Origin of the sequence: Sphaerisporangium flaviroseum, assembly GCF_039537005.1 — a bacterium.
GTDB lineage: Bacteria > Actinomycetota > Actinomycetes > Streptosporangiales > Streptosporangiaceae > Sphaerisporangium > Sphaerisporangium flaviroseum.
This window is the reverse complement of the sequence record NZ_BAAAZR010000032.1, coordinates 45,623-103,293: the sequence shown is the minus strand read 5'-3', so window position 1 is coordinate 103,293 and position 57,671 is coordinate 45,623. Positions and strand designations below refer to the sequence as shown.

Here is a 57,671-nt window from a genome sequence, read left to right as displayed (position 1 = left end):
CGGTCGACATCACCCAGAACGAGTCGGGATCGGCGACCACCGCGACATCGTCGTCCAAGGGCGTGCTCGACGGGCTGACCGTGGACAACTCCAAGCCCGGCATGTCCAACGCCGTGGTCATCTCGGCCGCCAAGTCGAAGTCCGGCCATCCGATCGCCGTGTTCGGCCCGCAGACCGGCTACTTCGCCCCGCAGCTGCTCATGCTGGAGGAGCTCTCCGGGCCCGGCATCAGGGCGCGCGGCGCGGCGTTCGCCGGGCTCAACCTGTACGTGCTGCTCGGCCGGGGTACGGACTACGCCTGGAGCGCGACCTCGAGCGCCCAGGACATCACCGACACCTACGCACTGCAGCTCTGCGACCCGGCAGGCGGGACGGTCACCACCGCCTCGGATCACTACCTCTACCACGGCACCTGCACGGCCATGGAGACCCTGAGGAAGACGAACTCCTGGAAGCCCAACACCGCCGACTCCACCGCGCGCGGTTCGTACGACCTGGTGATCCAGCGCACCAAGTACGGGCTGGTGACCTGGCGCGGCACCGTCAACGGGCAGCCCACCGCTTTCGCCACCCTCCGCTCGACGTACCAGCACGAGGCCGACTCGGCGGTCGGGTTCCAGATGTTCAACGACCCGGCCCAGATGGGTGACGCGGCGGCGTTCAGGAACTCGGCCTCCTCCATCGGGTTCGCGTTCAACTGGTTCTACGTGAACTCCTCCGACTCGGCGTACTTCATGTCCGGCAACAATCCGGTCAGGTCCGCGGTCTCCGACCCGAACCTGCCGATGACGGCCGACGCGGCACACGAGTGGGCCGGCTACGAGCCGACCACCAACACCGCGACGTACGCGGCTCCCACCACCCATCCGCAGACGGTCGACCAGGACTACCTGGTCAGCTGGAACAACAAGCAGGCCAAGGACTACGGCGCCGCGGACGGCAACTTCAGCTTCGGTCCGGTCCACCGGGTCGACCTGCTGGACGCTCCGGTCAAGGCGGCCCTGGCCGGGTCGGGCAAGCTGGACCGGGCGGGCACCGTCAAGATCATGGCCGAGGCCGCGACGACCGATCTGCGCGGCAAGGAAGTGCTGCCCCACCTGCTCCGGGTGATCAACAGCGCGCCCGTGTCCGATCCGGCACTGGCGTCGGCGGTGTCCGGCCTGTCGGCGTGGGCCTCGGGGGGCGCGAGGAGGCTGGAGACCTCGCCGGGCAGCAGGACGTACGCGAACGCCGACGCCATCCGAGCGTTCGACGCGTGGTGGCCGCGGCTCGTCCAGGCGCAGTTCAAGCCGGGTTTGGGCGACGGCCTCTACCAGTCGCTGGTCAACGCCCTGCAGATCAACGAATCACCGTCGGGCCACCAGCAGGGAGACCTGTCGAACCTGCCCTCCTCGGCCAGTGAGGCCCAGGCGCACAAGGGGTCGGCGTTCCAGTACGGCTGGTGGGGTTATGTGAGCAAGGACGTCCGGGCCGTGCTGGGCGACGCGGTCCAGGGGCCGCTACGGGCCAAGTACTGTGGCGGCGGCACGGTGGCGGGATGCCGCACGGTGCTGCTGAACAGCCTGTCGGCGGCGCTTGCCGAACCGGCGACCACCACCTACCCGGCGGACGACGTCTGCGCGGCCGGTGACCAGTGGTGCGCGGACGCCATCCGGCACTCGCCGCTCGGTGGGATAAAGCAGTCGCTGATCTCCTGGCAGAACCGGCCGACGTACCAGCAGGTCGTGTCCTTCCCGGCGCACCGCGGTGACACGATCACCAACCTGGCCGCCGGAAGAACCGCCAGCGCGTCCAGCTCGCAGCTCTTCCTGCTGTACCCGGCGAGCAAGGCGGTCGATGGCGACCCCACCACCCGCTGGTCGAGCGCCTCCAGTGACAACCAGTACATTCAGGTCGACCTCGGGTCGTCGAAGACCGTGGCGCGGACGGTGCTGCGCTGGGAGGCGGCCTACGGGGCGGCGTACCGGATCCAGACGTCGGCCGACGGCTCCACCTGGACCACGGTGTACTCCACCACCACCGGGAACGGCGGCGTGGACAACGTGACCTTCACCCCGACCACCGCCCGCTACGTCCGCATGCAGGGCGTCACGCGCGGAACCTCATATGGCTACTCACTCTACGAGTTGGAGGTCTACCCTCGCTGACCCCCCCAGGAAGCCACTGAGCCCGAACGGGGATGGCGGTGCGCCCAATCCACCGCCATCCCCATCGACTTCTACGGCACACCCACCGGTCACCCACCGTCGACGGCGCCGATCACCCCCGCCCCCCACCCCACCGCCGCGGCGCCAAACCCCATGACACCCAATGCGACAGAAGGGACGAGCGACCCGACCATGCACCACCCAGCCGGATGGCCCGACCCAGCACCCCATAGGTAGACGGCCCGACCGAGCACCCCATCGCTAGACCGGCCCAGCCGGGCACCCCATAGGTAGACGACCCAGCCGGGCCCCATAGGTAGACGGCCCAGCCGGGCACCCCATAGGTAGACGGCCCGACCGAGCACCCCATAGGTAGACGGCCCGACCGAGCACCCCATAGGTGGACGGCCCCGCCGAGCACCACGTATGCGTCACCGGCCGGGCACCACATCGGTGGGTGGACCGGCCGGGTGACGCATATGTGGGTGGGTGGGTTAGGTGCCGCGGAGGTGGGCTCCGGTTTGGGTGGTGGCGAGGGATACGGCGGCGTCGCGGGCTGCGGTGGTCTCCTCGACGGTCAGGGTGCGGTCGGGGGCGCGGAAGCGGAGGCTGTACGCCAAGGACTTCTTGCCCTCGCCGACCTGGGAGCCGGTGTAGACGTCGAACAGGCGGATCGACTCCAGCAGCGTGCCCGCGCCCTCGCGCAGGGCCGCCTCGACCTCGGCCACCGGCACCTCGGCCGGGACGACCAGCGCGACATCCTGCGTGGCGACGGGGTAGGACGAGACGGGCTCGGCCTGCACCGGGTCGGGCAGTGCCTTCTCCAGCACCGTCAGCTCCAGCTCCATCGCGCAGGTGCGGGGCGGCAGACCGTACGCCTCGACGGCGCGCGGGTGCAGCTCACCGGCGTGGCCCAGCAAGGTCTCCCCCACATACAGCGCGGCGCACCGGCCTGGGTGCCACGGCTGGTGCTGGTCGGCGCGGACGGTCAGCTCGGCACCGGCCTCCCGCGCGACCGTGCGGGCGGCCTCGATGGCGTCCGCCCAGCTCGCCGGGCGCCCGGCACCCCACCAGCCGGACCGGTCGTGCTCCCCGGAGAGCACGACGGCCAGCCGGCGGGGCTGCCGGGGCAGGGCCGCCTCGATGGTGGCCAGCTCCTCGGGGGAGGGCCTGCGGTCGACGCCGAGCACCGGCGCCTTCGACGGCGCGCCCGCCTCGGGCCGGTAGACCAGGCCCACCTCGAACAGCGCCGCATCGCCGAACCCGCGCCCGACGTTGCGGACCAGGGTCTTGAGCAACCCCGGCAGCAGCGTGGTGCGCATCAGCGGCTCGTCCTCGCTCATGGGGTTGGCCAGGCGGACGACCCGGCGCCGCGCGTCGTCGGCGGGAAGCTGCAGGTTGTCGAGGTCGCGCGCGCCCATGAACGGATAAGCGAGGGTCTCGACGTAGCCGGCGGCGGCCAAGGCGCGGCCCATCCGGCGGCGCAGCCGCTGGGCCTCGGTGAGACCGGCACCCGCCGGAGCGGCCGGCAGGACGGAAGGAAGCCTTTCGTACCCCTCGAGCCGGATGACCTCCTCGGCGAGGTCGTTGGGGTCGGTCAGGTCGGGACGCCAGGAGGGCGGTGTCACCGTGAGCAGCTCGGCCGGGTCGGGCCGGCTCGGGCCCTCCAGCACGTCGGCCGGCACCGCGGACGGCGCCTCGGCGCCCTCCCCCCGGCCCGCCGCCTGGCTGACCACCGTGCACCCGACCTGCTCCAGGCGGTGGACGACCGTGTCGCGGCCGTAGGCCAGGCCCGCGACCCGGTCAGGATGGTCGGCGGGGATGGTGATCGTGGCGGGCTCGACGTCGACGAAGGCGTGGGTCACCCCGGCCTCCGCCGTGCCGCCGCCGAGCGCGACCAGCAACTGGACCGCGCGCCACGAGGCGTACAGCGGGAGCTCGCGGTCGACGCCGCGCTCGAAGCGACGCGACGCCTCGCTCACCAGGTTGTGGCGCCGGGACATGCGCGCCGTGCCGGTGGCGGAGAAGTGCGCGGCCTCGATCACCAGGTCGGTCGACGCGTCGGAGATCTCGGTCTCCAGGCCGCCCATCGTGCCGGCCATGGAGATCGCGCCCGAGGAGTCGGTGATCAGGATGTCGTCGGGGTGCAGCTCGCGCACGACGTGGTCGAGCGTTTCGAGGGTCTCGCCGGGCTCGGCCCTGCGCACCACGATCGGCCCGCTCAGCCGGGTGCGGTCGAAGGCGTGCAGCGGCTGGCCGAGCTCGATCATCAGGTAGTTGGTGATGTCGACGGCCAGGGAGACCGGCCGCATGCCCGCGCGCGCCAGGCGCACCTGCATCCACATCGGCGTCTCGGCGGAGGGGTCGAACCCCGAGACCGAACGCAGCACGAACCGGTCGCACGCCGAGGGATCGGCGATCGACGCGGGGTGGGACTCCTCGGTGAAGACGGGAGGCTCCACGTCGGCCGGGTCGCGCCACGGCACGCCGAAGGCGGTGGCCGCCTCGCGGGCAACGCCTCGGATCGACAGGGCGTACCCCCGGTCGGGGGTGATCTCCAGCTCGATCACGTCGTCGCGCAGGCCCAGCAGCTCGACCACGTCGGCGCCCAGGTGGGTGTCGGCGGGCAGGATGAGGATGCCGTCGTGATCGTCGCCGATGCCGAGCTCGCGCGCGGAGCAGATCATGCCGTCGGAGACGTGACCGTAGGTCTTGCGGGACCCGACCTCGAACCCGCCGGGCAGGACCGCCCCAGGGAGCGCCACGGCCACCCGGTCGCCGACCGCGAAGTTGGCCGCGCCGCAGATGACCCAGCGCGGCGCGGCCTCGCCGACCTCGACCGAGCAGTAGCGGATGGGCTTCTTGAAGCCGGTGAGCTCCTCGATGGAGAGCACCTCGCCGACGACGACGTTCTTGATGTCGTCGCCGACGGACTCGATCGACTCGAGCTTGAGCCCGGCGGCGGTCAGCTTGTCGGCGACCTCGTGGGCGGTGACGGCCGGCAGGTCGACGTACTCCCGCAGCCAGGAGAGCGGGAATTTCATCAGACCTCCATACCGAAGGGGAGCGTGAAGCGCACGTCTCCCTCGACCATGTCTCGCATGTCCTCGGCGTTGTGGCGGAACATCAAGGTCCGCTCGACGCCCATGCCGAAGGCGAACCCGCTGTAGCGCTCGGGGTCGACGCCGCAGGCGACCAGCACGCGGGGGTTGACCATGCCGCAGCCGCCCCACTCGATCCAGCCTTCGGACTTGCAGGTGCGGCACGCCGGGTTGCCGGGTACGGCCGAGGCTCCCCGGCAGACGAAGCAGCGCAGATCCATCTCGGCCGACGGCTCGGTGAACGGGAAGTAGTTGGGCCGGAACCGGGTCTTGATGCCGTCGCCGAACATGACCTCGGCGAACCGGTCGAGCGTGCCCTTCAGGTGGGCCATGGTCAGGCCCTCGTCGACCGCCAGGCCCTCGATCTGGTGGAACACCGGGGTGTGGGTGGCGTCGAGCTCGTCGGTGCGGAAGGTCTTGCCCGGCGAGATGACGTACACCGGCAGCTCGCGCGAGAGCAGCGCGCGGACCTGCACCGGGGAGGTCTGCGTGCGCAGCACCATGCCCGAGTCGACGGACTCGACGAAGAACGTGTCGTGCTCCGATCGGGCCGGGTGGTCGGGCGCGATGTTGAGGGCGTCGAAGTTGAACCACTCGCCCTCCAGCTCAGGGCCCTCGGCGACCTCGTAGCCCATCGCGACGAAGGCGTCGGCGATGCGCTCCTGCAGTGTCGTGAGGGGGTGCCGCGCGCCGCGCGGCGAACGGTCCCACGGCAGGGTGACGTCGACGGCCTCCTCGACCAGGACGCGCTCGTCGCGCTCGGCCGTCAGCACGGCCTGCCGCGTGGCGAGGGCCTCGCCGATGGCCTTGCGCGCCCCGCCGATGCGCTTGCCTGCCTCGGCACGGGCCTGGGGCGGCAGCGCGCCGATCTCGCGGTTGGCGAGCGCGATCGGTGACCGGTCGCCGGAGTGGGCCAGCCGCACTTGCTTGAGCGCGTCGAGGTCGGCGGCCATGTTGATGGCGGCTACGGCTTCGGCCTCCATGCGCGCCACCTCGTCGGCGTGCAACGGCGTCACCTCGACCGGATCATAGGTGTTCGACAAGAGAGAGCTCCGTATCCAGGGCTTGAGCGGGCACGATTCTAGTCCGTTCAGAGTGGCGGACCGGCCGCGGGCGACGGGCTGTGGACAACTCCCGCGGTCGGGCGCCGGGTGCGATCGAAGGGGCCGCCACCGAGGCTCCCGCGATCACGTACCGGACGCGAGCGAGAGGCCAGCCTCCACGATCACATACCGGACGCGAGCGGGAAGCCGTCGGAGCCTCCTTGATCGCCTGCCGGACGCCGGGCCGGGAAGCCGTCGGGGCCTCCCGTGATGGAGCGTCCGGTCGCGACGCGGCCGGGCCGGCGGTCGCCGGCATGCTGTGGAGCCCACCGGCCGTCCCGGGCGACGCCTCAGGCGAAGTCGGGGGTGCCGGCGGGCATGGTAAATCGGAACTCGGCGCCGCCGCCGGGCGCCCGCTGCACGCTGATCGTGCCGCCGTGGGCCTCGACGAGGCCCTTGACGATGAAGAGGCCAAGGCCCGTGCCACCGCGGCGGCGCCCGTTGCCGCGCCAGAACTGCCTGAAGACGCGCGAGGCCAGCTCGGGTGCGACACCCTCACCCTGGTCACGCACGGACACGGCGACTCCCCACTCGACAGGCTCTACCACTATGGTTACGGTACCGCGCCCGTGGCGCACCGCGTTTTCCACCAGGTTTCCGAGGATCTGGTCGATCTTGTCCTGGTCGAGCCACATCTCGGGCAGCTCGCCAAGCTCTTCGAGCCGGAAGCGGTCTTCCGGCTCGCCCGCGGCCACCCGCCCCGCGATGATCTTACGCGCTCGGGCGGGGATGTCGACGACCTGGCGATGGATCTGCAGCCGCCCCGACTCGATGCGGGACACGTCGAGCAGCTCGGTGATGAGCCGGGTGACCCGGTCGGCGTCGGCGTTGACGGTCTCCAGCATCACGCGCTTCTGGTCGTCGGTGAAACGACCCCATTTCGCCAGGAGGGTGGCGGTGAACCCCTTGACGCTGGTCAGCGGGGAGCGCAGCTCGTGGGCCACGGTGGAGACCAGGTCGGCCCGGCTGCGTTCGAGCCGGGCCCGCGCCGCGGCGCCCCGCAGCGTGACCACGACGCGGACGACGTCCCCGCCGCGCACGGGCCGGCGCACGAAGCGTGCGGCCACCAGAAGCTCCTGGCCGCCGGGCAGGGAGAGCGAGCACTCGGGCTGGCGGCTGCGGGTGCGCAGCCCTCCGTAGGCGTCGAGCCACTTCCACCAGTCGCGGCCGTCGTCGTCGCGAAAGGGCAGCACGTCGGGAAGGTGCATTCCGACGACGGTCTCCTGCTCGACTCCGGTGAGGCGGGAGGCGGCGCAGTTGAAAGCGGTCACCCGGCCCCGATCGTCGGTCACGATGACGCCGTCGGGCAGGTCGTCGACCTCGATCGAACACGCGGCATCGGCGCCCTGTCGGTGGGTTTTTCCGCCGCGCACTATCGCCTCCTCGACCCTACAGGGCCGACAATAGCGGGTTTCCCGTGCCGGACGGCAGCCCTAGTCTCGGCGTGGGACGCCCTTCGTCGCCCATAAGCCACTCCTTTGGGACAAACCCACCACGCTGCCGGCATGGTCGGCCTAGGCGGAACGCTGGGCCCTCGCCGAGGCGTACAGGCACACCGCGGCCGCCGTCGCCAGGTTGAGGCTCTCGGCGCGACCGTAGATGGGCACCCGGACGACCTCGTCGGCGAGCCCCAGGATCTCCTCGGGAAGCCCCCACGCCTCGTTGCCGAAGATCCACGCCGTCGGTCCGTCCAGATCGACGTCGTCGAGCGTCTTCGTGCCTGCCCCGTCGGCCGCGAGGACGCGCAGCCCTCTCTCCTTGAGGTGGCGCACAACCTGGACCACGGAGGCCGAGGTGACGACCGGAAGGTGGAACAGGCTTCCCGCACTGGCCCGTACGCACTTGCCGTTGTAGGGGTCCACGGAGGCGTCGGTGAACACCACGGCGTCGGCTCCGGCCGCGTCCGCCGTGCGCAGGACCGTGCCGGCGTTACCGGGGTCGCGTACGTGCGCCAGCACCGCGACCAGGGCGGCCCCCTCGGCGACACCCTCGGCCAGCGGAACGTGGACGAAGCGGCAGACGGCGAGCAGCCCCTGCGGGGTGACGGTCTGGGCCAGTTCGGCCATGACCTCGCCGCTCGCGCCGTGCACCGGTATCCCGGCGAGCCGGGCCGCGGTCACGATGTCGGCGTACCTGATCTCGGCCTCGGAGGTGGTGAACAGCTCGACGGCCACGCCCGGCAGGGCGAGCGCCTCCCTGACCGCCTGGGGACCCTCGGCCAGGAAGGCCCGGTCACGGTCCCTGAAGGCCCGCTTGGCCAGGCGCTTCGCCGCCTTGACCCGCGGAGATTTGATGTTGGTCAGCTCGGACCCGGCCACGTACCCCCCTGGAGAACCACTGAACCGCTACTGCGTCCGTGCCACCCGACCGGGGTGGCCACCGGGAGACGCGCCCGGAAACAGTGAACGACCCGTTCCGCTGGAGAACGAGTCGTTCACTGGGCCGTACGTCGGTCAGCTCGCCACCGGCGCGTTGACGTCGGCAGGCAGTGCCTTCCTGGCGGTCTCGGCCAGCGTCGCGAAGGTCTGGCTGTCGTTCACCGCGAGGTCGGCGAGGATCTTACGGTCGACCTCGACACCAGCGGCCTTCAGGCCCTGGATGAACCGGTTGTAGGTGATGCCGTTCGCGCGCGCCGCGGCGTTGATGCGCTGGATCCAAAGGCGCCGGAAGGTGCCCTTCTTGTCCTTACGGTCGCGGTAGGCGTAGGTCAGTGAGTGGAGCATCTGCTCCTTGGCCTTGCGGTACAACCGCGACCGCTGACCCCGGTAACCACTCGCCCGCTCGAGGACGACGCGGCGCTTCTTCTTGGCGTTGAGCGCCCGCTTTACGCGTGCCATTGTTCTATCTCCCCGGGGGTTCGGTTACTTGCCGAGCAGCTTTTTGATCTTCTTGGCATCGGCATCGGACAGGACGACCTCAGGCGCGAGACGACGCGTCCGCGTGGAGGGCTTGTGCTCGTTGTAGTGGGCACGGTTCGCACGCCGGCGAATGATCTTGCCGCTCCCGGTGATGCGGAACCGCTTCTTCGCACCGCTGTGCGTCTTCATCTTCGGCATGTCAGCCGTGTCTCCCTCATTCGTCCGTGCCGATATCCCGGGTCAAGGTACCCCAGCCGGGCGGGTGCCCGGCCGCGACCCGACCCGGTCTCGGTGTCTTCTGGCGTCCCGCCGAGTCGTCAGGCGGGGCGCGTCACTCCTGCGGTTCCGATGCCCCCGCCATGTCTGGATCGAGGCTCATGTCCGCCTCGCCCTCCGCCGGATCGCCGGAGGTTCGCGCGCGAGCCGCGGCCTTCTCGGCCTTGGCTTCGGCCTTCTTCTTGTGCGGCCCGATCACCATGATCATGTTTCGGCCGTCCTGCTTGGGCTGGGACTCGACGAACCCGAGGTCCGTGACATCCTCCGCCAGCCTCTGCAGGAGCCTGAAACCCAGCTCGGGACGGGACTGCTCACGTCCACGGAACATGATCGTGACCTTGACCTTGTCCCCCGCTTTGAGGAACCGCACGACATGACCCTTCTTGGTCTCGTAGTCATGCGGGTCGATCTTCGGCCGGAGCTTGATCTCCTTGATGATCGTGTGCGCCTGGTTGCGGCGCGCCTCGCGTGCCTTCATCGCGGACTCGTACTTGAACTTGCCGTAGTCCATGAGCTTGCACACGGGCGGACGAGCCGTCGCCGCGACCTCGACGAGGTCAAGGTCGGACTCTTGGGCCAGCTTCAGCGCATCGCCGATGGAGACGATGCCGACCTGCTCGCCGTTCGGGCCCACGAGGCGCACCTCGGGAACGCGAATACGCTCGTTGATGCGGGGCTCAGTGCTGATGGGACCTCCTAGGTACCTGGCATTTATCCGCGTCGGTGCTCGACCGTGCTGGGAAGTCTCGCGTACATGCGAAAAGCCCCACACGTCGCGCATGCGGGGCCACCGAGCTCTGAGACCATGACGATCGTGAGCTCACCGGAGGAAAGTCCGGTAGTGATCCTTGACCCGCCGACCTCTCGGCCGAACAGGTGGGAGGAAGACCTCCGCTTGCGCGTCCAGCAGCCATGCCGGACCGATCAAGCAACAACACTACCACAACGCCGAGTGCCCGCCGAATAGTCCCCCGCCCTGTCACCCAGGCGTGGCCGTGCTCGGCGAGGGCCGTCCCACCAGTGCGGATCGTCTGAGGATCTCGCCCTCACCGGCCGCTCGGACGACCTCCACCGGGACCCCTGCTCTGCCGGTGTACAGCTCCACCTGGCGTACGGCCTGGTGGAGCAGCATGGCGAATCCCCCGACCACCGTGCCGCCCGCCGCCCGCACCGCCCGTGCCAGCGGCGTCGGCCAGGGAGCGTAGATGACGTCGAGCACGGCCGGCACGCCGGCCAGAGCCTCCGCGTGGGCGTCGGCCGCTCCGGAGGGCAGCGTGGAGATGACCAGATCGACGTCGAGGACGGTGTCGAGCTTGTCGAAGGTGTGCACGCCGAGCGTCATGCCGAGCCGCTCGGCGACCTCCGCCGTCTCCCTGGCCCGCCACGGGTCGCGGGCCACCAGCGTCGCCTCGGACAGTCCTAGCTCGCGGAGGGCGGCGAGCGAGGAGCCGGCCGTGGCGCCGGCGCCCAGGACCGTCGCGGACCGGGGTGCCATGACCCCCGACTCGGCCAGCGCCTGGACGATGCCGTGTACGTCGGTGTTCTCGCCGTGCCTGGCGCCGTCGCGGAACACCACGGTGTTGACCCCACCGACCTCCACGGCCAGGTCGGCCACGGTGTCCAGCAGGGGAAGCACCGCGCGCTTGAGCGGCATGGTCAGCGACAAGCCCGCCCACTCAGGGCCCATCCCCGACAGCAGCCCCTCAAGAGCGTCCGCGTCGCACTCGATCGCGTCGTACCTCCAGCCGCGAAGGCCGAGGGCCTCGTACGCGGCCCGGTGGAGGCACGGCGAGAGGGAGTGCGCGATCGGCGAGCCGAGGACGGCGGCACGCCGCTCCATCAGCCCACCCCGTGGTTCTTGTTGAACTCCTCGGCCAGCTTGAAGAACTCCGCCTCGGAGTCGGTGAACTTCGTGATCCCGCGCTTGGGGTCGGTGGTCACGAAGAACAGCCAGGAACCGTCGGCGGGGTTCAGCGCGGCCTCGATGGCGTTGTCACCAGGGTTGCCGATGGGACCGGGCGGCAGGCCGAGGCGAGCGTAGGTGTTGTACCGCGACCTGCTCTTGAGCTCCTCGTGGGTCGCGGCGATGCCGTACTTGTTCAGCCCGTACATGACCGTGCTGTCCATCTGCAGCTTCATCTGCGGGTCGCGGTTGAGGCGGTTGTAGATCACTCGTGCGACCTTGGGCATGTCGCGCCGGTTGCCGGACTCCGCCTCCACGATGCTGGCGATCGTCAGCACCTCCAGGGGAGTGCGGCCCACCTGCTTGGCGCCTGCGACCAGGCCGGCCTCGTCGGCCGCGTGCTTGTAGCGCGCCACCATGGCGGCGAGGAGCTCGTCGGGGCTGGACTTGGGCGAGACCTCGTAGGTCGCGGGGAAGGCGAACCCTTCGAGCCTGCCCTTGGCGTACGACGGAAGGCCGAGCGCCTCGCGGTCCTTGGCGGCCTTCTGGAACTCCGACACCGGCCTGCCGGTGGCGGTCGACAGCTGCTCCAGGATCTGCGAGAGCCGCAGCCCTTCCTTCACCGTCACGGTGGTCTGCAGCCGGCGCTTGGGATCCAGCAGCGGGACGGCGTTCTGCGCTGCCATGCCCTTGCGCAGTTTGTACTCTCCGGGCTGGAGTGAGGCGCTCTTGCCCGCGGCGCCGATGGCGTTCACGAACGCCCGCTCGCTCGCCACGACACCCTGGTCGACGAGGGTCTGGGCCACCTCGGTGGCGCTCTGCCCGGCCTTGATCTCCACAAGCACCTCGCCGGAGCCCTGCCCGGTGAAATCCTTGGGGATCGTGATTCCGCGGATCCAGTTGTAGCCGTAGTAGCCGCCGACGCCGAGGACGCCGACGATGATGACCATCGCGACGAAGAAGGCCACGAAGCCTTTGCGGCGCTGGCGGCGCTGACGGCGCCTGCTGCGGCTGCGCGCGCTCCTCGAGGAAGCGCGAGACCTGCGCCGGGGACCTTCGTCGTCCTCGGCACCCAGCAGACTATCGAGGTCCATGTCGTTCATAGGTGCGCTCGCCAATCTCCCGGTAGGACCGGCCCGTCGTCAAGCGAGTGCCCCAAATTGGGGGGACATTCCAGGCAAGCCGTCGTCCGCACACCTGGGGTCGCACCGGCCCGGGCGGCCGGACGCCGACGGGGGGCAGTGGCGGTCCCGCGGGGCATCAGTGCTGCCCGAGACGTTTGTTCAGCTCTTCTCGGAATTTCACGAACTCACTCTCTCTGTCAGTGAATTTCGTGATTCTACGCTCTGGGTCGATCGTGACAAACCAGTACCAATCGCCCGTAGCCGGACGAAGCGCTGCACGAAGCGCCGCTTCACCGGGATTGCTGATCGGCCCGGGCGGCAGCCCGGGATGCATGTAGGTGTTGTAAGGGGTGTCGCGCTTGATCTCGGCGAGTGACGCCACGATGCCGTGCTTGCCCAGGCCGTACATCACCGTGCTGTCCATCTCCAGCTTGGCTCGGGACGCGAGGCGATTGTAGATCACCCTGGCGATCTTCGGATAGTCACTGTCCCTGCCCCCTTCGGCCTGCACGATACTGGCGATGACCACCACCTCGCGCGGAGTGAGGCGCTGCGCGGCCGCGCCCGCCTCCAGGTTCAGGTGAGCGGCCGCGCGCTTGAACCTGCGTACGGTCGACCGCAGCAGGTCGCGTGGGGTCGTCGAAGGCTCGATGTCGTAGGTCGCCGGGAACAGGAAGCCCTCGACGGCTCCCTTGGCGTACGACGGCAGCGCCAGCTCATCCGGCTTGGCGATGACCGCGGCGAGCTCCGCCGCCGCCAGACCCGAACCCTGGGCCAGGCGGGCCACGGTCTCCACCGCGCGCAGCCCTTCAGGAACCGTCACCCGCCTTCGGATCTTGGACTGGGGGGCCAGGAGAAGGTCCAGCGCCGAGGAGGCGGCCATCCGCTTGCGCAGCAGGTAGCGGCCGGGCCGCAGGCTGCCCGACTTGCCGCGCTCCTCCACGGCGTTGACGAAGGAACGGGCGCTGGCCACCACCTCCGCGCGCACCAGGACGTCGGCGATCTGCCCGGCGCTCGCCCCTGGAACGATCTCGACGACGACGGGAACCGAGCCCTTGCCGTCGAAGTCGTCCGGCGCCATCAGGGGCCCGAAGAGCGCCAGAGCTCCGATGAGCCCGGCGGCGACCAGAACGGCGCTCCCGCCGCCCACCAGCAGCAGCAGCGCACGCCTGCCGCGCCCGGCACGGGCCCGCCGTTCGACGGGCTCCTCGGGGGCACGCTCCTCGGTGAAGGCGATCAGGTCCTCGGCGGTGTCCGGGTCATCGGGCCTGTCCGGGCCGTCGGGAAGGCCCAGGGGCCCTTCCGCACGGTCGGGGCCGTCGGGGCCGTCCGAGCCGCCGGCGTCGTCAGGGCCGCCGGCGCCGGCGGGCCGGGTCACCGTGCCGGCCCGGCGCTCGATTCCCCACCGGGGCGCTGCCCCGGCGGCTCGACGGATCTGCCCGGCGGCGCGCCGCTCGCCCTCTCGGCGTCCAGGGCGGCCTGCAACAGCACCACCGCGGCGGCCTGGTCGACCACCTCTCGCTGGTTCTTCGCCTTCACCCCGCTGGCACGCAGGCCCTGCTGAGCGGTCACGGTGGTCAGCCGCTCGTCGTACAGGCGGACCGGCGTGGGCGCGAGCCGTACGGCAAGCCGGCCCGCGAACTCCCGCGCGGCGACCGCGGCGTGGCTCTCACGGCCCGACAGCGAGGTGGGCAGGCCGACCACGATCTCCATGGCCTCGCACTCGCCGGCGATCGCGGCGATGCGGTCGAGGTCGCCTCGTCCCCTGCGCACGGTCTCCACCGGCGTGGCCAGCAGCCCGGAGGGGTCACTGCGGGCGACGCCGACGCGGACCGATCCCACGTCGACGCCGAGCCGCACACCGCGTCTCACCGCGCCCTCCGGGCACGCGAGCCCATCAGCCGGATGTCCACGATCAGGAGAGCGTCTCCTGGATCGCGTGCTCGACGGCGCCGAGCGCGTCGCCGATCGCCTCCGGACGGGCTCCGCCACCCTGCGCGACGTCATCCTTACCGCCACCGCCACCCCCAAGTGCCTTGGCGGCGACGCCGACCAGTCGCCCGGCCTTGAGACCCCGGGTGCGCCCCGCATCGTTCACAGCGGCGACCACGACCGGCCGGTCTGCTGGCACACCGGCGATCACGATCATCGCAGCGCGGTCACCGGGGAACCGGCCGCGCACGTCGAGAGCGAGTTTACGCAGGTCATCGGCTGATGTTCCGTCAGGCGCGCGGTGGGTCACGACCGAGACACCGCTGATGTCGCGGGCGGAGGCGGCGAGCTCACCGGCCACCGCGAGCACCTGGGCCGAGCGGAGCCTCTCGAGCTCGCGCTCCGCCGTGCGCAGGCGGGTGACGATGCCCTCGACGCGCTCGGGAAGCTCCTCGCGGCGCGCCTTGAGCTGCTCGCTGAGCTGGGCGACCAGCACGCTCTCTCGGGCGAGGAAGCGGAAGGCGTCGATGCCGACCAGGGCCTCGACCCGGCGCACGCCCGCGCCGATCGACGCCTCGCCGAGCACCTTGACCAGGCCGAGCTGGCCCGAGCTTGCGACGTGGGTGCCGCCGCACAGCTCCCGTGAGTAGTCGCCGACCTCGACGATGCGGACCTCGTCGCCGTACTTCTCGCCGAAGAGCGCCAGGGCGCCCATCGAGCGGGCCTCGTTGAGGGAGGTGTGGTAGGCGTGGACCTTCAGGTCGTTGATCAGGATGGCGTTGACCTCGTCCTCGACGTCACGCAGCACCGTCGGGGGGACGGCGCCGGTCGCGGTGAAGTCGAAGCGGAAGCGCCCCGGGGAGTTCTCGGAGCCGGCCTGGGCCGCGCTCTCGCCGAGCGCGTTGCGGAACCCTCGGTGGACGAGGTGGGTGGCGGTGTGGCTGCGGGAGATCGCCCGGCGGCGCTCGATGTCGATCTCGGCCTGGGCGAGTTCGCCCACGCGCAGCTCGCCCTCGCGGACCTTCCCGCGGTGCACCACCAGGCCGGCGAACGGCGACTGCACGTCGACGACGTCGACCACGGCGCCGCCGGTGCGGATGACGCCCTGGTCGGAGAGCTGGCCGCCGCCCTCGGCGTAGAAGGGGGTGCGGTCGAGCACGACCTCGACGGTGGTTCCGGCGCCGGCCGCCTGGACCGAGGCCCCGTCGACGAGCACGCCGATGACGTTGACCTCGGCGGTGGTCTGGTCGTAGCCGAGGAAGTCGACCCGGCCGGCCCTGTCGAGCATCTCCCCGAGCACCGAGATGTCGGCGTTGCCGGTCTTCTTCGCCGCGGAGTCGGCCTTGGCGCGGTCGCGCTGCTCGTTCATCAGGCGGCGGAAGCCGTCCTCGTCGACCTGGAGGCCCTGCTCGGCCGCCATCTCCAGCGTCAGGTCGATCGGGAAGCCGTAGGTGTCGTGGAGCTGGAACGCCTGGCTCCCCGGCAGGGTCGGGGCGCCCTTGCGCTTGGTCTCCTCGACCGCCGCGTCGAAGATCGCGGTGCCGGTGCGCAGGGTGCCGAGGAAGGAGGTCTCCTCGGCGTCGATCACGGTGTGGATGTGAGCGGCGTCGTTCTTCAGATCGGGGTACTGGTCGGCCATCACCTCGATGGTGGTCGCGGCGAGCTCGTGCATGTAGCGCTCCTCGCCCGCGCCGAGCTGGCGCAGGTTGCGGATGGCGCGGCGCAGCATGCGGCGCAGCACGTAGCCCCGGCCCTCGTTGGAGGGCAGCACTCCGTCGCCCACCAGCATGACGCCGGCGCGCAGGTGGTCGGCGACCACGCGCAGCGAGACGTCGGCCCGGGTGTCGCGGCCGTAGCGCGACTTGGTGAGCTCGGCCGCCCTGTCGAGGATCTTGTAGGTGGTGTCGATCTCGTAGATGTTGTCGACGCCCTGCAGGATGGCCGCCATGCGCTCCAGGCCCATGCCGGTGTCGACGCTCTTGGCGGGCAGGTCGCCGAGGATCGGGAAGGCGTCCTTGCCGCCGCCCGCGCCGCGCTCGAACTGCATGAAGACGTTGTTCCACACCTCGAGGTAGCGGTTCTCGTCGGCGACCGGGCCGCCATCGCGCCCGTACTCGGGGCCGCGGTCGTAGTAGATCTCCGAGCACGGCCCGCACGGGCCGGGAACGCCCATCGACCAGAAGTTGTCGGCCATGCCGCGGCGCTGGATGCGCTCGGCCGGCACGCCCACCTTGTTGTGCCAGATGTCGAAGGCCTCGTCGTCGTCGTGATAGACGGTCGCCCAGAGGCGATCCTCGGGGAAGCCGAAGCCTCCCTCGGACTCGGGCTTGGTCAGCAGCTCCCAGGCGTACGGGAGGGCCTGCTCCTTGAAGTAGTCACCGAAGGAGAAGTTGCCGAGCATCTGAAAGAAGCTTGCGTGCCGCGTGGTCTTGCCGACCTCGTCGATGTCGAGGGTGCGTATGACCTTCTGGGCGCTGGCCGCGCGCGGGAACGGCGGCTTCTTCTGGCCCAGGAAGTAGGGCTTGAAGGGCACCATGCCGGCGTTGACCAGCAGCAGCGTCGGGTCCTCTGCGACAAGACTGGCCGAGGGCACGACAGTGTGGCCGCGCTCCTCGAAGAAGCGCAGGAAGCGGCGGGCGATCTCTGCCGACTCCATCTCAGCGGCCGTCCTTTACGTCGTGGTTGATGTCATGAACACTGTCGAGTCCGTACCTGGCCCGCAGCTCGGACTCCCGGCCTGCCGAAAGGCGCCGGACCTCCTCGGCGAACAGGCGCGCCTCCGCGGCGAGGCCCATCGCCCGCTCGCCCGCGCGGCGGGCGACATGGTCGGGCTTCAACGCTTGCAGCTTACGCATCACCCAGACCGCGATGTACGCGCCCAGGGCCATGTAGAACAGTCGCCGGATCACGGACGCCGCCCTTCCCCGCCCGAGGGGGGCAACGCGGACCGGCGGCGCCCGGCGGCGGCGCGGCGCACGCCGTGGAGCAGCGCCGAAGCCTTGATCAGCGGCTTGGCGAACAGCGTGGAGGCGACGCCGGTGACCTTCAGCATGTGGCCGCTGACCTCCTTCATGTTGCCCGCGATGGCCTCGACGGTGACGAGCTGGCGGTTGGTCTCGGCGACCGTGACGCTGACGTCGTCGAGCAACGGGATCACCCGGTCGCTCAGGTCGGCGACCATCTTGGTGGTCTGGGTGAGCAGCCGGGCCAGCCTGACCAGCACCACTACAAGAAAGCAGACCAGGATCGCCCAGAACAGGGCGACGATGAGGCCGGCGACCTCTCCCGCGGTAAGCATGTCGATGCGTCCCCTCGTAGGTGACCTACGGCTGTTCGGCCGGGCTGGGGCGGTGGAATGGAGAGACCCTATCGCGCCCGGGCCCTGTGCCCGCGCTCAGCGCGCCTAACCCCGGACCCGGCGGGCTCACTGCCGTCCGCGCAGAAACTCCCGGATCTTGGCCCAACGGTCGGCGAAGTGCGCCTCCCCGCCGTGGCGGGTCGGCTCGTAGTAACGGCGCCCGCGGATCTCCTCGGGCGCGTAGTCCTGCCTCACCAGGCCGTGCTCGAAGTCGTGGGGGTACTGGTAGCCCTTGCCGTGGCCGAGCTTGGCCGCGCCGGGGTAGTGCGCGTCGCGCAGGTGGCCGGGCACCTGCCCGATCAGGCCCCGCCGGACGTCGTCGGAGGCGGCGCCGATCGCCTTGATGACGGCGTTGGACTTCGGGGCCAACGCGCAGTGGATGACGGCCTGGGCGAGGTTGAGGCGCCCTTCGGGCAGCCCGATCAGCTGCACGGCCTGGGCCGCGGCGACCGCGACCTGCAGGCAGGTCGGGTCGGCCATGCCGACGTCCTCGGACGCGAAGATCACGATGCGCCGGGCGAGGAACCGGGGGTCCTCCCCCGCCTCGATCATGCGGGCCAGGTAGTGCAGCGCGGCGTCCACATCGGAGCCGCGCATGCTCTTGATGAACGCGCTGATGACGTCGTAGTGCTGGTCGCCCTGTCTGTCGTAGCGCACGGCGGCCTTGTCGACCGCCTTCTCGACGGTCTCCACCGTGATGTCGCCCTCGGGGACGAGCAACGCCGCCGCCTCGAGATAGGTCAGGGACCGGCGCGCGTCTCCCCCGGCCAGGCGGACCAGGTGGTCCATGGCCTCGGGCGCGAGCCGCACCCGCCCTCCCAGGCCGCGCGGGTCGCCGACGGCCCGCTCGAGGACGTCGTGGACGTCGGCCTCCGACAGCGACTCGAGCGTCAGCAGCAGCGACCGCGAGAGCAGGGGCGAGATCACCGAGAAGAAGGGATTCTCCGTGGTCGCGCCGATGAAGGTCACCCAGCGGTTCTCCACGGCGGGCAGCAGTGCGTCCTGCTGTGCCTTGTTGAAGCGGTGGACCTCGTCGACGAACAGCACGGTCTGGCGTCCGGTCATGCCCAGCTCGCGCTTGGCCTGCTCGATGGCCGCGCGAACCTCCTTGACCCCCGCCGAGACCGCCGAGACCTCCACGAACCGCCGCTTGGTCACGCTGGCGACCACATAGGCGAGCGTGGTCTTGCCGGTGCCAGGAGGGCCCCACAGGAACAGCGACATGGGCGCCTCGCTCTCGACCAGCCGCCGCAGGGGCGTGCCCTGGCCGAGCAGGTGGCGCTGGCCGATCACCTCGTCGAGCGAGCGAGGCCGCATGCGCACGGCCAGCGGCTCCTGGCTCTTGTGGGCTTCCTCCGCCGCCGAGTCGAACAAACTCTCCACGCGTTGACACTACCGCCGATAGAGAACGTCCACCGTGTCGTGGTGAGCGCCCCAGGTCAGGTCGAACGTCCAGCATCCAGGCTTCGGCACGTTGATGATGCTCGGATAGATCTCGCCGGGACCTGCCCCGTCGGGGAAGGCGGCGCGGACCACGGGCTCGGCGGCCCCGCGGGGCCGGGCGACGACGCGCAGTTCGTTGGAGTCACGCGGCAGCCGGACGTACCAGAGGACCTTGTTGGCCGGATTTTCAGGGGTGCCGGCACGCAGGTCGACGAACGGGTACGCGAGGGCGTTCCCCTCACGTCCGACGACGAAGGGGAGGCGGGGGGCGTTCACGGACGCCCAGGCGGGCGGCCGCCCCGACTGGGCCGGGGTGTCCCCGCAACCGCCCTCGGCCCGCTCGCCGCTCGGGCGGGTGCTCGACGGCGCCACGGGCGGGCTCGGCGTCGCGGGAACGGACGCGGAGGGAACGGACGCGGAGGGCCGGGCCTGCGCGGCGGGGTCGCCCGAGGACGAGGGTGTGGCCGGGGCGCAGGCTGCCGCCACCAGGCAGGCCGACACGATGGCTGTGCGTTTCATGCCGGTACTACCGTCTCCGCGGCCGTGAGGTTCCCGCCGGCCGGGCCCCGCGTGATCGCGCCCGGCCCGCCCGCCTCGGCGATCAGCCCCAGACCGCGATGGCGCCGGTGTGCCCGGCCCGCAGGACGTAGAACCCCGCCAGCAGGGCGAGCACCACGGTGACGGCGGACAGGAGCCCGGTCGTGACCCTGCCGAGCTTGAGCGACGAGTAGACGAGCAGCAGTGATGCGACGCCGAGGCCGAGGGCGCTCAGCACCAGGGGGTTGGCGAAGCTGGAGTGTTCCATGATCCGCTGGCCGGTCGCCCCTTCGGGCAGGCCGTCGGCGAACATCCGCGCCTCGAACGCCTCACCGCTCTGCTTCGCCGCGAAGGCGGTGGCCGGGGCGGCGATCGCGAGCAGGATCACCGCCCACCGCAGGGACGGGCGCACGCGCGGGACCACGCCGTACACGACGGAGCCGAGCGCCAGCAGAGGGATGAAGATCACGGCGGAATGGACGATCAGGGGGTGGGCGGGCAGGCCGAAGAACTCGTCGAACATGTGGTGACTCCCATGAAGTGGCTAGTCCCTTATACGGTTCCGCCGCCGCCCAGGTTCGCCCGGGAGGCACCGGATGGTGCGGCGACCCCCTTCGACCGCGTGAGCCGATCATGCCGGTGATCGCGTCAAGGCGCCATAAGGAGTTCCCCGTCGCAACTTTCCGCACGGCAAAGACAGTGCCGGGCCAAGGTCATGGATGATCTTGAAACCTGCTCGAACTGGGCGTTTTATACAGGCTCAACGCAAAGGCCGGTACGATTCCGGAGCACATAAAGTCATCTATCGGCAATTGGAAGGCATACCGTGACCGACGTGGATCGCCAGACCCAGCTGGCACGGGAGCATCGCGAGCGGCAGGAAGAGCGGGCCAAGCCCACCAGCACGTCCAAGCGGGGCATCATCCTCGGTGCCGGAGTCGGAGTGCTCGTCGTCGTGGGCGGCGTCATCGCCGCCACCACGCTCTTGGGGGGCACGGAGGACGTGAAGCCGAGCGCGGCCCCCTCCCCGTCCGCCTCTGTCTCGGCCGGCGCATCGGCTCCCGCCGCGCTGCCCAGCTCGACGGCCGCCCCGGTCGCCCCGGGCTCCGTCTCCTGCGCCTACCGCAAGGACGACAGCGGAGGCCCGGCCAAGAACGTGGGCACGCCGCCGTCGAAGCCCGATCTGAAGGCCAAGAACATGACGATCACCACCAACCAGGGCACGATCGTCATCGAACTCGCCACCGCGCAGGCGCCCTGCACGATCAACTCGTTCGAGTTCCTGGCCAAGAAGAACTACTTCGACAACACCCGCTGCCACCGCCTGGCGACCGTGGAGACCACCGGCCTGGGCATGCTGCAGTGCGGCGACCCGCTGGCCAAGGCCGACGGCAAGAGCAAGGACGACGGCACCGGCGGGCCGGGCTACCTGTTCGAGGATGAGAACCTGGGCGGCATCCCCCTGGGCAGGGGCACCGTCGCCATGTCGCAGGCCTCCGAGGACGCCAACTCCAACGGCAGCCAGTTCTGGATCTCCTTCTCCGACGAGAACACCCAGCTGTCGTCCGCGGGCGCCGCCTTCACGCCGTTCGGCGTGGTGGTCAAGGGCATGGACATCATCGACAAGATCGCCAAGGGCGGCATCATCCCCTTCAACGGCGACCCGATGGCCGACGTCAGGGGCGAGGGCTCCAACGCTCCCAAGCTCCCGGTGATCATCAAGGACATGAAGATCACCCGCTAGCGAACGTCGCCACGGGTCCCGTCCGAGCGATCCCGTCCGAGCCGAAAAGCAGAGCCCCGGCGCCATGTGCGCCGGGGCTCGCCTCGTTGAACGGGACCGTCAGGAACCGGTGGCCCGCGGCGCGGCGGCGGGAGCCTTCCCCGCGTCGACGCCGGCCTCCTTGCGCTGCTCGGGCGTGATCGGCGTCGGAGCGGCCGTGAGCGGGTCGAACCCCGAGGCGGTCTTCGGGAAGGCGATCACGTCACGGATCGACTCGCCGCCCGCGAGCAGCATGCAGATGCGGTCCCAGCCGTAGGCGATGCCTCCGTGCGGCGGCGGGCCGTACTTGAACGCCTCCAGCAGGAACCCGAACTTGCTCTCGGCCTCCTCCTTGGAGATGCCGAGCACCTCGAACACCCGCTGCTGCATCTCGGCCCGGTGGATACGGATGGAACCGCCACCGATCTCCATGCCGTTGCAGACCATGTCGTAGGCGTACGCCACGGCCTCGCCGGGGTGGTCCTGGAAGTTCTCCGCCCACTCGGGCTTGGGCCCGGTGAACGGGTGGTGCACGGCCGTCCAGCCGGTCTGGCGCCCCACCTCGTCGAGCACCGGCTCGAACATCGGCGCGTCGACGACCCAGAGGAAGCTCCACTGAGACTCGTCGATCAGGCCGCAGCGCCGCCCGATCTCCAGGCGCGCGGCGCCGAGCAGATCGCGGGAGGCCGACGGAGCCCCGGCGGCGAAGAAGACGGCGTCGCCCTCGGAGGCGCCCGCCGCGGCGGCCAGCCCGGCGCGCTCCTGCTCCGAGAGGTTCTTGGCGACCGGGCCGCCCAGCTCACCGCCCGGCTGCACCAGGACGTACGCCAGGCCCCTGGCCCCGCGGGACTTGGCCCAGTCCTGCCAGGCGTCCAGCTCCTTGCGGGTCTGGGAGGCGCCGCCCGGCATCACCACGGCGCCGACGTAGGGCGCCTGGAAGACCCGGAAGGGGGTGTCCGCGAAGTAGCCGGTCATCTCGACCAGCTCGCAGCCGAAGCGCAGGTCGGGCTTGTCGGAGCCGAACCGGTCCATCGCCTCGCGATAGGTCAGCCGGGGAAGCGGGGTGGGCAGCTCGTACCCCACCGTCTCCTTCCAGATACGGCCGATCAGCGACTCACCGAGGGCGATCACGTCGTCCTGGTCGACGAAGGACATCTCAACGTCGATCTGGGTGAACTCCGGCTGCCGGTCGGCGCGCAGATCCTCGTCGCGGAAGCAGCGTGCCAGCTGGTAGTAGCGCTCGAGGCCGCCCACCATGAGCAGCTGCTTGAACAGCTGCGGCGACTGCGGCAGGGCGTACCAACTGCCCGGCTGCAGGCGCACCGGGACCAGGAAGTCGCGGGCGCCCTCGGGGGTGGACCGGGTGAGGTCGGGCGTCTCGACGTACACGAAGTCGTTCTCGCGCATGACCTCGTGTGCCAGGTAGGTGGCGGTCGAGCGGGTGCGCATGGCGTGGGCGACCTGCTGGCGGCGCATGTCGAGGTAGCGGTACTTCAGCCGGGCCTCTTCCGAGATGCCGGCGCTTCCCTCGATCGGGAAGGGCAGCGGCGCGGACTCGCTCAGCACCTCCACCTCGGAGGCGACGACCTCGACCTGGCCGGTGGGCAGATCGGGGTTCTCGTTGCCCTCGGGGCGGGTGCGGACCTCTCCGACGATCCTGACGCAGTACTCCGAACGGAGATCGTGCGCGTGGTCCTCCTCGCGGAAGACCACCTGCGCGGAACCGGAGGCGTCGCGCAGGTCGATGAAGACCACGCCACCGTGGTCACGGCGGCGTGCCACCCACCCTGCCAGCGTCACCTGCCGGCCGGCGTGCTCCTTGCGCAGCGATCCGGCGGTGTGCGTGCGGATCATTTGGTCAGTTTCTCCTTCAGCTTCGTGACGATCTCAGCGAGTGGTACTGCGGTCTGGTCGCCACTTTCCAGGTGCTTCACCTGCGCCGCCCCGGCGGCGATGTCCCGGTCGCCGAGGATCACCGCGTATGTGGCCCCGGAACGGTCGGCGCCCTTCATGGCGCCCTTGAGCCCCTTGCCGTCGAAGGCCATGTCGGCGGCCACGCCCGCCGCCCTCAGCTCGTTGACGAGCTTGAACATGCGCCGGGCCGCCTCCTCGCCGAGCGGCACACCGTACACGGCGACGCGCGCGGGCACCTCCTGGGCGAGTTCCTCGGCCTCCACTGCGAGGATGATGCGGTCGACGCCGACGGCGAAGCCGATGCCCGGCAGCGCCGGGCCTCCGATGTCCTCCGACAGCCCGTCGTAGCGGCCGCCGCCGCCGATGCCCGACTGGGCGCCGAGCAGCGGGTGGTCGAACTCGTAGGTGGTGCGGGTGTAGTAGTCGAGGCCGCGCACCAGCCGCGGGGCGTCCTCCCACGGCACGCCGAGGTCCTCCAGCAGGGAGCGGACCCTGTCGTGGTGGGCCTTGCAGGACGCGCAGAGGTGATCGGTGATCAGCGGGGCGTTCTCGACCTGGGCCCGCACCTCGGCGCGCTTGTCGTCGAGCACCCGCAGCGGGTTGATCTCGATGCGCTCCCTGGTGGCCTCGTCGAGGTCGAGCCCTCGCAGGAAGTCCTGCAGGGCGGCACGGTAGGCCGGGCGGCACTGCTTGCATCCGAGGGTGTTGAGCAGCAGCCGCACCCGGGTGAGCCCGAGAGCCTGGTAGCCCGACCAGGCGATGGCGATGGTCTCGGCGTCGACCGCCGGGTCCTCGGTGCCGATGGCCTCCACGTTGAACTGCTGGAGCTGGCGGTAGCGGCCGGCCTGCGGGCGCTCGTAGCGGAAGGCCGGGCCGGTGGTCCACAGCTTGACCGGCAGCTGGGCGTTGTGCAGGCCGTGCTCCAGCGTCGAGCGCATGACACCGGCGGTGAACTCGGGCCGGAGCGTCACCGAACGGCCGCCCCTGTCGGCGAAGGTGTACATCTCCTTGGACACCACGTCGGTCGACTCTCCGACACCGCGGGCGAACAGCTCGGTGTCCTCGAAGACCGGCACCTCGATGTAGGAGTAGCCGGCGTTCTGCGCCGCGGTGGCGAACGCCGCGCGGACCGCCAGGAACGTCGCGGAACGCGGTGGGAAATATTCTGGTACGCCCTTGGGCGCCTGAAAGCTCATTACAGTCCCCTGGTTGGGCCTGCGAACGGCGCCGCCTCGGCGAGGTAGGGGTTAGTGGCGCGTTCGCGGCCGATCGTCGTATGTGGTCCGTGACCGGGCAGCACCGTCGTGTCGTCCGGCAGCGTCAGGCAGACGTTGCCCAGGCTGCGCAGGATGGTCTGGTAGTCACCGCCCGGAAGATCGCTTCGGCCGATGGAGCCGGCGAACAACAGGTCTCCCGAGAACATCACACGCTCCCCGGGAAGCCGGAACGTCACCGACCCCCTCGTATGCCCGGGCGCGTGGTCGACGGTGATGGCCATGCCCGCGAGCTCGAGCACGGCGCCGTCGGAAAGCTCACGCACGTCGTCGGGCTCGGTTAACTTCAGCCCGCCGAAGAGCTGCTGACCGGCCATGAGCGACAGGCCCTTGCCCGGATCGGTCAGCATTTCGCGGTCCTCGGGGTGAATCCAGGCCGGCACGTCACGCGCTCCGCAGACCGGCGCGACCGACCACACATGATCGAGATGACCGTGCGTGAGCAGCACGGCGACCGGCTTGAGCCGGTGCTCGCGCAGCATGTCGTCCAGGCCCTGGACAGCGTCCTGACCTGGGTCGACGATCACGCACTCCTCGCCCGCGGCGGGAGCGACGACATAGCAGTTGGCCTGGAAGGAACCTGCGGGAAAGCCGTCGATGAGCACGGAAACGGTCCTCGGTGTGATCGATCTCGTCAAGGAAAGCGGATGGGAATGTAACCGAAGGGTACCGGTGCGGGTCGCCGGGCTGCGAACCATTGCCCGTTGGCCGATACGATTCGCCCACTCCATAAAGGTGGCGGTCGTCCAGCGAGGCGGCCAAACACGATCAACTCGGACAGTCGGGAGGGCTCAGCGGTGGCGACCGGCAAGGACCGTCAAAGGCAGTTGGCACGGGAGCATTACCAACGGCAGATGGAAGCTCGTGCCGCGCGGCAGGCTCGGACGAAGAAGTGGGCCATCATCGGCACCAGCGCGGGCGTGCTGGTCGTGGTGGGCGCCATCTTCGGTGCCGTCGCGTTGATCGGGGGCGGAGACGCCAAGACCGAGGCCGCGACCGCGACCGCCACGCCTCCGCCGTCGTCGGCCCCTCCATCCGCGGGACCGCAGCCCAAGCCGTACGACGCGGCGACCGGCACGTGCGACTTCGTCGCCGACAGCAGCGGTGCCCCGGCCAAGAACGTGGGGCTGCCGCCGGCGAAGGCCGACACCTCGGCCAAGACGATGACGCTCGCGACCAACCAGGGGAACATCGTGGTGAGCCTGGCCACCGACAAGGCGCCCTGCACGGTGAGCTCGTTCGCCTTCCTCGCCGCCAAGAAGTACTTCGACGGGTCCAAGTGCCACCGCATGGGGCCGGCGAGCTTCCCCATGCTGCAGTGCGGCGACCCGCTGGCCAAGGGTGACGGCAAGAACCCCACCGACGGCCAGGGCGGCCCCGGTTACCGCTTCGCCGACGAGAACCTGAACGGCGCGAAGTACACCCGCGGGGTGGTCGCGATGGCCAACAGCGGGCCCAACACCAATGGAAGCCAATTCTTCATCATCTTCGGTGACCTCCAACTGCCCCCGAACTACACGCCGTTCGGTACCGTCACAAAGGGGCTCAAAATCCTCGACGATGTGAGCAAGAAGGGCGTCCTGCCCGGGGGGATGGGCGATGGCTCGGGAGCTCCCAAGGACCCGGTCGAAATCAAACACGTGACAATCTCTGGCAAGAGCTGACGTAATACAACCAAGGACGCATCGCGTCCTGGAGGCTGATTCGAGTGCGGGAGGACACGGTGAGCACCGACCCGTGGGGCCGGGTAGACGACGACGGCACCGTCTACGTTCGTACGGCCGAGGGAGAACGGGCCGTCGGGTCCTGGCAGGCCGGTGAACCGGAAGAGGCCCTCGCCTACTTCCATCGGAAGTACGACGAGCTGGCGACCCAGGTGGAGCTGCTGGAACAGCGGCTCCGCGGCACCGACCTGCCACCCGCCCAGGCCGAGGCGACGATCGTCAAGCTGCGCGAGTCCATCTCCGAGGCGCACGCCGTCGGCGACCTCGCGGCGCTGGAGAGCCGCCTCGAAGCGCTCACCGACCTGGTGGGCAAGCGCCGAGAAGAGGTGAAGGCCGCCCGGGACCAGGCACGCGCCCAGTCCCGGGAGATCAAGGAACGCATCGTCGCCGAGGCCGAGCGCATCGCCGAGGACACCACTCACTGGAAGTCGGGCGGCGAGCGGCTGCGCCAGCTCGTCGAGGAGTGGAAGGCCGCCGAACGCATCGACCGGGTGACCGAGGCGGCCCTGTGGAAGCGGCTCTCCGCCGCCCGCACCGCCTTCGCCAAGCGGCGCAAGTCCTACTTCGCCGGGCTCGACGAGCAGCGGGAGTCGGTGCGCAGCATCAAGGAGCGCATCGTCAGCGAGGCCGAGGCCCTGGCGACCTCCACCGACTGGGGCGAGACGGCTTCGGCCTACCGCGAGCTCATGCGGCGCTGGAAGACCGCCGGCCGCGCCTCCCGCGAGGCGGAGGACGACCTGTGGAACCGCTTCAAGGGGGCCCAGGACCAGTTCTTCCAGGCCCGTTCAGCGGTGTTCGCCGAGCGTGACGCCTCTCTCCGGGAGAACGCGGAGGCCAAGGAGCGCATCCTCGCCGACGCCGAGCGCATCCTGCCGGTGACCGACGCCCGGTCCGCGCGATCCGCACTGCGGGGCGTGCTGGAGCGCTGGGAGGCCGTCGGGCCGGTGCCGCGCGAGGTCAGGGACAAGCTGGAGGGCGGCCTGCGCCGCATCGACGAGGCGGTCCGCAAGGCCGAGGAGGCCGAGTGGAAGCGGTCCAACCCCGAGGCCCGCGCCCGGGCGCAGACCACCGTCGACCAGCTGCGCAGGACCATCGAGCAGCTTGAGGGCCGGATGGCCAAGGCCAGGGCCGCCGGCAAGGACAAGGACGTCAAGGAGGCCGAGGAGGCCATCGCCGCCCGCCGCTCATGGCTGGAGGAGGCCGAACGCACCCTCGCCGAGTTCTCCTGACCGGCGAGAGCCGGCCGGGCCCGAATTGACCGGCGAGGGCCGTTCGCGTTCGGAGGGTGGTCGGCGAACGCGGCCTCGTCGCGCTCCCCTGGCCGGGGGCCAGGCCCTTAGGGGCGACCCCGGTCCCTCCGCCGCTCGGCGGGGGGATCAGTTGGTGACGCGGTAGACGTCGTAGACGCCGGGGATGTTGCGAACGGCCTTCAGCACATGGCCCAGGTGCTTGGGGTCGCCCATCTCGAAGGTGAACTTGCTGACCGCGGTGCGGTCGCGGGATGTGGTGACCGAGGCGGACAGGATGTTGACGTGCTGGTCGGACAGCATGCGAGTCACGTCCGACAGCAGGCGCGGCCGGTCGAGCGCCTCGACCTGGATGGCCACCAGGAACACCGAGTCGTCGCTCGGGGACCAGCTGACCTCCACCAGGCGGTCGGGCTCGGACCTCAACTGCTCGATGTTGGGGCAGTTGGTGCGGTGGACCGAGACGCCGTGACCGCGGGTCACGAAGCCCACGATGTCGTCGCCCGGCACCGGGGTGCAGCAGCGTGACAGCCGGACCCAGACATCGGAGTCGCCCGCCACGATGACGCCGGCGTTGGTGCCGGTGCGCGGCCGGCCACGCAGCTTGGTGGGGACCGCCGCCTCGGCGATGTCCTCCTCGGCGCCCTCGACCCCCCCGAGGGACTGGACGAGCCTCTGCACGACCGCCTGAGCGGCCGTGTGCCCCTCTCCGACGGCCGCGTAGAGCGCGGAGACATCGGGGTAGCGCAGGTCCCTGGCGAGGGCCAGGAGGCTCTCTCCGGACATCAGGCGCTGCAGCGGGAGCCCCTGCTTGCGCATGGCCCGCCCGATGGCCTCCTTGCCGGCCTCGATCGCCGTCTCGCGGCGCTCCTTGGAGAACCACTGGCGGATCTTGTTGCGCGCGCGGCCGCTCTTGACGAACTTCAGCCAGTCGCGGGACGGCCCGGCGTCGGGCGACTTGGAGGTGAAGATCTCCACGGCGTCGCCGTTGCTGAGCCGCGACTCCAGCGGCACCAGGCGGCCGTTCACCCGGGCGCCGATGCACCGGTGGCCGACCTCGGTGTGCACGGCGTAGGCGAAGTCGACCGGCGTGGCGCCCTCAGGCAGCGCGATCACCTGCCCGCGCGGAGTGAAGACGAACACCTCGGACACCGACAGGTCGAACCTCAGCGACTCGAGGAACTCGCCCGGGTCGGCCGTCTCCTTCTGCCAGTCGAGCAACTGGCGCAGCCAGGCCATGTCGCCCGCGGACTTCATGCGGGCTCCGGCGGGCCCGGACACCCCGATCTCCTCTTTGTACTTCCAGTGGGCCGCGACGCCGTACTCGGCGCGGTGGTGCATCGCCCGTGTGCGGATCTGCAGCTCCACCGGCTTGCCCTCGGGCCCGATGACCGTCGTGTGCAACGACTGGTACATGTTGAACTTGGGCATCGCGATGTAATCCTTGAACCGGCCCGGCACGGGATTCCATCGCGCGTGGATCGTTCCGAGCGCGGCGTAGCAGTCGCGCACCGTGTCGACCAGCACGCGGATGCCCACAAGGTCGTAGATGTCGTCGAACGCGACCTCGCGCGCGATCATCTTCTGGTAGATCGAGTAGTAGTGCTTGGGCCTGCCCTTGACCGCGGCCCGGATCTTGGCCTCCCGCAGGTCGGCGGAGACCTTCTCGATCACTTCCTGCAGGAACAGGTCGCGGCGCGGGGCCCGCTCGGACACCATGCGGGCGATCTCGTCGTAGCGCTTGGGATAGAGCATCCCGAAGGCCAGGTCCTCCAGCTCCCACTTGATGGTGTTCATGCCGAGCCGGTGGGCCAGCGGCGCGAAGATCTCCAGCGTCTCGCGGGCCTTCTGCTCCTGCTTGTGCCGGGGCAGGTAGCGCAGGGTGCGCATGTTGTGGAGCCGGTCGGCGAGCTTGATGACCAGCACCCGGATGTCGCGGGACATCGCCACGACCATCTTGCGGACGGTCTCGGCCTGGGCCGCGTCGCCGAACTTGACCTTGTCGAGCTTGGTGACGCCGTCGACCAGCAGCGCGATGCTCTCGCCGAAGTCGGCGCGCAGCTCTTCGAGCCCGTAGGCCGTGTCCTCCACGGTGTCGTGGAGCAGAGCGGCGCACAGGGTCTCGTCGTCGGTGCCGAGCTCGGCCAGGATCGTCGCCACCGCCAGCGGGTGGGTGATGTAGGGGTCGCCGCTCTTCCGCTTCTGGTCGCGGTGGTGATAGGCCGCGACGTCGTAGGCGCGCTCGATCACCCGCAGATCGGCCTTGGGGTGGGTGGCTCGAACCGTCTTGAACAGAGGCTCCAGAACCGGATTCATCGCGCCACCCCACTGCCCCCCGAACCGGGAAAGCCTGCGGCGTACGGCAGGCGCCGGTTTCTCGTCCGTGCCTGCGGACATGGCTAAACCCGTCTCGTCCGCGGGCGCGGAAACCGGCTCAGGGGTGTCGGTCACTTCGGGCAAGGCCACATCACGGGGCACTCAGACTCCTCACGTCGAGTCCAGATCCTCCAGTGTATCCACGCTGGGGACACCGACCTCGCGGGAGTGGATCAAACGGCCACCAAGGCGCGCACATCGACGTCGCCCAGGCGGTCTCGGCCCCTGAGGAAGGCGAGCTCCATCAGCACGGAGAAGCCCACGACCTCGGCACCCGCCCGGCTGACCAGCTCCACCGCCGCCCGAGCGGTGCCGCCCGTGGCGAGCACGTCGTCGACGATGAGCACGCGGTCGCCCGGAGCGAACGCGTCGCGGTGCACCTCGATGACGGCGGAGCCGTACTCCAGATCGTATGACCCTTCGAACGTCTCGGCAGGGAGTTTGCCCTTTTTCCGGACAGGCACAAATCCGGCGCCCGCTTGGTAGGCGACCGGTGCCGCCAGGATGAAGCCCCGGGCCTCGATGCCGACGACCTTGTCGACGTCCAGATCGAGGGCGAGCGCGTCGATCACGGCGGAGAACGCGGTGTGGTCGGCGAGCAAGGGGGTGATGTCCTTGAAGACCACACCCGCCTGGGGATAGTCGGGCACGTCCCTGATGCGGCTGAGGATGGTGGTGACGAGGTCGGTCATGCGGGGGTCCCTTCAGGCAGAGCGAAGCGCCCCCGTGGTTTCCGATGGGATCACGGGGGCGCCGAGGACGTGCCTTGCTAACGCTTCTTTCGCTTGGCCGAGGCGACCGCGCCGTTCGACGAACCCGTGGAGGTGGCCGCGGCGGGCTGCATGCCCTTGGCCCGGGCGGCGTCCTTGACGGCGGAGCCACGGCTGGAGTGGAGCCGCTTGGCGATCGCCAGGTACTTGGGCTCGCGCTCCTTGAGGCGCACCAGCAGCGGGGTGGCCACGCACAGCGAGGAGTAGGTACCGACGATCATGCCGACGAACAGGGCGAGCGACAGGTCCTTCAGCGTGCCCGCGCCGAACAGCGTGGTGCCGATGAACAGGATCGCCGCCACCGGCAGGATCGCCACCAGCGAGGTGTTCAGCGACCGGATCAGCGTGTGGTTCAGCGCGTTGTTGGCGGCCTCGGTGTAGGTCATCTTGGAGGCGGTGCCGAGCTTGGCCGTGACCTCCTTGATCATGTCGAAGACGACCACCGCGTCGTACAACGAGTAACCGAGGATCGTGAGGAAGCCCAGCATGGTCGCCGGTGTCACCTCGAACCCCGACCATGCGTAGACGCCTGCGGTGATGACCAGGTCGTGGATCAGAGCGACCACCGCCGCGAGCGCCATCTTCCACTCGAAGGCCATCGTGAGGTACAGGATGATCGCGATCATGAAGACGATCAGGCCGATGACGGCCTTCCTCAGCACCTCACCACCCCAGGTGGCACCGATGATCTGCTTGTCGACCTGGTCGCCCGCGACCTTGAACTTGTCGGAGATGACGTTCTGGACCCGGGTGACCTCGGAGGGCGTGAGGCTCTCGGTGGTCACCCGCCAGCGCTTGCCCGCCTCCTGCACGATGACCTGGTGAACCCCGGCGCCCTCGACCGTGGACCGCACTTCCTGGATGGTGGACGTCGCGGGCTTGGTGAAGCTGAAGACCGATCCGCCCTTGAACTCGACGCCCAGGTTGAGGTTCTGGAAGACCAGGCCGGCGATGGAGATCAACAGCAGCAGCCCGGACAGGCTGTACCACAGCTTGTAGCGCCCGACGAAGTCGATGTCGACCTCGCCGCGGTACAGGCGGCGCCCGATTACCCCGATGCGCGACATCAGCCCTCCTGCGGAACGGTCGTGCGGACGTCGGACGGCTCGCGGCTCATGCGCTCGGCGTCCAGTCCGGAGAGCCTGTGGCCCTTGGCGAAGAATGACAGCTTGGCCAGCGCCGCGACGAACGGCTTGGTGAACAGGAACACCACGGCGATGTCGATCAGAGTGGTGAGACCCATCGCGAAGGCGAACCCGGCGACGCCGCCCACGGCCAGGAAGTAGAGCACCAGGGCCGCGATGAACATGACCGCGTCGGCGATCAGGATCGTGCGCCGCGCTCGCACCCAGGCCACCTCGACGGCCACCCGGAGGGATCTCCTGCCCTCCTTCATCTCGTCACGCATGCGTTCGAAGTAGACGATGAAGGAGTCGGCGGTGATACCGATCGAGACGATCAGGCCGATGATGTGCGGCAGCGACAGCCGGAAGTTGGCGTTGTGGCCCAGCAGGACCACCGCCTGGTAGGTCAGGATCGACGCCACCGCGAGGCTGGCCACCGCGACCAGGCCAAGGCCCCGGTAGTACAGCAGGGAGTAGAGCACGACCAGGATGAGGCCGATGCCACCCGCCAGCAGGCCGCCCTGAAGCTGGTCGGAGCCGAGCGTGGAGGAGACCTCCTCGATCGAGCTCTGCTGGAACTTCAGCGGCAGCGCGCCGTACTTCAGCTGGTTGGCCAGGTCGCCGGCGGTCTTCTGCGTGAAGCTGCCGGAGATGCGGGCCTGGCCGCCGGGGATCGGCTCCTCGATGACGGGAGCCGAGATGACGACGCCGTCGAGGACCATGGCGAGCTGGTTGCGCGGCTGAGGTGCAGAGGTGATCTGCCCGGTGATCTGCGAGAACTGGCTGGCGCCTTGGCTCTTGAAGTTGACCGAGACGACCCACTCGCCCGTGGTGGAGTCGACGCCCGATGAGGCGCCGGAGACCTCCGTGCCCTTCACCGCCGCCTTCTCCAGGACGTACTTGGCCGCACCGTCGTCGCTACAGGCGACGAACTGCTTGTTCGGATCGTCCTGGGCGCCCTGGCCGCGGTCCTTCTTGGTGCAGTCGAGCTTCTTGAACTGCTCGACGACCGCGGGGTCCACGCCGGTGAAGTCGACCCCGGCGAACGGGTCCTCGGAGGCGGGGTCCGCGGGCTGGCCCGACGGCGCGGTCGGCTGCGGAGTCGCCCCGCCGCTCGGCTTGGCCGGCTTGCCCGAGCCCGACGCGGACGGCGCGGGCGTCGGAGCGGTCAGCGCCGAGGACAGCGCCCGCCCGGCGGGCGTGCCGGTCGGCGCCGGCTTGGCCGTCGACGAGGGCTTGGCCGTCGATGACGGCTTGGCCGAGCCCGTGGGCGAGGGGCTGCCGGACGGCACCGGCGTGGCGGGGGCGGTCGGCAGCTTGCCCGGCATGGCGTTGGCCGGCGCCACCGCGAGGACTTGACGGAACCGCAGCTCGGCCGTGGTGCCGATGAGCTTGACGACCGCCTCCGTCCCCGCTCCGGGCACGGAGATGACGATGTTGTCACCCGACTTGGCGACGTCGGCGTCGGACAGGCCGGTCCCGTTCACCCGCTCACGGATGATGTTGACGGCCAGGTCGAGGCTTTCCTGGGAAGGAGCCGCGCCGCTCTGCGTGACCGGGGACAGCGTCACCGTGGTGCCGCCGGCGAGGTCGAGCGCATACTTCGGGACGAACGCCCTTTGCAGGGCCATCGTCGCGCCCATGGCGAGGATGAGGGCCAGAAGCGCCAGGAGCACACGTCCCGGCTTACTCTGGCTACTGGTCGATCGGGCCACTGGTGGTCAGTTCTTTCGTCAAGGGGTTTGCGGTGAGCCTACTCAGGACTTCGTGTTAGTCGAGCCCTCGTCTCCCCTGCGGTCAGGGGTGTCGATCACCGTCTCGTCGGCGATGGTGTCAGGTACATCTTTTCCATTGTCCACCGTCTCCTCCTCCACCGGCGTCAGCACGCGGCCGATGGCGGCCTTGATCCAGCGGGTCTGCACGCCGGGCGCGATTTCGAGGACCACGTCGTCGTCCTCGACGGCCGCGACGGTCGCGAACAGGCCCGTGGTGGTCATCACCCTGGAGCCCGGCGTCAGGCTGCTCTGCATCTGCGCCTGCTCCTGCTGCCGCTTGCGCTGCGGGCGGATGAGCAGGAAATAAAAGACCACGACCAGCAAGATCAGTGGCACGAATGATCCAAGGCCCTGCACGGGGCTTCCTTCCGGTAAGAACTGACCGGCCTGGAGCCGGAGGTCTGGCGGCGACGACACGGCCGCACGCTGACTCGTCAGCGTACGCGGCGGCCAAGCCACGGAGTTTAGGCGAGCTTGTCAATGCCCGGCAACGAACCCACGCTCCGGCACGCTGGAAAGTTCCCGTTGTCACCGATCTGTGACCAGCCGATACAGCGAACTTGAAAGTTTCAGCCGTGGCCGGCCCGGTGAGCGCGAGAAAGCCCGTCGGAGCAGGGAAACGACGTTCGACCAGGGCCGGCGAGCCATCGTCGCCTCCGGCGGCTCGTTGTCAGGCCCGCCGGTCAGGACGCCTGGCCGGGATCGTCGAAGAGCGAGGGGTGGCCGATCGCGCCGAAGGCCTCCGGAGGCGGCGTCAGGCCCAGGTGTGCCCAGGCGGACGCCGTCGCCACCCGTCCGCGGGGAGTGCGGGCGAGCAAACCCTGGCGTACGAGGAAGGGCTCGGCGACGACCTCGACGGTCTCGGGCTCCTCCCCCACGGCCACCGCGAGCGTGGACAGGCCGACGGGACCACCCCCGAACTTGCGCAGCAGGGCCCCGAGAACGGCGCGATCGAGGCGGTCGAGCCCTTCGGCGTCGACCTCGTAGAGGTTGAGGGCCGCGGAGGCGATGTCCCTGGTGATGAGACCGTCGGTGCGCACCTCGGAGAAGTCGCGCACCCGTCTGAGCAGGCGGTTGGCGATGCGGGGCGTGCCACGCGACCTGCGGGCGATCTCGTGCGCCCCCTCGTCGGGAAGGTCGAGCGACAGCAGGCGCGACGATCGGCGCAGCACCTGCTCCAGCTCCTCGACGTCGTAGAAGTCCATGTGGGCGACGAAGCCGAACCGGTCGCGCAGCGGGGCGGGCAGCAGGCCGGCCCGGGTGGTCGCCCCGACCAGGGTGAAGGGGGCGATCTCCAGGGGGATCGCGGTGGCCCCCGGCCCCTTGCCCACCACGATGTCGACCCGGAAGTCCTCCATGGCGAGGTAGAGCATCTCCTCGGCGGGACGGGCCATGCGGTGGATCTCGTCGATGAACAGCACCTCGCCCTCGGACAGGGTCGAGAGGATCGCCGCCAGGTCTCCGGCCCGCTCCAGCGCGGGCCCGGAGGTGAGCCGGAGCGGCATGCCCAGCTCGGCCGCGATGATCATCGCCAGCGTGGTCTTGCCCAGCCCCGGCGACCCGCTCATCAGGACGTGGTCGGGCGGCCGGTTGCGGCGGACGGCGCTCTCCAGCACCAGGGAAAGCTGCTCGCGCACCCTGCCCTGGCCGATGAACTCGCTCAGCCGCTTGGGCCGCAGCGCGGACTCGATCGCCTGCTCGTCGCCCTCGGCGTCGGGGGACACAAGATCTCTGTCCAGGCTCATGTGGTGCCCCCTATCGAACGCTCAGGGCCCGCAGGGCCGCTTTCAACAGGGCCGCGACGGCCGGGGTGCGCCCGGCCGCCAGATCCGCGTCGGCTTCGGGCGACACGACCGCGATGGCCTCGTCGGCGTCCTTGGCGGAGTATCCGAGGCCGACGAGCCCGGCGTGCACCTGCTCGCGCCAGGCCGGCTTCTTGGCCCTGCCGTTGAGCGCGGCGGTGACGGCGGCGTCAGGGGTGCCGAGCCTGTCCTTCAGCTCCAGGATGATGCGCTGCGCGCCCTTCTGCCCGACGCCGGGGACCATGGTGAGCGCCTTGACGTCGGCGCTCGCCACCGCGACCCGCAGGGCGTTGGGCGTGTGGACGGCGAGCATGGCCAGCGCGAGCTTCGGGCCGACGCCCGAGGCGGTCTGCACCATCTCGAACACCGCGCGCTCGTCGTCGGTGCCGAAGCCGAACAGCGTGAGCGAGTCTTCACGGACCACCAGGGAGGTGGCCAGGCGGGCCTGCTCCCCCGGGTGGAGCGTCGCCAGCGTGCCCGGCGTGCAGTGGACGAGGATGCCGACCCCGCCGACCTCGACCACCGCCGAGTCGGGGGCGATCGCGGCGACGCGCCCGGAGACCGAAGCGATCACAGAGCCGCTCCCTTCGCGGAACCGGCGCCGGACGTGCCCGCCGCCCCGGAGGCGCCGGGAACGCCGCGGGCTCCTGTCGCACCGGGCGCCCGCCGTGACGGGGCGCCTTGCGGCCGGGCGGCGCTCTTAGCCTTGGCCAGGGCCTCGGCCAGGCGGTTCTGGGTACTGCCGCGCCAGATGTGGCAGATGGCGAGGGCCAGGGCGTCGGCGGCGTCCGCGGGCTTGGGCATGGCGTCGAGCCGGAGCAGCCGGGTGACCATCGCGCCGACCTGGGCCTTGTCCGCGTTGCCGTACCCGGTGATCGCGGCCTTCACCTCGGAGGGCGTGTGCAGCGCGACGGGCAGGCCACGCCGGGCGGCGCAGACGATGGCCACGGCGGAGGCCTGGGCGGTGCCCATCACCGTGCGGAGGTTGCTCTGGCTGAAGACCCGCTCCACCGCGACGGCGTCGGGCTTGATCTCGTCGAGCCAGCGCTCGATCTCGCCCTCGATCGCGACCAGGCGCGAGCCGATGTCGTCACCGGCGGGAGTGCGCGCGACGCCGACCTTGACCAGTGTCAGCGCGCCGCCGGCGCGCCCTTCGACGGCACCGAGGCCGCAGCGGGTCAGCCCGGGGTCGACCCCCATCACCCGCAGCTCAGGTAGCCGCACCGACACGCCTCCCCAGACCGCCGAACACCTGTTCGGCCCCGAACTCTACCCCGGCCACCACGGCGGCGCACCACCAACACGCCGCCCCCGAAGCCCGCCGGTGGCGCGGATCAGAAGTAATCGATCATGTACGGCTTGGCGGCGAAGGCGGCGCCGAGCAGGTCGTCGATCTCCGGTGCACCGCCGGTGAGCAGCCCGGCGCGGCGCAGGGCGCTGCTGTGGACGCCCGCGAACAGGGCGGACATGCCGCCGATGGTCAAGCGGGGCACTTCGGCACCCGGCGGCGCCGTGACGAGGATGGCGGCGCCGTGGCCATCGGAGACGGAAAGGCGCCACACGCCGGAGTTGGCCGGACGCTGCGGGTCGTCCACCTCGACCACGGCGTCGACCTCGACTCCGGCGGGGTAGCCGCGCCGGGCCACGGCGGACGGAAGGTCGACGAGGCGGAACATCCAGCGGGCCTGCTCGACCGAGTCATCGGACCGCTCGCGCAGCAGCCACAGCACCGGGTCGTCGGGCTCCAGGCTCGCCGTCACCGTCGTGGCGATGGAGGAGGCCGTGCCGACGAGCGACCACAGGGCCCGCGCCGTCGCCTCTGACCCGGCCACCAGGTTGTCCACGTCGATGTCCCCGCCACTCCAGCGGTAGAGGACGAACCCGTCGTCGGCCATGTAGGCGAAGTCGTCCTCGTCCTGCAGCCACAGGCGGATGAGGCGCTCCTCCCAGCCCAGCGGCCCCGAGGCGCGCGTGGCGGCGTAGACCCGCTCGATCATGCCGCGCAGCTCGGGGGCGTCGTCCGGGGCCATGCGCCTGAGCTTGACGCCGCCGTCGCGGGCGCCCAGCGTGCGAAGGGCCTCGGCGGGCAGCGTGACGCGGTTGCGGGACCCGGCGTGCTCCCAGCCCAGGCCGCGGTAGAGCGGGGTGGTGGCGGGGTAGAGCGCGGAGACGACGTGGCCGAGCTCGGCGCAACGCTCCAGCACGCCCCGCATCAGGAAGCGGCCGACGCCCCGTCCGCGATCTTCCGGGGCGACGGTGACGCCGGCGACCCCGCCCATCGACACCGGGCGGCCGTGCCACCACTGGTCGTAGGAGTGGATCCGGGCGGCGCCGAGCAAGCGGCCGCCGTCGAAGACGCCGAGGTAGCGGCCCTGCGCCAGCGACGGCGTCACCCTGGCCCGCCACGGCTCGATGCTGTCCGCGGGCAGGAGGCCGAAGGCGCGCTTGCGGCCGTCGAGCACGGCGTCGAGGTCGTCGGCCGTCACATCACGAATGTCCACGACCACCCAACCTATGGCCCACGCCAATGGCCGGTCGAATCGTTTTCGCCCCCCGACCTGGCCCGTTCGCCTTTTCTCGCCGTCCCGGCCGCCACCCCCGGCCCGGGCCGGGGGCGCGCCGTGGCACGGGTGGATCAGTCGAGCTTGGCCAGGACATCGTCGGAGACGTCGAAGTTGGCGTAGACGTTCTGCACGTCGTCGCTGTCCTCCAGGGCGTCGATGAGGCGGAACACCTTGCGCGCGGCGTCCTCGTCGACGGGAACGCTCATCGTCGGCAGGAAGCCGCTCTCGGCCGAGTCGTAGTCGATGCCGGAGTCCTGCAGGGCCTTTCGGACCGGGACCAGGTCACCGGCCTCGGACACGACCTCGAAGGAGTCGCCCAGGTCGTTGACCTCCTCGGCGCCGGCGTCCAGGACGGCCGTGAGCACGTCGTCCTCGCTGAGGTCGCCCTTGGGGACGATCACGACGCCCTTGCGGTTGAACATGTAGGACACCGAGCCGGGGTCGGCCATGGAACCGCCGTTGCGGGTCATGGCCACGCGTACCTCGGAGGCCGCGCGGTTGCGGTTGTCGGTCAGGCACTCGACCAGCACCGCGACACCGCCGGGCGCGTAGCCCTCGTACATGATGGTCTGCCAGTCGGCGCCGCCGGCCTCCAGGCCGCCGCCGCGCTTGCGGGCGCGCTCGATGTTGTCCACCGGCACCGAACTCTTGCGCGCCTTCTGGATGGCGTCATACAGCGTCGGGTTGCCGTCCGGGTCGGGCCCACCGGTCCGGGCCGCCACCTCGATGTTCTTGATGAGCTTGGCGAAAAGCTTGCCGCGCTTGGCGTCGATCACGGCCTTCTTGTGCTTCGTCGTCGCCCATTTGGAGTGGCCGGACATCGGCTAGAGCTCCCTCACCATCTCGACAAAATACGAATGAACCCGCGTGTCCCCGGTCAGCTCAGGGTGGAAGGACGTCGCGAGCAGAGGTCCCTGCCGGACCGCGACGATCCTATCTCCCGGCTCGGCCAGTCCCAGCACCTCGACATCCGCGCCGACGGACTCGACCCAGGGGGCCCGGATGAAGACGGCGCGCATGAGACCACGTCCCGCGAAGTCCAAGGATGCCTCAAAAGAGTCGACTTGGCGGCCGAAGGCGTTGCGACGCACCACCATGTCGATGCCGCCGAGCGTCTGCTGGCCCTCGATGCCGCCCTCGATGCGGTCGGCCAGCAAGATCATGCCGGCGCAGGAGCCGTAGGCGGGCATGCCCGACTTGACGCGCATGCGCAGCGGTTCAAGCAGGTCGAACGCGTCGGCGAGCTTCCACATGGTCGTGGACTCCCCGCCGGGGAGTACCAATCCGTCCACCGCTTCGAGCTCCGCCGGCCGCCTGACGGCCACGGCGCTCGCGCCGGCGGCCTCAAGCGAGCGGACGTGTTCACGCACGTCGCCCTGCAGGGCGAGTACGCCGATCGTCGGCGCAGACGTCACCGGTGTTCCTCTCCATCACTGCTCGAATGCTCACCACGCTCGAGGCCGCGGCCCGGAGCCGTCTCCTGCGGCCGGGCCGGCGCCCTCGCAGTGGCCGCTCCCCCGGGCGGCGCCTTCCCGGCGCCGTCCCCGTGTGCGGATCCCCGTGGAACGCGTACGTTCCGAAGCGTACGGCCATGCGGAACAACGTCCCAAACGGCCTGCGGCTTCCCTCACGCACGAGCGTGATCGGGAGACCGGTCAGGTCTGCCGCAGGAGCCTGGGGGCCTTGTCCGCGACGAGGAAGGCGGCGGCGCGCACGGCGGGGGCGCCGGGGATGCTGACGTACCGCACGATCTTGAAGTCCGCGGTGAGCACGGTGGGCTCCACCTTGAGCATGAGGTAACCCCGTTGCCGCAGGTGGAACCGCAGGTGCGGGTTCTCCGCGAGCAGCGAGTCCCTGGCGCGATCGAGGTCATGGCCGTCGCCGCCGCTGCTGACCGAGGTGACCGCGAACTCGGTGCCGACCACGCGGGACGAGGAGTCCTCGTAGTCGAGGACGAGGTCGCCGGCCCAGTGCGAGTGCACGTCACCGGTGAGAACGACGGCGTTGCGCACCCCCGCGTCGACCCAGCCGCGGGTCACCCTGGTCCGCGACCCGGCGTAACCGTCCCAGGCGTCCTGCCTGACGACCTTCCCCGATCTGGAGTTCTTGCCGCGGTGGCCGAAGAACACCTGCTGGCCGATGATGTCCCACAGCGCCTTCGACTCCCGGAACCCTTCGAGCAGCCACCGCTCCTGCTCGGCCCCGATGATCGTGCGGTCCTGGCCCAGTGTCTCGGGGCACGCCCTGAATCCGGCGCCGCAGAGCGCCGGGTCGCGGTACTGGCGGGTGTCGAGCAGGTGGAGGGTGGCGAGGCTCCCCCACCGCAGGCGCCGGTAGAGCTTGATGGCCGAGCCCTGCGGCAGGGCGGTCCTGCGCAGGGGCATGTGCTCGTAGTAGGCGTGGAACGCGGCTTCGCGCCGGGCGGCCGGCAGCAGGCTCATCCAGTTGTTGCGGACCTCGTGATCGTCCATGATCACCACCCACGGCGACGCCGCGTGGGCCGTGCGCAGGTCGGGGTCGGTCTTGTAGAGGGCGTGCCGGCGCCGGTATCCCGTCAGCGTCTTGGCCTCCGGCCCTTCGTGCTCGCGTACGTTGCCGCCCGGGCACTGGTGCTCGCCCTTGCCGTGCTCGTAGATGTAGTCGCCGAGGTGCAGCACCAGGTCGGGGCGTTCCTGCGCCATCCTTGTGTAGGCGGTGAAGTGCCCGTGCTGGAAGTTGGCGCACGAGGTGACGGCCAGGTTGAGCGAGGCGGGGAGCGAGGCGGACGCGGGCGCGGTCAGCGCGCGCCCGATGGGCGAGACGTACGGCCCGGCCTTGAAGCGGTACCAGTACTCCCGTCCCGGCTCCAGCCCGGTGATCTCGGCGTGCACGCTGTGCGCCCAGTCGCGTACGGCCTCCTCCGTGCCGCGCCGTATCACCCGCGCGCAGGCGGGGTCGGCGGCGATCTCCCAGTAGACCGGCACCGGGGCGGGGGGCATGCCGCCGAATCCGTCTTCGGCGAGGGGCACCGGGGCGAGGCGCGTCCACAGGACGAAGCCGTCGGGGGCGGGATCCCCGCTGGCCACGCCGAGCGTGAAGGGGTCACCGAAGGACGCGCGCAGAGGCGGCACCCCCGATGCCAGCCCCATCACGAGGAACGATCGCCGGTCGATCACATGACGATCATCAACTATTCACAGCAAACGCCGGGTATAGGGACACCCAGGTCAGAGGGGATATTTCCGGACGATCAATCGCGTGCTCCGGCACCCCACGGAGCGGGGCGCCGGAGAGCGGAGACGGTTACCAGCCTCGGGTGGCGAGACGCTCGGAGTCGGGCAGGGTGGCGAGGTTGATGCCGACCATGGCCTCGCCCAGGCCCCGGGAGACCTTGGCGATGACGTCGGGGTCATCGTAGAACGTGGTGGCCTTGACGATCGCGGCCGCACGCTTGGCCGGGTCACCGGACTTGAAGATGCCCGAGCCGACGAACACGCCCTCGGCGCCGAGCTGCATCATCATCGCGGCGTCGGCCGGGGTGGCGATGCCGCCCGCGGTGAACAGCACGACGGGCAGCTTGCCGGTCTTGGCGATCTCGGCGACGAGCTCGTAGGGGGCGCGGAGCTCCTTGGCGGCGGCGTAGAGCTCGGCCTCGTCGAGCGCGGCCAGGCGCTTGATGTCGCCGCGGATCTGCCGCATGTGGCGGGTGGCCTCCACGACGTTGCCGGTGCCGGCCTCGCCCTTGGAGCGGATCATCGCGGCGCCCTCGGCGATGCGGCGCAGGGCCTCGCCGAGGTTGGTGGCCCCGCAGACGAAGGGCACGGTGAAGGCCCACTTGTCGATGTGGTTGGCCTCGTCGGCCGGGGTGAGCACCTCGGACTCGTCGACGTAGTCGACGCCGATGGCCTGGAGCACCTGGGCCTCGACGAAGTGGCCGATGCGGGCCTTGGCCATGACGGGGATCGAGACGCCCGCGATGATGCCGTCGATCATGTCGGGGTCGCTCATGCGCGACACGCCGCCCTCGGCGCGGATGTCGGCGGGCACACGCTCAAGGGCCATGACGGCGACCGCGCCGGCGTCCTCAGCGATCTTGGCCTGCTCCGGGGTGACGACGTCCATGATTACGCCGCCCTTGAGCATCTCGGCCATGCCGCGCTTCACGCGGGCGGTGCCGGTGACGGCGGTGTCGGTGACTTCGGGGGTGCTGCTGGACACGGTCTTTCCTCACGAGCGCGACAATGGGTTCCCGTCCCATGTTAGGCGCTGATCAGCATGGTGCCTGCCCGTCCGGACCGTCACATATGGCGGGCGTCTTTGGACATGTTGTACGGCTCGGGCCTGGTGAGGGCGTCCTCACCCGCCGCGGCCGCCGGGCGGGGGCTCACGGCGGCGCGGCCGTTGCCGGCGACTCTCCGCTGGTCAGGGCTGGACGGGCCTGGGAGCGGCGAGCACGATCCACACCTGGCCGCGGCTGAACGCCATGGGCCGGCCGTCCTCGGTGGTGAACTCGGTCCCCGCCTTCTCCGACGAGCGCGACCATTTCGCCTTGTAGGCCTTGCCGTCGCGCAGGACGACGGCCTTGCCCTTGCCGGTCGTCTGGATCAGCGGCGTGTAACTGCCGGTGAAGTCGTGGAACTCCGACCTGGTGGTCTTGGCGTACTGGACCACGATGGTCGGTGCGCCGAGCTGGCCGCCCTCGGCCGCCATGTTCTTCTTGCCGTCCTGCGCCACGAGCCAGCGCTTCTGGGCGGCGGACCACGTGAACGTGAACTGTGCTGCCGGATATTTTACTGAAAATGACTTTTTGGGGGTTCCACCCTCGGGTGCGTCGCCGAAGGTCAGGCCGATGTCCTTGGCCCGGCTCGCCTTCGGCGCCCCCGCGAGCAGCTTGGCGGTGTCGGCGAAGAGGTTGTAGGGGGCGACGCGACCCGGCTGGCGGAAGTAGGCGCCCGGCTTGCTGCTGTCGGAGACGTCGAACAGCGGAGCCTCCCTGACCAGGGGCACCATCTTGGTCTGCACACCTGAGTAGGCCAGCGCGGGCCTTCCGAACATCGGCAGCAGGTGCAGGTCGGAGATACGGGCGCTGCGTACGGGCCCGACCTTCTCCGGAATCTTGGAGGAGAAGATCGCCATCAGGCGGGTCAGCCCGCCCTCGACCTGCTCGACGTACACCAGGTCGGCGCTGCGCAGGCCCATCTGCGGCCGGCCCGCGGCGGTGTTCTCGATCTTCACGGCGAGCACGGGCTTCCGGCTCCCCACCGGCTGTCCGGTGAACGGGTGCTCGGGCGGCGGGGGCGGCGTCGCCGGCGACGTCACGACGGGCTCCGCTCCCTGCGCCGCCGGTGCGGCTCCACCGGACGATGAGCACGCCACCGCGGGCGCTAGAACGGCGGTTCCCGCAAGCGCGCTGCCAATCACCCGATTTAACCGCACAGCTCCACTCCTCCCGAAATATCCTGAAATCGCCATGAGCTTACCGATGGTTGGCAACAGGTTTCTGCTGGTCCGGCGGAAGTTTCCATGATTCACAGCCGAGTCCGAGTAAAGCCAGGTCAAGATCCCAGGCGAGAAGCATCGGAAGCACTGGAAAACCCGCCCAACCACCCACCGGCCGCCTGTATCACCGCGAATCCACCACAGAAGGACGGCCAGGACCAGCGGACGACCACCGCTGATGGGCGGGGTGAGCAGTCGCGGAGGGGAGCGATCGCGGGTCGTCAGGACTGCTGGGCGAAGGACACCGGCTCGTCGTCGTCGATCTCGAAGTACGAGGGGTACTCGGTGTGGCCGGCCAGGCGCAGGGTACGGGCCAGCCAGGCGCGCTGGGCCTGGCGGGTCACCCCGACCGCGTTGTTGTAGAAGCGGCGGGAGTAGATCACCTTGGTGACGGCGGTGTCGAGCTCGGCCATCAAATCGGACCCCGCGGGGGTCTCGGCCAGCCGCTCACGGAAACGCTCCTGGTCCATGACGGCCCGCAGGGTGCGCGACAGGTCGCTCTCGGCGTGCTCGCGCTCGTCCGGACCCGCCGTGCGGGCCTCGTGCGTGGCGGCGGCCAGCACCAGGCTGGTCGCCGGATCGAGGACCCGGGACGCGGCCAGCTCCATGCACACCGCGGCCCGGCGTATGAGCGCCGCGTCCAGGGCGGCACGGGCGGTCTCCAGGCGGATGTGCAGGCGGTCGAGCCGCCCGGCCCGCCAGGAGATGTAGACGGCGGCCAGCACGACCATCACGCCCACCAGCAGGATGAGCATCGTGGTGGTCACAGGGGGTCACCCCCGCGGGTCCGGGCGCCCTCGGGCACTCGGGCCGCGGGCTCGGCAAGGTCGTCGGAGCCGAGCCCCCGGCCCTGCTGCTCCTCCTCCACGCCCCCCACCGCGGTCGCGGTGACGGTCTCGTAGACCCGTACGACGTCGCGCGCCACGGTCGACCAGTCGTACTTGCGTACGGCCAGGCGCGCCTCGGCGGCCAGCCTGGCCCGGCACGCCGGATCGTCGAGAAGGGTGGCCGCCTCCCTGGCGAGCGAGGCGGCGTCCCCCGTCACGAACAGGGCGCCGGCCTGGCCCTCGCCCAGCACCTTGCGGAACGCGGGGATGTCGCTGGCCAGCACGGCGGCACCCGCCGCCATCGCCTCGGCCAGCACGATGCCGAAGCTCTCGCCGTGGGTGTTGGGGGCGCAGAAGACGTCGACGGAGTGGTAGGCGCGAGCCTTCTCCTGCTCGCTGACCATGCCGAGGACGCCGACGCGGTCGCGCAGCGAGGGGGGGACCTTGGCCAGCACGTCGGAGGCGTCACCGGGGCCGGCGATGAGCAGCCGCACGCCGGGACGCTCCGGGGCCAGCTTGGTGAACGCCTCCAGCAGCACCGGCAGGCCCTTGCGCGGCTCGTCCATGCGGCCGAGGAAGCCGATCACCCCTCCGTCGGGGCCCCAGCCGTCGAGCGGTTCGGCCTCGGCGTACCGGCTCACCGTGACGCCGTTGGGGATCAGGACGGCGTCGCCGCCGAGATGCTCCACCAGCGTCTTGCGCGCGGCGTCCGACACGGCGATGCGGCCGGTGATCTTCTCCAGGGCGGTGTGCAGCACGGGCGCCGAGACGGACATGGCGCGCGAGCGCTGGAAGGAGGCGTGGAAGGTGGCCACGATCGGGCCACGGGCCGCCCAGCAGGCCAGCAGCCCCACCGACGGCACGGCCGGCTCGTGGACGTGGAGCACGTCGAACCGGCCCTCGCGCAACCACTTCCGCACGCGGTTGGCCGACAGGAACCCGAAGGCCAGGCGCGCCACCGAGCCGTTGTACGGCACGGGGATGGCACGCCCGGCCGAGGTGACGTAGAACGGCAGCGGTGCGTCGTCGGAGGCCGGGGCCAGCACCGAAACGTGGTGGCCGTCGGCGATGAGGGCCTCCGCCAGATCGCGGACATGGGCCATGACGCCGCCTGGAACATCCCAGGTGTACGGGCAGACCATGCCGACCCTCATGGTGCCGTCACCGTGGCTCCAGGTCGTCGAGCCAGAGTCGCTGCAGCATGTGCCAGTCCTCGGGGTGCTGGGAGATGCCTTCCTGGAAGGCACGCGCCATGCTCTGCGTCATGACGGCGACCTTCTCCTGGCGCGTGCCCTCGGCGGGGACGGGGATCTCCTCGTGGATGTGCAGCCCCCAGTCGTCGCCCTCGAACCACAGCGTCGCGGGGTGCAGCGCCGCGCCGGTCTGGACCGCCAGCAGCGCGGGACCGGCCACCATGCGCGTCGTGCCGTCGAAGAAGTCGACCTCGATGCCCTTCTCGGTGAGGTCTCGCTCGGCGGGCAGGCACACCGGGCGTCCGGCACGAAGCCTCTGGGCGAGGGTGCCGAAGGCGTGGGCGGTGCCGCCTCCCTTGGACGTGAGCGGCAGCACCTCCATGCCGAGGCTCTCGCGGAACGCGACGAACCGCTCGTACAGCGACTCGGGCTTGAGCCGCTCCATGACCGTGGTGAACGGGTAGCCATTGTGGATCAGCCAGGCACCGGCGAGGTCCCAGTTGCCCATGTGGGGCAGGGCGAGCACGATGCCCCTGCCGCCGTCGACGGTCGAGAAGATCCTCTCGCCGCCGGTGGTGTGCATGCCGCTGAGGATGCGCTCCTTGCTGATGGCCGGAAGACGCAGCGCCTCCATCCAGTAGCGGAAGTAGGAGCGCATGCCGGCCCGGCTGAGGTCGCGGATCGACGGATCCGCCGCGTCCTTGCCGGTCACTCGGGCGAGGTTGGATTCGAGGCGGCGCACGAGCTTGCCGTGCCGCCACCACAACAGGTCGGCGACGAGACGGAAGGCCCACGCGGCCACCGGCTCGGGCAGCTTGGGCACGAGCACCCAGCCAAGGTGGTAAGCCCAGGCAACGAGCCGATCAGTCAACGCGAGGTTCACCCCCAGAAATCGATAACGAGACCAGTCCTCGATGGAAACGGTCCCAGGTTCATGTTGGCACCGTCTGGCGGTAAACGTGGATGATCCGCTGCCCGACGGTGAACGCGCTCGCGGCGGCGAGGAGCCAGAGGCCCACCGCGAGGATGTACGGCACCCCGAGCCCCGAAAGGCCGGCGGCGACGAGCACGACCAGCAACCGCTCGGACCGTTCCGCCAGGCCCACGTCACAGCTGAGGCCGAGCCCTTCGGCGCGCGCCTTCGCGTACGACACCACCGCCCCGGCGACCAGGCAGAACAGCGCGACGCCTGCCAGGACCCCCTCGCCGGTGGCCATGAACCACAAGATCAGCCCTGAGAAGATCGCGGCGTCGCCGACGCGGTCGAGGGTGGAGTCGAGGAACGCCCCCCAGACGCTGCCTGTGCCCAGCATCCTGGCCATGACGCCGTCGAGCAGGTCGGCCAGGACGAAGACGGTGATGACCACCGAGCCCCAGAAGAGCTGGCCCCGCGGGTAGAAGCCGAGCGCTCCCGCCGCGACGCCGAGCGTGCCGAGGAGGGTGATGACGTTCGGGCTGATCCCAAGGCGGGCGAGCGCCCGGCCCAGAGGAGTGAGCACACGGGTGACGGCGGGGCGCAGGAGCTTCAACATCGCGGTCCGATCGTAGGCCACATGGGGCCCGTGGTTCGAACGAAGCGCCTGATGTGACCCACCGCACGCGAATCGGGTGCGAGGAGTCGGGGAACGGGGAAGGAGAGAAGACGGAGAGAGAAGCGGTCGGCGAACACAGGGCCAAGACGAGACGTCATTTCGCAAGCACTTTTGCCTGTCCCCTCTTGTGATACGCGCCACAGAGGTAAAGGGTGTTATGCACCGCGCTCTCTCGGGCGGCGGGCGCGGCGGCGGACGATGTGGCCGCGCGCGGCCGCATCTCACGGCGAGACGCGGGAGGCGACGTGCCGGAGAGAACGACGGGCGGACCATCAGGAGCCGCGGGCAGGGCACCCTCGGCCGACCGGCCGGATGCGGTGCGCAATGTCGCGCTGGTCGGCCATTCCGGATCGGGCAAGACGACGCTCGTCGAGGCCCTTCTGGCCGCGACGGGCACCATCCAGCGCACCGGCCGGGTGGAGGACGGCACCACGGTCAGCGACTTCGACGAGGTGGAGGTGCGCCAGCAACGCTCGGTGAACCTCTCGGTCGCGCCGCTGGTCCACAACGACATCAAGATCAATCTGCTGGACACGCCCGGGTACGCCGACTTCGTCGGTGACCTGCGGGCGGGGCTGCGAGCGGCCGACGCCGCCCTGTTCGTCGTCTCGGCGGCGGAGGGCATCGACGGGCTGACGCGCATGCTGTGGGAGGAGTGCGCCGCGGTCGGCATGCCGCGGGCGGTGGTCGTCACCAAGATCGACCACCAGCGGGCCGACTTCGACGAGGTGGTCGCGACCTGCCAGGACATCTTCGGCGACGGGGTGGCCCCGCTCTACCTGCCCGTGGTGACCAACGGCCACGTGAACGGCCTCATCGGGCTGCTGTCGCAGAAGTTCTACAACTACGCGACCGGCACCCGCACCGAGAACGCCCCGGGCGCCGGTTACCAGGAGCAGATCGAGGCGTACCGCGGGACGCTGATCGAGGGCATCATCCAGGAGAGCGAGGACGAGTCCCTCATGGACCGCTACCTCTCCGGCGAGGAGATCGACACCAAGGTGCTGATCGACGACCTGGAGAAGGCCGTGGCCCGAGGTGGCTTCTATCCGGTGCTGGCCACCTGTGCCACTCCCGGCTCCGGCGCGGTCGTCGGCATGATGGAGCTGCTGGAGATCATCACCGCCGGCTTCCCCTCGCCCATGGAGCATCCCCTGCCGGAGATCAAGACGATCGACGGCCGGCCGGCGCCACGCATGGAGTGCGACCCGGACGGGCCGCTCGTCGCCGAGATCGTCAAGACCACCAGCGACCCGTACGTCGGGCGCATCAGCCTCGTGCGGGTCTTCTCCGGCACGCTGCGCCCCGACATGGTGGTGCACGTCTCGGGTCACGGCCTGGCGGAGCGCGGCCACGAGGACCACGACGTCGACGAGCGCATCGGCGCCCTGTCCTCGCCTCTCGGCAAGATCCAGCGCACCACGACCAAATGCGTCGCGGGCGACATCTGCGCGGTGGCCAAGCTGAGCAGGGCCGAGACGGGCGACACCCTGTCCGACAAGGACAATCCGTTCTGCGTGACGTCCTGGGTGATGCCCGACCCGCTCCTGCCCGTCGCCATCCGGGCCAAGTCCAAGGCCGACGAGGACAAGCTGTCGCAGGCCCTCGGGCGCCTGGTGGCCGAGGACCCGACGCTTCGCCTGGAGAACAATCCAGAGACGCGCCAGCTCGTCCTGTGGTGCATGGGCGAGGCCCACGCCGACGTGCTTCTCGACCACCTGGCCAGGCGCCACGGCGTCGAGGTCGAACGGGTCGAGCTGCGGGTGCCGCTGCGCGAGACCTTCGGCGGCAAGGCTCAGGGCATGGGCCGCAACGTCAAGCAGACCGGCGGCCACGGTCAGTACGCCATCTGCCACGTCGAGATCGAGCCGCTGCCGTCGGGCGGCGGGTTCGAGTTCGTCGACAAGATCGTCGGCGGGGTCGTGCCGAGGCAGTTCATCCCCTCGGTCGAGAAGGGCGTGCGGGCCCAGATGGATCGCGGAGTGCTGGCCGGCTATCCGGTCGTGGACATCCGGGTCACCCTGTACGACGGCAAGGCGCACTCGGTCGACTCCTCGGACATGGCCTTCCAGATAGCCGGGCAGCTCGCGCTGAAGGAGGCGGCGGCCAAGGTCCCGGCGTTGCTGCTTGAACCGGTGGACGAGGTCTCGGTCCTGGTCGAGGACGAGCACGTCGGCTCGGTGATGTCCGACCTGTCCTCGCGGAGGGGACGCGTCCTCGGCACCGAACCTGTCGGCGTCGGTCGCACTCTGGTCAAGGCCGAGGTGCCCGAGCTGGAGATCACCCGGTACGCCATCGACCTGCGGTCCATGTCCCACGGCACCGGCACCTTCCAACGGAGCTTCCTGCGGTACGAGCCGCTGCCCTCCCATCTGGCCGAAAAGCTCAGGTCGGCCTCGGACTAGGACGGCATCACGGCGAACGACGCCCATCCGGCCGGCTCGCGCGCCAGCGCGTACCGACGGGTGGGCGCCGGGCGCCGCGCGGTGACCGGCTCCTGGGAGTGTTCTGGCCTGCGGATGGCGGCGTTGGCGCCGGGCATATCCGTACAAAGCGGTGCATTTCATCGCCCCCGAGGTAAGGCGATTGTCACCCGCGCTCCGGCGGCGCCCGCTCCGTCCTGGCGTGGCACGGCCGCCCCGGCACGCGCGCGGCCGTGGAGCCGCAGGTCCATCGCGGGATCCGCCGTGGCGCGGCGGGCCCGCGCGCTTCTTCGCCCGTGCGCATCATTGGTAACGCTCGCCCCACTGGTCGCTACTGTCACAGAGGCATCACAATACGATTTCTTTTATTGGGCCTTAGCAGCACTTTGCCAATGCCAGACTGATGTCCCATGCGAAACGGACATCGGCCCTTGCTCGCCGCGGCCACCCTCGCGGTGGTCACCACCGGCGTCGCCTACGTCTTCGGGCCCGGCGCGGCTCCGGCGGACAGCGAGACCAGGCCCGCGGCCCGGGCCGCCGCCCGCCCCGCCACGGCGGAGGCGTGCCAGGTGAACGCCAAGTACCCCAAGCGGCAGCTCCGAGGCGTGTGGATCGCGACGGTGCACAACGTCGACTGGCCGTCGAAGACAGGGCTCGACCCGGCCCGGCAGCAGGCGGAGTACATCAAGGTGCTCGACAACGCGGTCAAGCGCAACCTCAACGCGGTGTTCGTCCAGGTCCGCCCGGCCTCCGACGCGTTCTACAAATCCCCCTACGAGCCGTGGTCACAGTGGCTCACCGGCACCCCGGGCCGCGACCCGGGCTGGGAGCCGCTGCCGTTCCTGATCGCCGAGGCGCACAAGCGCGGCCTGGAGTTCCACGCGTGGTTCAACCCGTACCGCGCGGCGGACAAGGACGACCTGAGCAAACTGCCGGCCGACCACCCCGCGCGCCTGCACCCCGAGTGGGTCGTCAAGCACGAGGGCAGGGCTTACTACAACCCCGGGCTGCCTGCGGTGCGCGCCCACACCGTCAAGGTCATCAAGGACGTCGTCCAGCGCTACGACGTCGACGGAGTGCACTTCGACGACTACTTCTATCCCTATCCCGGCAGGGGGACGAAGTTCGCCGACGCCGCCGCCTTTACAAAGTACGGCAAGGGCAAGGCGCTGGCCGACTGGCGCCGTGACAACGTCAACCAGCTCGTCGCCCAGGTCGGCAAGGCCGTCCACGAGGTGAAGCCCTACGTCAAGTTCGGGATCAGCCCGTTCGGCATCTGGCGCAACAAGTCCAGCGATCCGTCCGGCTCGGACACCAAGGGCCTGTCGGCATACGACGCGATCTACTCCGACGCGCGCGCCTGGATCAAGGCCGGTTCGGTCGACTACGTCATGCCGCAGCTCTACTGGCCGCGCGGCTTCGCCGTCGCCGACTACGCCAAGCTCGTCCCGTGGTGGGCCAACGCGGTCAAGGGAACCGGCGTCCACCTCTACATCGGCCAGGCGCTCTACCGCGTCGGCGCCAAGGACGTCGCGGCCTGGACCAAGTCCGGCGAGCTCCCCGCCCACCTCACGCTCAACCGCAAGCACCCCGAGGTCCAGGGAGACGTCTACTTCAGCGCCACGCAGCTCGGCAAGAACCCTCTGGGCGTGCTCGACAAGATCGTCAAGGACCACTACCCGCGTCCCGCGCTGCCCCCGCTGATCAAGGGACTCGGCGGGAAGGCTCCGGCCGCTCCGGCCGGCCTGCGCAACGCCGGCGGGACCTTGACGTGGAAGTCCGCCCCCGGCGCCCGCGGGTACGCCGTCTACCGGGTCGCGGGCACCAAGCCCGGCGACTGCCCCACCACCGACGCCCGCAACCTGCTCGCCGTCGTGCCCGCGACCGGCGCGGCCGAGCAGTCGTACGTCACCGGTTCCGGCGGCACCTATCTGGTGAGCGCCCTGGACCGCCTCGGCAACGAGGGCGACGCCGTCACGGCCGTACTCCCCTGATCGCCGTTAACGCCTGATCGCCGACCTCTGCGATCGCCGCCAACACCCGCCCGCCCCCCGTCCAGGATCATCCTGTCGCGGCACCCCGCCCCGACCGTCCGGGCTCACCTTCCCGTGAGCGGTCCGGACGGGAGGGGCGGAACGCTGTGAGACTCGGCTTGCGCGGACCGCAGGGGAACCTGGCTTAAGGTGCGTGGTGGGGATGCCCGGGTTCACGGGTGAACCCGGCGCGGCTTTCCGGTGAACCCGGCGCGACATCCACATTCAGGCGAGGTTCGAGCGCGGTTTCCTGGACCTCGCCGCGGACTTTCCCGTACGGTGCCAAGGATTTGCCGGTGAGCGGTTTTGGGAGGTCAGTGGTGAGGCGGGCGCTCGGCGCGTTGGCCGTGATCATGTTAGGGCTGATCATGGCCCCCGCCGCCGCACGGGCGGACGTGCCCGGCCGCGCGGCACTGACCGACACGCCTCGGCGGGCGACCCTGGCGGATGCGCCCGGCCGCGTGGCGCTGATCGGTGTGCCGGGGCTCCACTGGCACGACGTGAACGCCACCGACACCCCCAACCTGTGGCGGCTGGCGGGCCAGAGCGCGCTCGGCTCGCTGTCGGTGCGCACGGTCGGACGGATCACCTGCCCCTACGACGGGTGGCTGACGATCTCCGCCGGAGTGCGGGCCGCCGTCGGCTCCCGGTGCGGGCCACCGCCCGCCCTCGAACAGGAGGGCACCGGGGCGGTCATCCCCGACTTCGACTGGCTGTGGACCGTACGCGACGTCAAGTACGCCGGCACCCTGGGCGCGACCGCGCACGCGGCCGGCCAGTGCACCTCGGCGGTCGGGCCCGGCGCGGCCCTCGCGCTGGCCGACCGCGCCGGGCGGGTCGACCGCTACGCCCCGACGCCCGACAAGGTCACCGACTGGTCCGGCTGCGGCCTGCTGGCCGTGGACGTCGACGACCTCATCCGCCCCTACATCGACGCCGAACGGCTGTCGGAGGTACCGGAGAAGCTCTCCCCCGGGCAGCGCAAGGACGCACTGCGAGCGGCGGACGCCAAGGCCGGCACCGTGCTCGGGCACCTGCCTCCGGACACCACCGTCCTCCTCGCCGGGCTCGCCGACCATGGATCGGAGCCGCACCTGCGGGTCGCCATGTGGCGGGCGGCAGGCACCGGGGGGCACCTGCTCGGGGGCAAGTCGACCCACCGGGACGACATGGTGATCCTGCCCGACCTCACGGTCACAATGCTCAAGACGGCCGGGCTGGCCGTTCCCGCCACCATCATCGGGGCGCCGTTGGCGGCCACCCACCCGGCGACCGCGGACGAAGGCGCGACGGCGCTGCGGCACGCCGACATCGCCGGGCAGACCATCCGCGAGGTGGGCGGCCTGTTCTTCACCACCCTCGCCGCGCTGCAGGTGCTGTTCTACCTGGTCGCCTTCATCCTCCTGCGCCGCCGCCACGCTCTGGGCGCCGTGCGGATCGCCGCCCTCAGCCTGGCGTCGCTACCGGTCTCGACGTACGTGGTCAACCTGACGCCCTGGGACCGCGCGGCCGTTCCGATGCTCGCGCTGGTGGCCGGGATCGTGGCCTGCGCGACCACGCTGACCGTCCTGTCCTTCGCCGTCCCGGCCCTGTGGTCGCGCCTGCGGGGCCGCCCGGGCGAGGGAAGCGTGCTCGGCCCGCCGTCGGTCGTGGCGGGCGTCACGGCGGCCGTGCTGCTCGGCGACCTGCTCACCGGAACGCCCCTGCAGCTCAACAGCGTCATGGGCTACACCGGTGTCGTCGGCGCCCGCTACTACGGCCTGGGCAACATTCCCTTCGCCCTGCTCGCCACCGCCGTCCTGCTGGTCACCACGGCGGTCGCCGACGGGCTGGTGCGGGCGGGCCGCCGCCGGGTGGCCGTCGCCCTGGTCGCCGGCCTCGGCGGCTTCGCGATGATCCTCGACGGCTGGCCAGGGGTCGGCAGTGACTTCGGCGGCGTGATCGCCTTCGTGCCGGGCATCGCGGTCACCGCCCTGCTCGTGGCGGGCAAGCGGGTCTCGATCCTCAAACTGGGCGCCTTCTGCGTCGCCGGCGGCATCCTCGTGATGGGCATCGCCTACCTCGACCACCTGCGCCCACCCGCCTCGCAGACCCACCTCGGGCGGTTCGTCGGGCAGATCTTCGACGGCACCTTCCTGCCGGTGATCCTGCGGAAGCTGGGGGCCATGCTGAGCACCCTGCTGTCGCCCAACCTGATGCCCATCGTCATCGCGGCGTTCGCGTTCCTGATCTTCGCGCTGTTCCGGCCCGGCGCCGCCAGTGCCGGGGTCCTGCCCGTGGTCTTCGAACGCGCGCCGATGCTGCGCGCGGGCCTCATCGGCTCGCTGGTCAGCGGGGTGGTCGGGATGCTGGTCAACGACTCGGGCGCCGCCGTGCTGTCGATGTCCCTGGCGCTGGCGGTGCCACTGGTGCTGTCGGCCGGGATCCAGGCACTCGCCCCCTCCTCACCCGAGCCCTCCCCCGTCCTGAGCCCGCTACCGACCTGAGCGAACCTTGCTCTGTTTCGGCTCGGGCCGGTTCGTCACGGGGCCGAGCCGGTATCCCTTCGACGAGCAGAGCCGGACCGGGAGTCACCGGAGAAGGGTCAGGCCGGGGATCACCTAGGTCACGAACCGCCCTCGCCTCGTCCGGTCAAGTTCCTGCTCAGCCTGCCTTCGGTGGCTTTCACACCGGGGTGGGCAACACCCGGGTACCCCGATCAAACGGGTGCCGGGAGGGCCTTCACGCCGACAAACGACCTGTGCGAACCACCACACCCACGCCCCGCGTCACCCCGGCCGGCAACGCCGAAGGCCGGTGTCGACGGGCCGTAGAGCCTGACTCAGGCGGGCCAGGCGTCGGCGAGGATTTCGCGGGTGTCCAGGAGCAGTTGCGGGAGCACCTTGGTGTGCCCCACCACCGGCATGAAGTTCGTGTCGCCGCCCCAGCGGGGCACGACGTGCTGGTGCAGGTGACCGGCGATGCCCGCTCCGGCGACGTGGCCGAGGTTCATGCCGACGTTGAAGCCCTGCGCGCCGCTCGCCTTGCGCAGCGACAGCATCGCGCGCTTGGTGAAGTCGGCCAACTCCGCCGTCTCGCCCTCGTCGAGGTCCACGTAGTCGGCGACGTGCCGGTACGGGCAGACCATCATGTGCCCGGAGTTGTAGGGGTAGAGATTGAGCACGGCGAAGACGGAGGAGCCGCGTGCGACGATCAGCCCGTCCTGGTCGCTCATCGTGGGGATCTGGCAGAACGGGCAGCCGTCACCGGGGCCCGTCCCGCTCGGCTTGTTCTCTCCCTTGATGTAGGCCATGCGGTGCGGGGTCCAGAGACGCTGGAAGTTGTCGGGGTCTCCCGCACCGGGCTGCTCAATCGGCTCCTGCATGCCTTGCAGCATAGGACGCCGGGGCACGGCGGAGTCGGGCGGGCGCGTCCTAATGAGGGACGACGAATCCAGTGCCATTCGGCAGAATCCCACACGGCCCACAAGCAGGACAGGTATGACGGGGAGGTGTCGCGTGGACCTCGATCCCGAAACCGACATCGGCCCAGAACCCGAGGAGCTTCAATGACCGACGCCATCTCGACCGAGGAATCGACCGTGGAAGGCCAGTCCCCCGACGAGGAGTACGCGGAGCCGGCGCGAGCGTTTCCAGATGGCGTGCCCGCTCCGTCCCCCGTGCCCGGACACACCCTGGGAGAGTCCCCCATGACCCACGGCGGTAACGGCGCGAGCGGCGCCGGCGGGATCGCCGAGGACCCCTACCCCACGTCCGGTGTGAGAGGACGCATCAAGGTCGCCGACGAGGTCGTGGAGAAGGTCGCCGCCCTCGCCGCGCTGGAGATCACCGGGGTGGCCGACCTGGGCGGTGACCTCGAACGGGCGCTGGAGTCGGTGCGCGACCGCATCGGGGTCGGCTCCAAGCGGCCCGACCAGGGTGTCCGCGCCCACATCGAGAACGCTCAGGTCACCGTCGACGTCACCATCGTGATCGAATACGGCCACATCGTCATGCAGGTCGCCGGCGACGTCAAGATCAATGTTGCCCGCACGGTGAGCCACATGCTGGGGATGCGGGTCGTCGAGGTCAACGTGACCGTGGACGACGTACGGCTTCCCGGCGAGCCGCAGCAGGAGAGGCCCGACGGCGACCACGTGGAGAGCTTCTAGCGGATCGGTGACCGAACGCCCGGACGCGTGACGCCCGGGCGTTCAGCCGCGCGATCAGACTTGAACGCGACGGTCGACGGCGTCGAGGATCTCGGCGATCGCCTCGTCCACCGGGACGCCGTTCTTCTGCTCGCCGCTGCGATAGCGGAAGGACACCGCGCCGCCGGCGATGTCCTCGTCGCCGGCGAGCAGCATGAAGGGCACCTTGGACTTCTGCGCGTTGCGGATCTTCTTCTGCATGCGGTCGGTGGAGCCGTCGACCTCCACGCGGATACCGTGGGCGCGGAGCTTATCGGCCACCTCGCCGAGGTAGGACACGTGGGCGTCGGAGATCGGGATCCCGATCACCTGCACGGGCGCCAGCCAGGGAGGGAACGCCCCGGCGTAGTGCTCCACCAGGACCCCGAAGAACCGCTCGATGGACCCGAACAGCGCGCGGTGGATCATGACGGGCCGCTGCCGCGATCCGTCGGCTCCCTGGAACTCCAGCTCGAAGCGCTCCGGCAGGTTGAGGTCCACCTGGATGGTCGACATCTGCCAGGTGCGGCCGATGGCGTCCTTGGCCTGCACCGAGATCTTGGGCCCGTAGAAGGCCGCGCCGCCCTCGTCGAGGACCAGGTCGAGGCTCTCGGCCTCGGCCGCGGCCCGCAGCGCCTCGGTGGCCTCCTGCCAGACCTCGTCGGTGCCGATGGACTTCTCGGGATCGCGGGTGGACAGCTCCAGGTAGAAGTCGTCGAGCCCGTAGTCGCGCAGCAGCCCGAGCACGAACCGCAGCAGGCTCTTCAGCTCATCCTGCATCTGCTCGCGGGTGCAGTAGATATGGGCGTCGTCCTGCGTCATGCCGCGAACGCGGGTGAGGCCGTGCACCACGCCGGACTTCTCGTAGCGGTAGACGGTGCCGAACTCGAACAGGCGCAGCGGCAGCTCGCGGTAGGACCGCCCGCGCGACCTGAAGATCAGGTTGTGCATCGGGCAGTTCATGGGCTTGAGGTAGTAGCGAGCGCCCTCCAGCTCCATGGGAGGGAACATGCCGTCGGCGTACCAGTCGAGGTGGCCCGAGGTCTGGTAGAGGTTCTCCTTGGTGATGTGCGGGGTGTTCACGAAGGAGTAGCCCGCCTCCTCGTGCCTGCGCCGGGAGTAGTCCTCCATGATGCGGCGCATCACGCCGCCCTTGGGGTGGAACACCGCGAGGCCCGAGCCGAGCTCGGTCGGGAAGGAGAACAGGTCGAGCTCCGCGCCCAGCTTGCGGTGGTCGCGCTTCTCGGCCTCCTCCAGCAGGTGGAGGTACTCGTCCTGCTTCTCTCGGGACTCCCAAGCGGTGCCGTAGATGCGCTGGAGCTGCGGGTTCTTCTCGCTGCCCCGCCAGTAGGCGCCGCCGGAGCGCATCAGCTTGAACGCAGGGATCACCCGGGTCGTGGGAAGGTGCGGGCCCCGGCAGAGATCCTTCCAGCGCAGGTCGCCCGACTTGGCGTCGATGTTGTCGTAGATGGTGAGCTGGTCGCCCCCGACCTCGACGCTCTCCTCGTCGGCGGTGCCGCCCTTGAGCCCGATCAGCTCCAGCTTGTACGGCTCGGCGGCGAGCTCCTCACGGGCGGCCTCGTCGGAGACGGCCCGCCTGGAGAAGGTCTGCCCCTGCTTGACGATCTCGCGCATGCGCTTCTCGATGCGCTTGAGATCGTCGGGGGTGAACGGCTGCTCGACGTCGAAGTCGTAGTAGAAGCCGTTCTCGACCGGCGGTCCGATGCCCAGCCGGGCGCCGGGGAAGATCTCCTGGACGGCCTGCGCCATCACGTGGGCGGTGGAGTGGCGCAGGATGGCCCGGCCCTGGTCGCTGCCGATCTCGATGGGCTCGACGGTGTCG

General features: G+C 70.2%; 48 protein-coding genes (1 of these 48 cut by a window edge). 8 read left to right on the top strand and 40 right to left on the bottom strand.

The features are described from left to right. Positions 1-2,147: the 3' portion of a penicillin acylase family protein gene (locus ABD810_RS31075; protein WP_344948639.1), read on the top strand. 1,039 nt of this gene lie to the left of the window's left edge; 2,147 of the gene's 3,186 nt are visible here — the last part of the coding sequence; its start codon lies off the left edge, out of view; its stop codon occupies positions 2,145-2,147. A gap of 494 nt (positions 2,148-2,641) precedes the next feature. On the opposite strand, the gene ABD810_RS31070 is transcribed toward ABD810_RS31075, so the two are convergent. From ABD810_RS31070 to ABD810_RS30990, 17 genes are all read right to left on the bottom strand, one after another. Continuing rightward, positions 2,642-5,191, bottom strand: coding sequence for a phenylalanine--tRNA ligase subunit beta (locus ABD810_RS31070; RefSeq protein WP_344948636.1), 2,550 nt, complete (start codon positions 5,189-5,191; stop codon positions 2,642-2,644). After that, the gene (gene pheS / locus ABD810_RS31065; RefSeq protein ID WP_344948702.1) at positions 5,191-6,231 is read right to left on the bottom strand and encodes a phenylalanine--tRNA ligase subunit alpha; all 1,041 of its coding nucleotides are present in this window, start codon (positions 6,229-6,231) and stop codon (positions 5,191-5,193) included. The genes ABD810_RS31070 and pheS overlap by 1 nt, the downstream gene beginning before the upstream one ends. A gap of 410 nt (positions 6,232-6,641) precedes the next feature. After that, positions 6,642-7,724, bottom strand: a complete 1,083-nt coding sequence (locus ABD810_RS31060; RefSeq protein WP_344948633.1) for a sensor histidine kinase — start codon at positions 7,722-7,724, stop codon at positions 6,642-6,644. A 141-nt stretch (positions 7,725-7,865) separates the two neighbouring features. Then, positions 7,866-8,669, bottom strand: coding sequence for a TrmH family RNA methyltransferase (locus ABD810_RS31055; protein WP_344948630.1), 804 nt, complete (start codon positions 8,667-8,669; stop codon positions 7,866-7,868). A 135-nt stretch (positions 8,670-8,804) separates the two neighbouring features. Continuing rightward, the gene (gene rplT / locus ABD810_RS31050; RefSeq protein WP_344948627.1) at positions 8,805-9,188 is read right to left on the bottom strand and encodes a 50S ribosomal protein L20; all 384 of its coding nucleotides are present in this window, start codon (positions 9,186-9,188) and stop codon (positions 8,805-8,807) included. A 24-nt stretch (positions 9,189-9,212) separates the two neighbouring features. Continuing rightward, on the bottom strand, positions 9,213-9,407 hold the full coding sequence (gene rpmI, locus ABD810_RS31045; protein ID WP_344948624.1) for a 50S ribosomal protein L35: 195 nt from the start codon (positions 9,405-9,407) through the stop codon (positions 9,213-9,215). 133 nt (positions 9,408-9,540) lie between these two features. Continuing rightward, on the bottom strand, positions 9,541-10,155 hold the full coding sequence (infC, locus tag ABD810_RS31040) for a translation initiation factor IF-3 (RefSeq protein ID WP_425566984.1): 615 nt from the start codon (positions 10,153-10,155) through the stop codon (positions 9,541-9,543). Between the two features lie 309 nt (positions 10,156-10,464). Beyond that, complete coding sequence (locus ABD810_RS31035; RefSeq protein WP_344948621.1) at positions 10,465-11,325, bottom strand: shikimate dehydrogenase; 861 nt, start codon at positions 11,323-11,325, stop codon at positions 10,465-10,467. Further along, positions 11,325-12,482 (bottom strand): endolytic transglycosylase MltG, encoded by a 1,158-nt coding sequence (gene mltG, locus ABD810_RS31030; protein ID WP_344948619.1) that lies wholly within the window; start codon positions 12,480-12,482, stop codon positions 11,325-11,327. The genes ABD810_RS31035 and mltG (ABD810_RS31030) overlap by 1 nt, the downstream gene beginning before the upstream one ends. Before the next feature lie 166 nt (positions 12,483-12,648). Further along, positions 12,649-13,890: an endolytic transglycosylase MltG gene (mltG, locus tag ABD810_RS31025; RefSeq protein ID WP_344948616.1), complete on the bottom strand. Its 1,242-nt coding sequence runs from the start codon at positions 13,888-13,890 to the stop codon at positions 12,649-12,651. Further along, positions 13,887-14,384, bottom strand: a complete 498-nt coding sequence (gene ruvX / locus ABD810_RS31020; protein ID WP_344948611.1) for a Holliday junction resolvase RuvX — start codon at positions 14,382-14,384, stop codon at positions 13,887-13,889. The genes mltG (ABD810_RS31025) and ruvX overlap by 4 nt, the downstream gene beginning before the upstream one ends. Before the next feature lie 43 nt (positions 14,385-14,427). Continuing rightward, a complete protein-coding gene (gene alaS / locus ABD810_RS31015) occupies positions 14,428-17,100 on the bottom strand; it encodes an alanine--tRNA ligase (protein ID WP_344948607.1) in 2,673 nt (890 codons plus the stop codon). A gap of 1 nt (position 17,101) precedes the next feature. Further along, positions 17,102-17,353 (bottom strand): hypothetical protein, encoded by a 252-nt coding sequence (locus ABD810_RS31010; RefSeq protein WP_344948603.1) that lies wholly within the window; start codon positions 17,351-17,353, stop codon positions 17,102-17,104. Then, complete coding sequence (locus ABD810_RS31005) at positions 17,350-17,742, bottom strand: DUF948 domain-containing protein (protein WP_344948599.1); 393 nt, start codon at positions 17,740-17,742, stop codon at positions 17,350-17,352. The genes ABD810_RS31010 and ABD810_RS31005 overlap by 4 nt, the downstream gene beginning before the upstream one ends. 126 nt (positions 17,743-17,868) lie before the next feature. Next, on the bottom strand, positions 17,869-19,185 hold the full coding sequence (locus tag ABD810_RS31000; RefSeq protein ID WP_344948595.1) for a replication-associated recombination protein A: 1,317 nt from the start codon (positions 19,183-19,185) through the stop codon (positions 17,869-17,871). A 9-nt stretch (positions 19,186-19,194) separates the two neighbouring features. Continuing rightward, positions 19,195-19,764, bottom strand: coding sequence for a hypothetical protein (locus ABD810_RS30995; protein WP_344948590.1), 570 nt, complete (start codon positions 19,762-19,764; stop codon positions 19,195-19,197). A gap of 82 nt (positions 19,765-19,846) precedes the next feature. Next, entirely contained in the window at positions 19,847-20,305 is a 459-nt protein-coding gene (locus ABD810_RS30990) for a hypothetical protein (RefSeq protein WP_344948586.1), read from the bottom strand. A gap of 303 nt (positions 20,306-20,608) precedes the next feature. Between ABD810_RS30990 and ABD810_RS30985 the strand changes: the two genes are divergently transcribed. Continuing rightward, on the top strand, positions 20,609-21,526 hold the full coding sequence (locus tag ABD810_RS30985; protein WP_344948583.1) for a peptidylprolyl isomerase: 918 nt from the start codon (positions 20,609-20,611) through the stop codon (positions 21,524-21,526). A 99-nt stretch (positions 21,527-21,625) separates the two neighbouring features. On the opposite strand, the gene aspS is transcribed toward ABD810_RS30985, so the two are convergent. The 3 genes from aspS to ABD810_RS30970 are packed head-to-tail and all read right to left on the bottom strand — an operon-like array spanning position 21,626 to position 25,337. After that, a complete protein-coding gene (aspS, locus tag ABD810_RS30980; protein ID WP_344948578.1) occupies positions 21,626-23,398 on the bottom strand; it encodes an aspartate--tRNA ligase in 1,773 nt (590 codons plus the stop codon). Further along, complete coding sequence (gene hisS, locus ABD810_RS30975; protein WP_344948575.1) at positions 23,395-24,654, bottom strand: histidine--tRNA ligase; 1,260 nt, start codon at positions 24,652-24,654, stop codon at positions 23,395-23,397. The genes aspS and hisS overlap by 4 nt, the downstream gene beginning before the upstream one ends. Next, positions 24,654-25,337 carry an MBL fold metallo-hydrolase gene (locus tag ABD810_RS30970; protein ID WP_344948571.1) on the bottom strand — a complete coding sequence of 228 codons (684 nt, stop codon included), beginning with the start codon at positions 25,335-25,337 and terminating at the stop codon, positions 24,654-24,656. The genes hisS and ABD810_RS30970 overlap by 1 nt, the downstream gene beginning before the upstream one ends. Before the next feature lie 249 nt (positions 25,338-25,586). Here ABD810_RS30970 and ABD810_RS30965 point away from each other — a divergent pair, with 249 nt between their 5' ends. Beyond that, complete coding sequence (locus ABD810_RS30965) at positions 25,587-26,396, top strand: peptidylprolyl isomerase (protein WP_344948565.1); 810 nt, start codon at positions 25,587-25,589, stop codon at positions 26,394-26,396. 59 nt (positions 26,397-26,455) lie between these two features. After that, positions 26,456-27,685: a DUF349 domain-containing protein gene (locus ABD810_RS30960; protein ID WP_344948562.1), complete on the top strand. Its 1,230-nt coding sequence runs from the start codon at positions 26,456-26,458 to the stop codon at positions 27,683-27,685. A gap of 147 nt (positions 27,686-27,832) precedes the next feature. Here ABD810_RS30960 and ABD810_RS30955 read toward each other — a convergent pair whose 3' ends face one another. The 18 genes from ABD810_RS30955 to pgsA form a co-directional block, all read right to left on the bottom strand. Then, positions 27,833-30,019: a RelA/SpoT family protein gene (locus ABD810_RS30955; protein WP_344948559.1), complete on the bottom strand. Its 2,187-nt coding sequence runs from the start codon at positions 30,017-30,019 to the stop codon at positions 27,833-27,835. Between the two features lie 233 nt (positions 30,020-30,252). Continuing rightward, entirely contained in the window at positions 30,253-30,771 is a 519-nt protein-coding gene (locus ABD810_RS30950; protein ID WP_344948556.1) for an adenine phosphoribosyltransferase, read from the bottom strand. A gap of 77 nt (positions 30,772-30,848) precedes the next feature. Next, positions 30,849-31,916 (bottom strand): protein translocase subunit SecF, encoded by a 1,068-nt coding sequence (secF, locus tag ABD810_RS30945; protein WP_344948553.1) that lies wholly within the window; start codon positions 31,914-31,916, stop codon positions 30,849-30,851. Next, positions 31,916-33,649, bottom strand: a complete 1,734-nt coding sequence (gene secD / locus ABD810_RS30940) for a protein translocase subunit SecD (protein ID WP_344948550.1) — start codon at positions 33,647-33,649, stop codon at positions 31,916-31,918. The genes secF and secD overlap by 1 nt, the downstream gene beginning before the upstream one ends. Before the next feature lie 81 nt (positions 33,650-33,730). Beyond that, positions 33,731-34,105 (bottom strand): preprotein translocase subunit YajC, encoded by a 375-nt coding sequence (yajC, locus tag ABD810_RS30935; protein WP_344948548.1) that lies wholly within the window; start codon positions 34,103-34,105, stop codon positions 33,731-33,733. A 326-nt stretch (positions 34,106-34,431) separates the two neighbouring features. Further along, a complete protein-coding gene (ruvB, locus tag ABD810_RS30930; RefSeq protein WP_344948545.1) occupies positions 34,432-35,493 on the bottom strand; it encodes a Holliday junction branch migration DNA helicase RuvB in 1,062 nt (353 codons plus the stop codon). A 10-nt stretch (positions 35,494-35,503) separates the two neighbouring features. Next, positions 35,504-36,124, bottom strand: coding sequence for a Holliday junction branch migration protein RuvA (gene ruvA / locus ABD810_RS30925; RefSeq protein WP_344948542.1), 621 nt, complete (start codon positions 36,122-36,124; stop codon positions 35,504-35,506). Continuing rightward, the gene (gene ruvC / locus ABD810_RS30920; RefSeq protein WP_344948693.1) at positions 36,121-36,759 is read right to left on the bottom strand and encodes a crossover junction endodeoxyribonuclease RuvC; all 639 of its coding nucleotides are present in this window, start codon (positions 36,757-36,759) and stop codon (positions 36,121-36,123) included. Before ruvC ends, ruvA begins: the two co-directional genes overlap by 4 nt. 125 nt (positions 36,760-36,884) lie before the next feature. Beyond that, positions 36,885-38,051 carry a GNAT family N-acetyltransferase gene (locus tag ABD810_RS30915; RefSeq protein ID WP_344948540.1) on the bottom strand — a complete coding sequence of 389 codons (1,167 nt, stop codon included), beginning with the start codon at positions 38,049-38,051 and terminating at the stop codon, positions 36,885-36,887. Between the two features lie 134 nt (positions 38,052-38,185). Next, entirely contained in the window at positions 38,186-38,935 is a 750-nt protein-coding gene (locus ABD810_RS30910; RefSeq protein ID WP_344948538.1) for a YebC/PmpR family DNA-binding transcriptional regulator, read from the bottom strand. 3 nt (positions 38,936-38,938) lie between these two features. Then, positions 38,939-39,529 (bottom strand): pyridoxal 5'-phosphate synthase glutaminase subunit PdxT, encoded by a 591-nt coding sequence (gene pdxT, locus ABD810_RS30905; protein ID WP_344948535.1) that lies wholly within the window; start codon positions 39,527-39,529, stop codon positions 38,939-38,941. 240 nt (positions 39,530-39,769) lie between these two features. Beyond that, complete coding sequence (locus ABD810_RS30900) at positions 39,770-41,269, bottom strand: alkaline phosphatase D family protein (RefSeq protein ID WP_344948532.1); 1,500 nt, start codon at positions 41,267-41,269, stop codon at positions 39,770-39,772. Between the two features lie 127 nt (positions 41,270-41,396). Continuing rightward, positions 41,397-42,311: a pyridoxal 5'-phosphate synthase lyase subunit PdxS gene (gene pdxS, locus ABD810_RS30895; RefSeq protein ID WP_344948529.1), complete on the bottom strand. Its 915-nt coding sequence runs from the start codon at positions 42,309-42,311 to the stop codon at positions 41,397-41,399. Between the two features lie 204 nt (positions 42,312-42,515). Continuing rightward, complete coding sequence (locus ABD810_RS30890; RefSeq protein ID WP_344948526.1) at positions 42,516-43,412, bottom strand: DUF3048 domain-containing protein; 897 nt, start codon at positions 43,410-43,412, stop codon at positions 42,516-42,518. A 401-nt stretch (positions 43,413-43,813) separates the two neighbouring features. Further along, complete coding sequence (locus ABD810_RS30885) at positions 43,814-44,347, bottom strand: LemA family protein (protein WP_425566983.1); 534 nt, start codon at positions 44,345-44,347, stop codon at positions 43,814-43,816. Positions 44,348-44,355: 8 nt separating this feature from the next. Beyond that, positions 44,356-45,573, bottom strand: a complete 1,218-nt coding sequence (locus tag ABD810_RS30880) for a glycosyltransferase family 4 protein (protein WP_344948519.1) — start codon at positions 45,571-45,573, stop codon at positions 44,356-44,358. Between the two features lie 7 nt (positions 45,574-45,580). Beyond that, positions 45,581-46,483, bottom strand: coding sequence for a phosphatidylinositol mannoside acyltransferase (locus ABD810_RS30875; protein WP_344948517.1), 903 nt, complete (start codon positions 46,481-46,483; stop codon positions 45,581-45,583). 61 nt (positions 46,484-46,544) lie between these two features. After that, on the bottom strand, positions 46,545-47,144 hold the full coding sequence (gene pgsA, locus ABD810_RS30870) for a phosphatidylinositol phosphate synthase (protein WP_344948515.1): 600 nt from the start codon (positions 47,142-47,144) through the stop codon (positions 46,545-46,547). A gap of 305 nt (positions 47,145-47,449) precedes the next feature. Between pgsA and ABD810_RS30865 the strand changes: the two genes are divergently transcribed. The 3 genes from ABD810_RS30865 (at position 47,450) to ABD810_RS30855 (ending at position 54,146) form a co-directional block, all read left to right on the top strand. Further along, positions 47,450-49,609, top strand: a complete 2,160-nt coding sequence (locus tag ABD810_RS30865) for an elongation factor G-like protein EF-G2 (protein WP_344948512.1) — start codon at positions 47,450-47,452, stop codon at positions 49,607-49,609. Between the two features lie 428 nt (positions 49,610-50,037). Further along, the gene (locus tag ABD810_RS30860) at positions 50,038-51,621 is read left to right on the top strand and encodes a glycoside hydrolase family 10-like protein (RefSeq protein WP_344948509.1); all 1,584 of its coding nucleotides are present in this window, start codon (positions 50,038-50,040) and stop codon (positions 51,619-51,621) included. Between the two features lie 335 nt (positions 51,622-51,956). Then, a complete protein-coding gene (locus ABD810_RS30855; RefSeq protein WP_344948506.1) occupies positions 51,957-54,146 on the top strand; it encodes a hypothetical protein in 2,190 nt (729 codons plus the stop codon). Positions 54,147-54,481: 335 nt separating this feature from the next. On the opposite strand, the gene ABD810_RS30850 is transcribed toward ABD810_RS30855, so the two are convergent. Next, positions 54,482-55,024 (bottom strand): HIT family protein, encoded by a 543-nt coding sequence (locus ABD810_RS30850; protein WP_425566980.1) that lies wholly within the window; start codon positions 55,022-55,024, stop codon positions 54,482-54,484. A 183-nt stretch (positions 55,025-55,207) separates the two neighbouring features. On the opposite strand from ABD810_RS30850, the gene ABD810_RS30845 reads away from it, so the two are divergent. After that, positions 55,208-55,810, top strand: coding sequence for an Asp23/Gls24 family envelope stress response protein (locus ABD810_RS30845; protein ID WP_344948499.1), 603 nt, complete (start codon positions 55,208-55,210; stop codon positions 55,808-55,810). A gap of 54 nt (positions 55,811-55,864) precedes the next feature. Here the strand turns inward: ABD810_RS30845 and thrS are convergent. Continuing rightward, positions 55,865-57,671 (bottom strand): threonine--tRNA ligase (gene thrS / locus ABD810_RS30840; RefSeq protein ID WP_344948497.1); only part of this gene is annotated, 1,807 nt, incomplete at its 5' end.

Bases quoted from the DNA above. Each gene is read 5' to 3' on its own strand.
- ABD810_RS31070 (WP_344948636.1), bottom strand. From the start codon at position 5,191: ATGAAATTCCCGCTCTCCTGGCTGCGGGAGTACGTCGACCTGCCGGCC.
- pheS (WP_344948702.1), bottom strand. From the start codon at position 6,231: ATGGAGGCCGAAGCCGTAGCCGCCATCAACATGGCCGCCGACCTCGAC.
- rplT (WP_344948627.1), bottom strand. From the start codon at position 9,188: ATGGCACGCGTAAAGCGGGCGCTCAACGCCAAGAAGAAGCGCCGCGTC.
- rpmI (WP_344948624.1), bottom strand. From the start codon at position 9,407: ATGCCGAAGATGAAGACGCACAGCGGTGCGAAGAAGCGGTTCCGCATC.
- ABD810_RS31035 (WP_344948621.1), bottom strand. From the start codon at position 11,325: ATGGAGCGGCGTGCCGCCGTCCTCGGCTCGCCGATCGCGCACTCCCTC.
- mltG (WP_344948619.1), bottom strand. From the start codon at position 12,482: ATGGACCTCGATAGTCTGCTGGGTGCCGAGGACGACGAAGGTCCCCGG.
- alaS (WP_344948607.1), bottom strand. From the start codon at position 17,100: ATGGAGTCGGCAGAGATCGCCCGCCGCTTCCTGCGCTTCTTCGAGGAG.
- ABD810_RS31005 (WP_344948599.1), bottom strand. From the start codon at position 17,742: ATGCTTACCGCGGGAGAGGTCGCCGGCCTCATCGTCGCCCTGTTCTGG.
- ABD810_RS30995 (WP_344948590.1), bottom strand. From the start codon at position 19,764: ATGAAACGCACAGCCATCGTGTCGGCCTGCCTGGTGGCGGCAGCCTGC.
- ABD810_RS30990 (WP_344948586.1), bottom strand. From the start codon at position 20,305: ATGTTCGACGAGTTCTTCGGCCTGCCCGCCCACCCCCTGATCGTCCAT.
- aspS (WP_344948578.1), bottom strand. From the start codon at position 23,398: ATGATCCGCACGCACACCGCCGGATCGCTGCGCAAGGAGCACGCCGGC.
- hisS (WP_344948575.1), bottom strand. From the start codon at position 24,654: ATGAGCTTTCAGGCGCCCAAGGGCGTACCAGAATATTTCCCACCGCGT.
- ABD810_RS30965 (WP_344948565.1), top strand. From the start codon at position 25,587: ATGGAAGCTCGTGCCGCGCGGCAGGCTCGGACGAAGAAGTGGGCCATC.
- ABD810_RS30955 (WP_344948559.1), bottom strand. From the start codon at position 30,019: ATGAATCCGGTTCTGGAGCCTCTGTTCAAGACGGTTCGAGCCACCCAC.
- ABD810_RS30950 (WP_344948556.1), bottom strand. From the start codon at position 30,771: ATGACCGACCTCGTCACCACCATCCTCAGCCGCATCAGGGACGTGCCC.
- secF (WP_344948553.1), bottom strand. From the start codon at position 31,916: ATGTCGCGCATCGGGGTAATCGGGCGCCGCCTGTACCGCGGCGAGGTC.
- ruvB (WP_344948545.1), bottom strand. From the start codon at position 35,493: ATGAGCCTGGACAGAGATCTTGTGTCCCCCGACGCCGAGGGCGACGAG.
- ABD810_RS30910 (WP_344948538.1), bottom strand. From the start codon at position 38,935: ATGTCCGGCCACTCCAAATGGGCGACGACGAAGCACAAGAAGGCCGTG.
- ABD810_RS30885 (WP_425566983.1), bottom strand. From the start codon at position 44,347: ATGCTCATCCTGCTGGTGGGCGTGATGGTCGTGCTGGCCGCCGTCTAC.
- ABD810_RS30880 (WP_344948519.1), bottom strand. From the start codon at position 45,573: ATGAGGGTCGGCATGGTCTGCCCGTACACCTGGGATGTTCCAGGCGGC.
- pgsA (WP_344948515.1), bottom strand. From the start codon at position 47,144: ATGTTGAAGCTCCTGCGCCCCGCCGTCACCCGTGTGCTCACTCCTCTG.
- ABD810_RS30860 (WP_344948509.1), top strand. From the start codon at position 50,038: ATGCGAAACGGACATCGGCCCTTGCTCGCCGCGGCCACCCTCGCGGTG.
- ABD810_RS30850 (WP_425566980.1), bottom strand. From the start codon at position 55,024: ATGCAGGAGCCGATTGAGCAGCCCGGTGCGGGAGACCCCGACAACTTC.
- ABD810_RS30845 (WP_344948499.1), top strand. From the start codon at position 55,208: ATGACCGACGCCATCTCGACCGAGGAATCGACCGTGGAAGGCCAGTCC.